At 69.8% G+C, this 57,671-nt stretch carries 45 protein-coding genes and 2 pseudogenes (1 of these 47 running past the window's edge); 17 read left to right on the forward strand and 30 right to left on the reverse strand.

Annotation, left to right across the window (positions count from 1 at the left end):
• Positions 1-392: 392 nt before the first annotated feature.
• From ACZ4FV_RS35650 to ACZ4FV_RS35665, 4 genes are all read right to left on the reverse strand, one after another.
• The gene (locus ACZ4FV_RS35650; RefSeq protein ID WP_402239527.1) at positions 393-1,334 is read right to left on the reverse strand and encodes an arsenic resistance protein; all 942 of its coding nucleotides are present in this window, start codon (positions 1,332-1,334) and stop codon (positions 393-395) included.
• Positions 1,335-1,534: 200 nt separating this feature from the next.
• Complete coding sequence (locus ACZ4FV_RS35655; RefSeq protein WP_395860110.1) at positions 1,535-2,245, reverse strand: cation efflux transmembrane domain-containing protein; 711 nt, start codon at positions 2,243-2,245, stop codon at positions 1,535-1,537.
• Positions 2,242-2,580 (reverse strand): ArsR/SmtB family transcription factor, encoded by a 339-nt coding sequence (locus ACZ4FV_RS35660; RefSeq protein WP_395860108.1) that lies wholly within the window; start codon positions 2,578-2,580, stop codon positions 2,242-2,244. Before ACZ4FV_RS35660 ends, ACZ4FV_RS35655 begins: the two co-directional genes overlap by 4 nt.
• A gap of 66 nt (positions 2,581-2,646) precedes the next feature.
• Positions 2,647-3,312, reverse strand: coding sequence for a DNA-binding response regulator (locus ACZ4FV_RS35665; protein WP_395860106.1), 666 nt, complete (start codon positions 3,310-3,312; stop codon positions 2,647-2,649).
• Positions 3,313-3,379: 67 nt separating this feature from the next.
• Here ACZ4FV_RS35665 and ACZ4FV_RS35670 point away from each other — a divergent pair, with 67 nt between their 5' ends.
• The gene (locus tag ACZ4FV_RS35670; RefSeq protein ID WP_395860104.1) at positions 3,380-4,228 is read left to right on the forward strand and encodes an oxidoreductase; all 849 of its coding nucleotides are present in this window, start codon (positions 3,380-3,382) and stop codon (positions 4,226-4,228) included.
• A 299-nt stretch (positions 4,229-4,527) separates the two neighbouring features.
• On the forward strand, positions 4,528-4,866 hold the full coding sequence (locus ACZ4FV_RS35675) for a VOC family protein (RefSeq protein ID WP_395860102.1): 339 nt from the start codon (positions 4,528-4,530) through the stop codon (positions 4,864-4,866).
• Positions 4,867-5,060: 194 nt separating this feature from the next.
• On the opposite strand, the gene ACZ4FV_RS35680 is transcribed toward ACZ4FV_RS35675, so the two are convergent.
• Together ACZ4FV_RS35680 and ACZ4FV_RS35685 are read right to left on the reverse strand one after the other, a co-directional pair.
• A complete protein-coding gene (locus ACZ4FV_RS35680; protein WP_402239533.1) occupies positions 5,061-5,897 on the reverse strand; it encodes an NmrA family NAD(P)-binding protein in 837 nt (278 codons plus the stop codon).
• Between the two features lie 27 nt (positions 5,898-5,924).
• On the reverse strand, positions 5,925-7,520 hold the full coding sequence (locus tag ACZ4FV_RS35685; protein WP_465324552.1) for an MFS transporter: 1,596 nt from the start codon (positions 7,518-7,520) through the stop codon (positions 5,925-5,927).
• Positions 7,521-8,212: 692 nt separating this feature from the next.
• On the opposite strand from ACZ4FV_RS35685, the pseudogene ACZ4FV_RS35690 reads away from it, so the two are divergent.
• Positions 8,213-8,546 (forward strand): annotated as a pseudogene (locus tag ACZ4FV_RS35690) (ABC transporter permease); the annotation flags it as partial.
• A gap of 198 nt (positions 8,547-8,744) precedes the next feature.
• Here the strand turns inward: ACZ4FV_RS35690 and ACZ4FV_RS35695 are convergent.
• From ACZ4FV_RS35695 to ACZ4FV_RS35705, 3 genes are all read right to left on the reverse strand, one after another.
• Complete coding sequence (locus tag ACZ4FV_RS35695; protein WP_395860096.1) at positions 8,745-9,524, reverse strand: ferritin-like domain-containing protein; 780 nt, start codon at positions 9,522-9,524, stop codon at positions 8,745-8,747.
• Between the two features lie 802 nt (positions 9,525-10,326).
• Positions 10,327-11,652, reverse strand: a complete 1,326-nt coding sequence (locus ACZ4FV_RS35700) for a hypothetical protein (protein ID WP_402239542.1) — start codon at positions 11,650-11,652, stop codon at positions 10,327-10,329.
• 516 nt (positions 11,653-12,168) lie between these two features.
• On the reverse strand, positions 12,169-12,987 hold the full coding sequence (locus ACZ4FV_RS35705; protein WP_395860094.1) for an alpha/beta fold hydrolase: 819 nt from the start codon (positions 12,985-12,987) through the stop codon (positions 12,169-12,171).
• Positions 12,988-13,403: 416 nt separating this feature from the next.
• Between ACZ4FV_RS35705 and ACZ4FV_RS35710 the strand changes: the two genes are divergently transcribed.
• The 5 genes from ACZ4FV_RS35710 to ACZ4FV_RS35730 all read left to right on the forward strand — a co-directional run bounded on the left by ACZ4FV_RS35710 (position 13,404) and on the right by ACZ4FV_RS35730 (position 18,081).
• Complete coding sequence (locus ACZ4FV_RS35710; protein WP_395860093.1) at positions 13,404-13,694, forward strand: hypothetical protein; 291 nt, start codon at positions 13,404-13,406, stop codon at positions 13,692-13,694.
• 270 nt (positions 13,695-13,964) lie between these two features.
• Positions 13,965-14,816 (forward strand): SDR family NAD(P)-dependent oxidoreductase, encoded by an 852-nt coding sequence (locus tag ACZ4FV_RS35715; RefSeq protein WP_402239547.1) that lies wholly within the window; start codon positions 13,965-13,967, stop codon positions 14,814-14,816.
• Positions 14,817-15,042: 226 nt separating this feature from the next.
• Positions 15,043-15,438: a hypothetical protein gene (locus ACZ4FV_RS35720; RefSeq protein ID WP_402239550.1), complete on the forward strand. Its 396-nt coding sequence runs from the start codon at positions 15,043-15,045 to the stop codon at positions 15,436-15,438.
• 633 nt (positions 15,439-16,071) lie between these two features.
• Complete coding sequence (locus tag ACZ4FV_RS35725; protein WP_465324556.1) at positions 16,072-16,788, forward strand: DUF3152 domain-containing protein; 717 nt, start codon at positions 16,072-16,074, stop codon at positions 16,786-16,788.
• A 330-nt stretch (positions 16,789-17,118) separates the two neighbouring features.
• Positions 17,119-18,081, forward strand: a complete 963-nt coding sequence (locus ACZ4FV_RS35730; protein WP_465324558.1) for a hypothetical protein — start codon at positions 17,119-17,121, stop codon at positions 18,079-18,081.
• 287 nt (positions 18,082-18,368) lie between these two features.
• Here ACZ4FV_RS35730 and ACZ4FV_RS35735 read toward each other — a convergent pair whose 3' ends face one another.
• A complete protein-coding gene (locus tag ACZ4FV_RS35735; RefSeq protein WP_395860945.1) occupies positions 18,369-18,662 on the reverse strand; it encodes a winged helix-turn-helix transcriptional regulator in 294 nt (97 codons plus the stop codon).
• Positions 18,663-18,857: 195 nt separating this feature from the next.
• Here ACZ4FV_RS35735 and ACZ4FV_RS35740 point away from each other — a divergent pair, with 195 nt between their 5' ends.
• Together ACZ4FV_RS35740 and ACZ4FV_RS35745 are read left to right on the forward strand one after the other, a co-directional pair.
• A complete protein-coding gene (locus ACZ4FV_RS35740) occupies positions 18,858-19,877 on the forward strand; it encodes a zinc-binding alcohol dehydrogenase family protein (RefSeq protein ID WP_465324560.1) in 1,020 nt (339 codons plus the stop codon).
• A gap of 774 nt (positions 19,878-20,651) precedes the next feature.
• Complete coding sequence (locus tag ACZ4FV_RS35745) at positions 20,652-22,973, forward strand: M9 family metallopeptidase (protein ID WP_402239561.1); 2,322 nt, start codon at positions 20,652-20,654, stop codon at positions 22,971-22,973.
• 325 nt (positions 22,974-23,298) lie between these two features.
• On the opposite strand, the gene ACZ4FV_RS35750 is transcribed toward ACZ4FV_RS35745, so the two are convergent.
• On the reverse strand, positions 23,299-24,357 hold the full coding sequence (locus ACZ4FV_RS35750) for a hypothetical protein (protein WP_402239563.1): 1,059 nt from the start codon (positions 24,355-24,357) through the stop codon (positions 23,299-23,301).
• A gap of 130 nt (positions 24,358-24,487) precedes the next feature.
• Positions 24,488-24,754 (reverse strand): hypothetical protein, encoded by a 267-nt coding sequence (locus tag ACZ4FV_RS35755; RefSeq protein ID WP_395860078.1) that lies wholly within the window; start codon positions 24,752-24,754, stop codon positions 24,488-24,490.
• Between the two features lie 675 nt (positions 24,755-25,429).
• Here ACZ4FV_RS35755 and ACZ4FV_RS35760 point away from each other — a divergent pair.
• Complete coding sequence (locus ACZ4FV_RS35760) at positions 25,430-25,636, forward strand: DUF6229 family protein (protein ID WP_395860077.1); 207 nt, start codon at positions 25,430-25,432, stop codon at positions 25,634-25,636.
• Between the two features lie 505 nt (positions 25,637-26,141).
• Here ACZ4FV_RS35760 and ACZ4FV_RS35765 read toward each other — a convergent pair.
• Together ACZ4FV_RS35765 and ACZ4FV_RS35770 are read right to left on the reverse strand one after the other, a co-directional pair.
• The gene (locus ACZ4FV_RS35765) at positions 26,142-27,332 is read right to left on the reverse strand and encodes a DUF3237 domain-containing protein (RefSeq protein ID WP_402239566.1); all 1,191 of its coding nucleotides are present in this window, start codon (positions 27,330-27,332) and stop codon (positions 26,142-26,144) included.
• A gap of 224 nt (positions 27,333-27,556) precedes the next feature.
• Entirely contained in the window at positions 27,557-29,170 is a 1,614-nt protein-coding gene (locus ACZ4FV_RS35770; RefSeq protein WP_465324563.1) for a PucR family transcriptional regulator, read from the reverse strand.
• A 265-nt stretch (positions 29,171-29,435) separates the two neighbouring features.
• On the opposite strand from ACZ4FV_RS35770, the gene ACZ4FV_RS35775 reads away from it, so the two are divergent.
• Complete coding sequence (locus ACZ4FV_RS35775; RefSeq protein WP_402239570.1) at positions 29,436-30,551, forward strand: serine hydrolase domain-containing protein; 1,116 nt, start codon at positions 29,436-29,438, stop codon at positions 30,549-30,551.
• A gap of 105 nt (positions 30,552-30,656) precedes the next feature.
• Here the strand turns inward: ACZ4FV_RS35775 and ACZ4FV_RS35780 are convergent, their stop codons facing one another.
• The 5 genes from ACZ4FV_RS35780 to ACZ4FV_RS35800 form a co-directional block, all read right to left on the reverse strand.
• Positions 30,657-31,862 carry an ABC transporter ATP-binding protein gene (locus tag ACZ4FV_RS35780; protein ID WP_402239572.1) on the reverse strand — a complete coding sequence of 402 codons (1,206 nt, stop codon included), beginning with the start codon at positions 31,860-31,862 and terminating at the stop codon, positions 30,657-30,659.
• Complete coding sequence (locus ACZ4FV_RS35785; protein ID WP_395860065.1) at positions 31,859-32,965, reverse strand: ABC transporter ATP-binding protein; 1,107 nt, start codon at positions 32,963-32,965, stop codon at positions 31,859-31,861. The genes ACZ4FV_RS35780 and ACZ4FV_RS35785 overlap by 4 nt, the downstream gene beginning before the upstream one ends.
• Positions 32,962-33,960: an ABC transporter permease gene (locus ACZ4FV_RS35790; RefSeq protein ID WP_402239576.1), complete on the reverse strand. Its 999-nt coding sequence runs from the start codon at positions 33,958-33,960 to the stop codon at positions 32,962-32,964. Before ACZ4FV_RS35790 ends, ACZ4FV_RS35785 begins: the two co-directional genes overlap by 4 nt.
• Before the next feature lie 109 nt (positions 33,961-34,069).
• Complete coding sequence (locus ACZ4FV_RS35795; RefSeq protein ID WP_402239578.1) at positions 34,070-35,845, reverse strand: ABC transporter substrate-binding protein; 1,776 nt, start codon at positions 35,843-35,845, stop codon at positions 34,070-34,072.
• 70 nt (positions 35,846-35,915) lie between these two features.
• Complete coding sequence (locus ACZ4FV_RS35800) at positions 35,916-36,920, reverse strand: ABC transporter permease (protein WP_395860059.1); 1,005 nt, start codon at positions 36,918-36,920, stop codon at positions 35,916-35,918.
• Positions 36,921-37,720: 800 nt separating this feature from the next.
• Here ACZ4FV_RS35800 and ACZ4FV_RS35805 point away from each other — a divergent pair.
• From ACZ4FV_RS35805 to menC, 3 genes are all read left to right on the forward strand, one after another.
• A complete protein-coding gene (locus ACZ4FV_RS35805; protein ID WP_402239581.1) occupies positions 37,721-38,743 on the forward strand; it encodes a dipeptidase in 1,023 nt (340 codons plus the stop codon).
• A 289-nt stretch (positions 38,744-39,032) separates the two neighbouring features.
• Positions 39,033-39,818 (forward strand): GNAT family N-acetyltransferase, encoded by a 786-nt coding sequence (locus ACZ4FV_RS35810; RefSeq protein WP_465324569.1) that lies wholly within the window; start codon positions 39,033-39,035, stop codon positions 39,816-39,818.
• Between the two features lie 24 nt (positions 39,819-39,842).
• Entirely contained in the window at positions 39,843-40,952 is a 1,110-nt protein-coding gene (gene menC / locus ACZ4FV_RS35815; RefSeq protein WP_465324571.1) for an o-succinylbenzoate synthase, read from the forward strand.
• Between the two features lie 156 nt (positions 40,953-41,108).
• Here the strand turns inward: menC and ACZ4FV_RS35820 are convergent, their stop codons facing one another.
• The 7 genes and pseudogenes from ACZ4FV_RS35820 to ACZ4FV_RS35850 form a co-directional block, all read right to left on the reverse strand.
• Complete coding sequence (locus ACZ4FV_RS35820) at positions 41,109-42,596, reverse strand: amino acid permease (RefSeq protein ID WP_395860051.1); 1,488 nt, start codon at positions 42,594-42,596, stop codon at positions 41,109-41,111.
• 429 nt (positions 42,597-43,025) lie between these two features.
• Entirely contained in the window at positions 43,026-44,885 is a 1,860-nt protein-coding gene (locus tag ACZ4FV_RS35825; RefSeq protein ID WP_395860049.1) for a glycoside hydrolase family 15 protein, read from the reverse strand.
• Between the two features lie 140 nt (positions 44,886-45,025).
• Positions 45,026-45,496, reverse strand: a complete 471-nt coding sequence (locus ACZ4FV_RS35830; protein ID WP_395860047.1) for a hypothetical protein — start codon at positions 45,494-45,496, stop codon at positions 45,026-45,028.
• Positions 45,497-45,917: 421 nt separating this feature from the next.
• Positions 45,918-47,537, reverse strand: coding sequence for a RodZ domain-containing protein (locus ACZ4FV_RS35835; RefSeq protein ID WP_465324575.1), 1,620 nt, complete (start codon positions 47,535-47,537; stop codon positions 45,918-45,920).
• Positions 47,538-47,586: 49 nt separating this feature from the next.
• Entirely contained in the window at positions 47,587-48,228 is a 642-nt protein-coding gene (locus ACZ4FV_RS35840; protein WP_395860043.1) for a TetR family transcriptional regulator, read from the reverse strand.
• A 120-nt stretch (positions 48,229-48,348) separates the two neighbouring features.
• Complete coding sequence (locus ACZ4FV_RS35845; protein ID WP_465324577.1) at positions 48,349-48,585, reverse strand: SDR family oxidoreductase; 237 nt, start codon at positions 48,583-48,585, stop codon at positions 48,349-48,351.
• Positions 48,582-49,504 (reverse strand): annotated as a pseudogene (locus ACZ4FV_RS35850) (zinc-binding dehydrogenase). Before ACZ4FV_RS35850 ends, ACZ4FV_RS35845 begins: the two are co-directional and overlap by 4 nt.
• Positions 49,505-49,593: 89 nt before the next feature.
• Between ACZ4FV_RS35850 and ACZ4FV_RS35855 the strand changes: the two are divergent.
• Positions 49,594-50,559 (forward strand): LysR family transcriptional regulator, encoded by a 966-nt coding sequence (locus ACZ4FV_RS35855; RefSeq protein ID WP_465324579.1) that lies wholly within the window; start codon positions 49,594-49,596, stop codon positions 50,557-50,559.
• Positions 50,560-51,477: 918 nt separating this feature from the next.
• Here ACZ4FV_RS35855 and ACZ4FV_RS35860 read toward each other — a convergent pair.
• The 4 genes from ACZ4FV_RS35860 to ACZ4FV_RS35875 all read right to left on the reverse strand — a co-directional run bounded on the left by ACZ4FV_RS35860 (position 51,478) and on the right by ACZ4FV_RS35875 (position 56,390).
• Positions 51,478-52,863, reverse strand: a complete 1,386-nt coding sequence (locus ACZ4FV_RS35860) for a GH1 family beta-glucosidase (protein ID WP_465324581.1) — start codon at positions 52,861-52,863, stop codon at positions 51,478-51,480.
• A gap of 256 nt (positions 52,864-53,119) precedes the next feature.
• Positions 53,120-53,959 (reverse strand): carbohydrate ABC transporter permease, encoded by an 840-nt coding sequence (locus ACZ4FV_RS35865; protein WP_395860032.1) that lies wholly within the window; start codon positions 53,957-53,959, stop codon positions 53,120-53,122.
• Positions 53,952-54,944 (reverse strand): carbohydrate ABC transporter permease, encoded by a 993-nt coding sequence (locus ACZ4FV_RS35870; RefSeq protein ID WP_465324585.1) that lies wholly within the window; start codon positions 54,942-54,944, stop codon positions 53,952-53,954. The genes ACZ4FV_RS35865 and ACZ4FV_RS35870 overlap by 8 nt, the downstream gene beginning before the upstream one ends.
• Before the next feature lie 120 nt (positions 54,945-55,064).
• Entirely contained in the window at positions 55,065-56,390 is a 1,326-nt protein-coding gene (locus ACZ4FV_RS35875; protein ID WP_395860027.1) for an ABC transporter substrate-binding protein, read from the reverse strand.
• 379 nt (positions 56,391-56,769) lie between these two features.
• On the opposite strand from ACZ4FV_RS35875, the gene ACZ4FV_RS35880 reads away from it, so the two are divergent.
• Positions 56,770-57,671: the 5' portion of an ROK family transcriptional regulator gene (locus tag ACZ4FV_RS35880; RefSeq protein WP_395860025.1), read on the forward strand. 337 nt of this gene lie beyond the right edge of the window; the window shows 902 of its 1,239 coding nt (coding positions 1-902); it begins with the start codon at positions 56,770-56,772; its stop codon lies off the right edge, out of view.

Below are 57,671 nucleotides of genomic sequence, written 5' to 3' on the forward strand. Positions count from 1 at the left end.
TCACCCCAGGGACTGCGAGGGTCCCCGGTTCCGGCTTCTCGTCGCGACGACGGTGGTCACCCACCGTCACCGAAACGCGTCCCCGAATTCGGCGGTGGCGATCGTGTCGAACGGGATGGTCGACGTGGAACCGATCGCCTTTCGTTGAACTTTAGTCACAGGAGTGTCACGGTCATCACCAGCGAATTCTGCATTGCCAAGTCTTTACCAAGTCGGCTGTTTCCTTTTCCCTTTATCAAGGGAAAAAGTCGTGAATTCCCTAAAGTCGATCTTGGGTCGTTTTGGTAATATCCGGCCGCCCGAGCCCGCCGGCGGCCCAACTCCACGAATGTCACCGAACGTATGCGATGCGTGAGCCGTCGGCTGAGATCCCGGTCGGTGGTGCGGGGCCGTCAGGGGGTTGGCAGGAGTTTGGGGATCGCGCGGACGTAGACGACCATGCCGACGACCTCGACCAGGGTCTGGGTGACGACGACGAGGCCGGCGAGGGTGAGGCGATCGGGCAGGGACAGGGCCAGGGGGAGGACGACGAGGGAGTTGCGGGTCGCGCCGGTGAAGACGACGGCCCGTCCTGCGGGCGTGTCGAGGCGGAACAGCCGCGCGATCACGAGTCCGGCGAACGCCATCACGACCAGGAACAGTACGTAGAAGGGCATCACCTCGAGGACCGGGCCGAGTTCGTCGTCGAACCTGGGGATCTGGGAGGCGACCACGACGATCAGGGTGGCGGCCATCAGCGGCACCATCGCGGTGTTCGCGGCGTCGGTGAAGCGTTGCCCGGCGCGCTGTCGCGCGGCCCATGCCTGGGTGGCCCAGGCGAGGGCCAGGGGGATGACGATCAGGACGACGAACGCCTCGACGAACGGTCCCGCCTCGACGGTGTCGGCGAGTTCGGGGCCCATGAACAGGAGTAGGAACAGTGGGAGCAGGAGCATCTGGGCGAGCAGGAGCAGGGGGGTGGCGGCGAGGAGGCGTCCCTTGTCGGCGCCGGCGAGGCCGCTGAAGACGATCACGTAGTCCACGCACGGGCACAGGAGGACCAGGAGTACGCCGATCCGGACAGCCTGGTCGTCGGGCAGGAACGCGAACATCGCCGCGACCACCAGGGGTACGACGGCGAAGTTCACGGTCAGTGCGGCGGCCAGGAATCGGCCCGCGCGCAGGGCGCGCACCAGTTCGGCGGCGGGGACTTGGAGGAATGTCACGAACAGCAGTGCGGCCAGGACCGGATTGATCGCGTGTTCCAGTCCCGGACCCATCGACGGCAACACCCACCCGGCGAGGCCGCCGGCGGCCATCGCCCCCAGGTGGATCGCGACTTGGTGGTCCTCCATGACCGCGACCGGCTCCCGTGGCTCCTGCCGTGACACCCGAACACTCCCGTTCCCGATCCGAACCACCGCGCGAACCGGCCGGTTCGAACACCCCATCCTGCCGGTTGCCGACCCGCCGTGCGCGCCGGGCGGGCGGGGGTCACCCGCTGTGCGCGGGGTCGACAGCGGGGCGGCCGGGGGGCGCGTGGTTCGCTGGGGGTTCAGGTGCAGCAGGCGCAGCCGGGCCGGCAGCCGCAGGTGTCCTTCTGCTGTCGCCGGGTGGGGAGTTCGACGGGCGGGGTCGCGCAGCAGCCCTTGCCCTGCCAGGCGTCGCGGCCTTCCTTCGCGGCGATGGCGGCGATCACCAGGGCTGCGACGGGGTCGGCCCAGGACCAGCCGAGGGTGGTGTTGAGGATCAGGCCGATCAGGAGCACGGCGGACAGGTACGTGCACAGCAGGGTCTGCTTCGAGTCGGCGACCGCGCCGGCCGAGCCGAGTTCGCGGCCCGCGCGGCGTTGCGCGGCGGACAGGAACGGCATGATCGCGAGCGAGAGGGCGGCGATGACGATGCCCGGCAGGGAGTGCTCCGCCTCGCCGCTGACGGCCAGGGCGCGGACGGCGTCGGCGCCGACGCAGGCGGCGAGCGCGAAGAAGGACACGGCGATGATCCGCAGGGTGCGCTGCTCGCGCGCTTCGCGCACCGTGTGCTCGCGGGCGGAGAACTGCCATGCGACCGCTGCCGCCGAGGAGACCTCGATGACGGAGTCGAGGCCGAAGCCGACCAGCGCGGTGGAGGAGGCGAGCGTCCCGGCGGTGATCGCGACGACGGCCTCGATCACGTTGTAGGTGATGCCGGCGGCGACCAGGAGCCGTATTCGCCGGGCGAGCGCATCGCGGCGGGCGGGGGAGGGCCCCAGGGATATCACGGTCACGGACAGCAGCCCTTCGCCTCGGCGTCCGGACACGCCGCGGCCGGGTCCACCGCCAGGACGACGCCCAACAGGTCGCCGAGCGCGTGCGCGAGCCGTGGGTCGGCCAACTCGTACCGCAATCGGCGTCCCTCGGGGATCGCGACGACCAGGCCGCAACCGCGCAGACACGTCAGGTGGTTGGACAGGTTCGTGCGCGATACGCCCAGGGCGTCCGCGAGTTCGCTCGGATAGGCCGGGCCCTCGCGCAACGCCAGCAACAAACGCGAGCGTGTGGGGTCCGACAGCGCGTGACCGAAACGAGCCAACACCTCACCCTGCGCCGAAACAGTCATCATACGCTGAACAATACAGTCGATGCTGAATAGTCTGGAACGGGGGTGGCGGATCGTTCGGCCAGGGAATCAGTGCGACAGCCCTAGCTCGCCGGCTCGCAGTCCGGCCTGGAAGCGGGAGCCGGCCTCGAGTTCGGCCATCAGTTCGGCCACGCGCCGCCGGTAGGTGCGTAGTGAGACGCCGAGGCGTTTCGCCGCCGATGCGTCGGTGAGGCCCGAGCCGAGGGCTTCGAGGATCCGGCGGCCGTCGGCGTCGAGGTGCGGGACGTCGCCGCGCAGGTAGGTTTCCGGATCGACGGCGGTGTCCCAGATCGCCCGGAACAGCGAGTGCACTCCGTCGACCAGGATCTGCGACGTCGTCACCGTGTACTCGCGACCCGTGGGGGTCTCCGGGCCGGCGAGAATCATCACCCGCCGGTCGATGAGGATGGTTTCGTGCGGCAGCGGCGAACGGCTGATCCGAACGAGAGCGCCCTTGCTCCGTACCAGCCGCAGGTGCGCGCGGGCCTCCTCGTCGGCGAGTGCCACCGGGCTGAGCAGCTTCCGAGGAGTGAACTCGGCGGGATCCGCGGCGCGCATGCGATTTCGGACCGCGGCTCTGGCTCCCGGGTGGGACCAGGTCTTGAGGTCCCGGGCGGCGCACAGGAATTCGGTCCGCGCGGACTCGAAGAGATGACCTGCGCGCGCGGTCAACTCCGCGTCTCCGCGTACCGAGAACACTTCTTCGTTCCGCATCCGACCAGTGTGGCAGCTTGCTGCCATGAGCTCGCCGGGCGTCGTGGCGGTGGACACCATGAGTGTCATGACGATCAAGACTTTCTCCCTCGGCGGGGAACTGACGATCAACCGGCTGGGCTTCGGGGCGATGCGCCTGGCCATGGGCACCTTCGCCGGTCCGACGCGAGACCCCGAGACCGGAATCGCGGTGCTTCGCAGGGCAGTGGAGCTGGGCGTGAACCACATCGACACGGCCGGCTTCTACGGCAGGGACTCGGTGTGGGCCAACGAGCTGATCCGTAGGGCTTTGGCCCCGTACCGTGAAGACCTGGTGATCGCGACGAAGGTGGGGCCGTTGCGCGGACCGAACGGTGTGCCGAGCGGGCAGGCGACGGCCGATCAGCTCCGCGGCCTGGTCGAGGCGGATCTGCGCTCTCTGGGTCTCGACCGGCTCGACCTGGTCTATCTGCGGGTCGGCGGGATAAGCGGACCGGGTGGCGAGTCGATCGCCGAACGGTTCGCGGTTCTGGCCGAGCTCCGCGCGGAGGGGCTGATCCGGAACCTGGGTGTCAGTAACGTCGACGCCGCCCAGTTGGCGGAGGCCCGGGGGATCGCGCCCGTCGCGGCGGTGCAGAACCGGCACGGTGACGACTCGGTCCGGCCGGCGGAAAGCGAGGAAGCGGGCATCGCGTATGTACCGTACTTTCCACTCGGCGGTGGCGTCGGCAGCGGCCCAATCGACGCCGAACGGCTCGGCAAGGTCGCGGCACGCGTGGGCGCGACCACCGCGCAGGTCGCGATCGCCGCGCTGCTGGCGGAGTCGCCGTCGGTGCTGTTGATTCCCGGCACGGGCTCTGTGGACCATCTGGAGGAGAACCTCGCGGCGAACGACCTCACTCTCGGCGTCGAGGACTTGTCCGACCTGCGAGGCTGAACGGTCGGCTCGTTCCGGCGAACCGGCTCGACCGCCGCGCCCGTCTCCGCCGCCCGCCCGCCCGACGTCCCGGGCCGCCGGCGGGCGGCGCGGGGCGAAGAAGGCACACCCGAGCAGCTTGGTCACGGCGTCGATGGCCGGTTGTGTCGGGTTCGGTTTCGATGGCGCGTTCTTCGAACCGTCGTACTTGCTCCGGCCGCGGCCGCGCACCGACGGCCGCCTCGGCCTCTCGCTTCGCGACCCGAGCCGGGCCGTGGGGTGCGCCGAAGGAGTGGCCCTGGCCGGCTAGGGTGGACGCCATGTACACCGTCGACTTCGTCGAGTTCCCTTCCGACTCGGCAGCCGCCACCGGCACGTTCTTCCGGGATGCGTTCGGGTGGACGTCCACCCCCTACGGTCCCGCCTACACCGACGTCGGCGGAGCCGGGATCGGCGTCGGTATCCAGGCGGACCCCGACCAGCGGACGGCCGCGGCGCTCGTCGTGGTGCGCACCGACGACCTGGACGCGGCCCGGACCGCGGTCGTGGCCGCGGGCGGGGTGGTCACCGTCGAGGCGTTCGACTTTCCCGGCGGACGCCGCTTCCACTTCCGCGAACCGGGCGGGAGCGAACTCGCCGTCTGGCAGCCCGCCGACTGACGCGCGGCCGACGCCCCTGGACAGTCCGTCCCTTCTCTCAGCGGGACCACCGACGGCCGAAGTCCAGGGCGGCGATCTCCTCGCCGGCGATCCCGTCCGCTCCGCCGACCGCGGCCGGCGGGCGCACCCCGCCGGCCGCACTCGCCGCTTCTCCGTCGTGTCGTTCGGAGGCCGCGCACCAGGCCGTTGCCGAGTCAGTTGCCGGCGGTGGTCCGGGGCGGCGCCTTGAAGCGGTCGGCGTGTTCGGCCACCCACTCGGCGAACGTGCGCGCCGGGCGACCGGTCACCCGCTCGACGGTGTCGACCACCGTCTTGGACTCCTCGCTCGAAGAGGCGTACCAGCCGACGACGTATTCGGCGTCCGCACGGGACACGCCGTCGGCGATCAGCCTGTCGACCGCCTGTTGGTGGGTGATCCGGACAAAGGTCACGTCGCGGCCGATCGCCCGGGACAGGATGGCGAGCCGTTCACGCGAGGTCGGTGCTTCGGGCCCGGTCAGGTTGTACGCGCGCCCCGCATGCCCCTCGTCGAGCAGCGCGGCCGCGGCCACCGCGCCGATGTCGGCCTCGTGCACGAGCGCGCTGGGAAAGTCGTAGGGCTCCCGCACGACGCCCTCGGCCCGGATCGACTCGACCCAGGTCAAAGTGTTGGACATGAACTCCTGCGGTTCCAGGCGTGTCCACTCCACACCCGAATCCGCCACGGCCTGCTCCACCGGCCCCACCCCGCCGCCCCACACCACGGTGATGCGTCGCACGCCCGCGTCGACCGCCCGCCGCACCAACTCGGGCCCGACCTCGGCGAGTCCCGCCGTCACGGTGATGTGCAACCGGCTGACGCCGTCGAAGGCGCCATGCAACTCCCGCGGAGCCGTGTGGGTGCCGGTCACCAACTCCGTGCCCGGCGGAAACCGCCCCTCCGCGGCGGCCGGGTTCCGCGTCAGTGCCCGGACGTGCTCGCCGCGTCGGACCAGCTCTGCCACAACGTGCCGACCGGTGTTCCCGGTGGCGCCCGTTACCAATGTCGTCATGAGGGATCTCCCGATTCCGAAGGGTTGTCAGGTGGTCGACAGCGAGTTCTCGGCGGTCTCGGACTTCGCGTCCCGCTCCGGCGTCCCGTCGTCCGAGGGTGTGGCGCCGCGGCTCTTACGCAGCATGGCGAGGGCGAGGGCCGCGCTGGTCGCGGTGATGACGGCGCACGCGACGCCGATGACGTTCAGCCCGTTGGTGTAGGCCTGCGCGGCGGCGGCCAGCAGGTTCTCCGAAGGCTCGGTGGGCAGGTCCCGGGCGGCGGTGACGGCGTTCTCCATGCTTGCCTTCGCGGCATCGGCGGCGCCGGGGGTGGTGTCGGCGGGCAGGTCGAGCGAGTCGCGGTACACGGCTGCGCCGAGGCTGCCGAGTGTGGCGACGCCGAGCGCGTTTCCCAAGTCGCCGCAGATGGAGGAGAGGGCCGCCGCGGAGCCGCCCCGCTCCGGCGGCACGGACCCGACGACCAGGGTGGTGCCGACCGCGCCGAAGGTCCCGACGCCGATGAAGATGATCACGAACGCGGCCATCAGCAGCGGCAGTCCGCCGACGGGATCGACGAAGACGAGCATCAGGTAGCCGATCGTGCCGATGAGCAGGCCCACCCCGATGACGGTGCCGAGCGCATGCCGTTTCGCGAGCACCGGCGCCAGTTGCGCGGCGATGATCGATGCAATCGCCGACGGCACCATCCACAGCCCCGCCTCCATCGGCGAGAGTCCCTCCACCATTTGGAGGAAGCCGGAGATGAAGAGGTAGCCGCCGCCGGTGGCCAGCATCGAGACCATCAGAATCAACAGCGCGGCGGTGAACGCGCCGACCCTGAAGAGCTTCAGGTCCAGCAGCGGCTCGGCCAACTTGCCCTGCCGCGACACGAACAGGACACCGATGGCGATACCGACGCCGATCGCGGCGACCGGGGCCGACGCGAAGCCGTAACGGGCAAGCTCCTTCAGCCCGTAGATGATCGACAGGATCGATGCCAGCGACAGCACCACACTGAAGAGGTCGATCCGGCCGGCCTCGGCATTCTTGTACTCGGGCAGGACCAAGGGCGCGACGATCAGCAGCACCGCCATGACGGGGACACCGAGCAGGAACACCGAGCCCCACCAGAAGAACTCCAGCATCACGCCGCCGATCGCCGGGCCCAGGGCCGTGCCCCCCATGAAGCAACCGGCCCATACCGCGATGGCGCGGCCACGCTCGTACGGGTCGTGGAACATGTTGCCGATGAGGGCGAGCGTCGACGGCATCAGCGTCGCGGCGGCGACGCCGAGCAGCGCGCGGGTGACGATCAGGGCTTCCGCGCTGGTGGAGTAGGCGGCCGCGACGGAGGTGATGCCCACTGCCGTGGCGCCGATCATCAGCAGCCTGCGGCGGCCGATGCGATCTCCCAGCGCGCCCATGGTGATGAGAAAGCCGGCTATCAGAAAGCCGTAGATGTCCATGATCCACAACGTTTGCGTGCCGGTGGGCCGCAAATCCTCGGCGAGATGCGGCAGCGCCAGGTACAGCACACTCTGATCGAGGGATATCAACAGCGTGGGCAGGGCCAGTACCGCGAGCCCCAGCCATTCCCGGGGCCCGGCCTTTCGGGAAGGGGTCTCGGGAGCGATCGATGACATCGATGACCTTCCTAGCTCTGTGGTGCTCGGCTTTTGCTGCTCGGTGCGCGTCGTGCTCGATTCGTAGTGATCACCACCCTGCGCTGTGGCGCTCTCGACGATCTCTCGGTCCGCTCTCGGTCGGCTCTCGACCTCGCGGGTGCCGTCAGGCGGAGGGCAGGGTTCGGGCGGCGCCGAGCCCGACCCGGCCGGCGTCAGGTGTTGTTCCGCGCCGGGCTCGTCCCGGCCTGCGTGACCTCGGGCGATCGGGCCGTCCGACGGCTGCCCTGCGGTGGACGGCGTCCAAGCCGAGCCGACAGGGGCGGGGTGTGCCCGTCGCATGCGCGGGCGGGACCGGGTGATGCTTGGGGGTGGAGTGGCTTCACCGACGTGCGCCATCCGGCGATGTCGCGGACTCTCTCGGCGACCGCCACGCCACGAGCCGTGGCACCCGCCGCTGCGCCGGACCCGGCGTCGGCCGCCGCCGTGCCGTCGCTGCCCGTCGCGTTCGGCGTCCCGGCCCGACCCGCGGCGGGGTCGGATCGCCACGAACCGGCCCGGCTCGCGAGACTCCCACCGGAGGGCGGATGTCCGAGTTTCGACGGATGCGGGGGCGCCGTCGCCGGGTTCCTGGGCGGCCGGGAGGGTTACGGTGACCGTCAATCCGCCGCCTCCCCGGAGTTCGGCGTGGATTTCGCCGCCGTGGGCGCGGGGTCATCACGGTGCTCGAACGTCGTGCCGAGGTCGGTATCCGCCGCGCGCTGGGGGCCACACGCGGCCAGATCCGTGCCCGGTTCCTGGTCGAGTCGCTGATGCTGTCCGCACTCGGCGGGTTGGCCGGTGGCATCCTGGGGACGGCGGTCACCAGCGGGTACGCGAGCACTCGCGACTGGGACGCGGGTGTCCCGGCCCGGGCGACGGCGGGCGGCTTCGGCGCCACCCTGGTCATCGGCGCCGTCGCCGGTCTCTACCCGGCGATCCGCGTTTCGAGCCGTCCCGACGGAGGCCCTGGCCGCGGCTGCCCGCCGGCGCAATTCGGCATCATGATGCGGGGATCGGCGGATGGTTCCGCAGGGGGTCCGCGAACGAGGCTTGTGCCGTCGCCCGAGCGCTACCGACAAGGAGCCGGCCGCCATGCCGACCGCTTCCGACGACGGACCAGGTGGTCCGTCCCCAGGGCACGTTCGCCGGCCGTCACGGGTGCGGGCGTTCTCGTGCGGGGCGGTCGGCGCGTGGGTGGCGGAGCTATACGGTTCGGGGTTCGGTGGGTCTCGGTCCCATGGCGTTGACGCGCTTCGGGGGGCGCAGGTCGACCATGCGGCGTGTGCCCCACAGCCGGTCGTAGGCGTACGCCGCGTGGATGCCGACCTTCAGGGCCAGTCGTCGACCGCGCGACCAACGGAGCAGCTGACCCATGTGGGCCATCACTGCGAGGCTCACATCGCGGTTCACCTTGATTTCGGCGCGGGCGGTCTTCCGCAGGGCGTGTCCGATGTCCGTCACACAGCCGCGCGCGGACAGGCGCAGCAGCTCCTCGTGGCAATACGCGAGGTGGTTCTCCTCGTCGTCGCAGATCATCCGAATGCCTTTGCCGATGTCGGGATCGTCGCCGAGGTATCGGCGCAACATCCGCATGTCCTCGGCGGCGCGCTGCTCGGTGACGCGGCTGTGCACCAGGTATTCGACGATGTCGACCTCGGTCATCGGCTCGCCGCGGCGCAGCCGGTCGTGGGCGAGGCCGAAGCCTTGACGTTCGAGCAGCATGCAGTAGTCCGTCTCGGGCGGGACGTCGACCGGATCGAGTCCGCGACGGCGCAGCATGGCATTGAAGATGCGTCCGTGCTTGTCCTCGTCGGCGCCGTGCCGCGCGATCTTGGGTGCGAGTTCCGGGTCGGAGACCAAGGCGGCGATCCGCCCGTTCTCCCACCCGCCCTGGCTCTCGCCTTTCGCCGCGATGCTGCAGAACAGGCGGAATGCCTCGTCGTCTCGGTGGATCTCCCGAAGGATGCCGCGGGGGCTGAGCATGACCGGGCCCTCCATCTCCGCAGGCACTGCGTGTGCCGCTGAACTCGGTCATTGGACCAGGTACGGGAACAATCGTCGGATGAGCATGCATACCACCTCGTGGTAAAGCGAAACCGGGCGATCGATCTACAACCGTTTGCCGCGATCACCGCCGACGACGGTTCCGCCATCGTTCCCTTCGCGCCGGTCCGGCCCGGTAGCGTCACCGAGGGCAACCAGATCAAGGATGAGCGGCGGTGCCGGGTGGATCCCGGCGTGGCTCGTAGTGGCCGATGCCCTTTCGAGCACGGCGGCCCGTGCACCGCCCGCTCGGCGCAATGGCACTCCCCGAACGCGCGGCCTTTCGAACGCGCGGCCTTCACCGCCAAGGCGACGTGCTCTGCTCCGTCGGGAATCAACGGCGGTCGGGGTCAATCGGCCGCGATCTTACGAGATCAGCCCCGCCCCCGGGGTCGCACTGCGGAGACCGAGGCCCACCGCTGCCAGGACCGCGCACCTCGCACCTCGTCCGGCGTCAACCGTCCGTCCCGCAACGCGACGGCGACCCAGTCGACCGGTCCGAGGCCATCGCCTCACTCGCCGTTCGCCGTGCCGACCGGAAGGGCGACACGGCCGCAGCGAGCGTGTCGTCCGGCAGCACACCCAGGGCCCTCCGCAGTAACTCGGTCGAAGCATGCGCCCGTTCGCGCATCGCTTTGCACGCGGCTCGACGTCCCGGCAGCGGTGGCACGCGAGGGCGTACCCGCCGTCATGTGGCGGGATGCGGCCTCGCTCCGGGCTGTCGCGCCGGCGGCGCGAGGGCTCAACCGGTCTGCTCCAGCCGCGACTGTGTTTCCTTCCGCAGGGCGTGAGACGGCGGCAGGGGACCGGCGGCGACCGCACCGCGACCGGGCGTGGGAGCGCTACGGGCGGCGGGACCCAGGGTTTCGGACAAGAGTCGCAACATCGCCGGCGCCTTCGCGTCTGCTGTGCGGGCCTCTTGGGATCGAGCGGCGTCGGTCTCCGACGCGAGCAGACTCGTCCGCGCTGTTCGAGCGGCGGTTCCGGGTTGCCCACGGCCGGACATGTCGGCGGTCGTCTCCGCGCCGGTACCCCTCGAGGAGGGAGCGCGCGATGCCTTGGATGCGGAGGATGGGGCGGAGCGCCGCCCCCTACCCGAGTTCGGATCGACCCGGCCGGCGAAGTCCTGGGCGGTGGCCACCAGTCCATCGGCGGCGTTCATGAACGCGTCGAGGTCGAGGGGCGAGGCTTCGACGTACAGCTTGGCGACATCGCTCGCGTCATGACCGAACAGGGAGACGTCGACGCCGGATTCACCGAGAGCTTCCTGTTTGCTGTGGGTTGCGTACGGGCTCACCTGCGCCCGGACACGCTCGTCGTTCACATCGGCCCAGCGCGGGTCACTTTCCAGCGGATGGGGCTCGGACATGCGCGCCAACTCACGGTGCGCGTGCCAGGTCAGCAAGGCCGCGTCTCGTTTCCACAGGTCGGCGGGGAGCTGACCCAATTCCCGTGCGGCGGACGCGTATTCGGCGGACGAAGGTTCGGCCCGGTCCAATTGCCGCCAGAGCTCGGCGGCCTTCTCGGCATCGGCCGCACCCACTCGCGCAACGGTGACCCGGTCGTGCAGGAACTCTCGGGCCGATGCTGCCGTGGCGCGGTCGGTTGTCAGGGCGTCGGGCAGGAACCTGTGCGCCGCGTCCTCGCGCATGGCAGGCGTGTGGGTGTTCTCGTGCAGTCCGATGTGCAAGGGCGAGACCAGCGGGTGTTTCACGTCGAGTCCCAGGCGGCGGGCGTACTTGTCCACCCACGCCTGCCCCTGGAGGAACAACGGATGACGCATCTCGAACTCGACCTCAAGGGTCGTTTTCAGGTATGCGTTGCGGGCGGGCACACTCAGAGCGGGAAGATTCTTCGGGACCATGCTGTAGGTGTCCGGGGCCAACTTCCCAGGGCTCAGCCCCCAGAGGTGGCCGCCGGTGATCGCGAGCACCTTGGACGCGTACAGGGGGTCGCTTCCCGCGGTGGCCGCATTCGGTGTCAGGTCGACGGCGACATTGCGACCGGTGTACATCTCGAACATTTCGGCAACGGTGTGATTGAGCTCCCTGGCATCGCGGGCGTCCACGACGCTTTGGTAGAAGCCGTCGTCCGGGGTTATGCCTCGAGGCGCCCGACGCGCGGGAGCCGGCCCGGCGGCCGAGTTCGCCACGAGGGCGTTGTGGGTCTGCTCAGCCTGCCACAGTGCCTGGGCCACCCCGGGAATCTGGCGCCACAAGGGGATGGGTGAAGCGTCGGGCCCGTCGTACAACGAGATCACCTCTCATCTGACCCGCATTGCGGCGGTCCGAAGTCGGGTCGGTGTACGGCGGTTTCGAAGGACGTACCGCTTCGCCCGGCGGCCGATGCCGCCGTGACCCCCACACCGGAAGCGCGAGCATAGTCGGCCCGGGTCGGCGGGGTGGTCGATACTCCGTCCTCGAACCGGCTTCGTTGTGGCGGCGCCGGCGGCGGTGGACCTGCCGAGGGTGCGGGTCGCGGGTCTCGCCGACCTCGCGGTGCCGGGTGGGCTCGCGAGGTCGGCGTGTTCGCGTGGTCGGTGTGTCCTTGAGGTGGTGGAGGGCCGGGCGCGGATGGGAGTCGGTTACAGGGCCTCCCGCAGTCGGACGGTGAATTGTGCGGGGTCGTCGACGAAGCCGGTGTGGTCGCCGGGGAAGAGGACGGGTTCGCTGCCGAGCGCGGTGGCCAGGGCGCGGGAGGTGCGGTCGCAGAGTTGGCCCGCGGAGGTGTCGCCGATGCCGACGATGATGCGTGTGGTCGCCGATCGGAGGGTGGTGGGGTCCGGTCGCCAGTGGGTGGTGGGGCGCAGTTCGTGCGCGAACCAGCGGAGTTCGTCCGCCTCCTCGTGCGGGGCTCGTTCGCCGCCGAACATCGCCTCGATCGCACCCTCGGGCAGTGCGATGTCGGCCTGGGCCATGAATTTGCTCCAGGCACCGGTGACGTCGCCGGCGAGGCGGGTGGCGATGATGTCGTCGGTCCCGGCGTGGAGGCGCTCGCGGTCGTCGAGGAGTTCGACGAGCGGAGGCTCGTGGGCGACGACGGTGTGCACCTGGTCGGGTCGGGTCTGGGCGAGGGCCAGTGCGGTGACGGCGCCGCCGCTGGAGCCCAGGACGGCGGCCGGCCCGAGGTCAAGGTGCGCGATGAGCCGGGACAGGTCGTCGGCGCGCAGGTGCGGGGTGGAGTCCTGGTCGGGGTCGTCGACCGGGCTGCGGTTGATGCCTCTGGGATCCGTGGTGAGCACGGTGTGGTCGGCGGCGAGCAGGTCGGCCATCGGCGCGAAGGCGGCCGCGTCCATCGGGGCGCCGACGAGCGCGATCAGCGGCCCGGTGCCGCGCACCTCGTAGTACAGGCGTGCGCCGGGAACCTCCAGGGTGCCGGTCGTGATGCAGACGTCTGCGGTCATGGTGTCCTCCTCGGACCGGGCGGTGTCGCCCGCTCGAACGGGATTGCGGGGCGATTTCTTCGCCCCTTGCCATGACGACGAACGAGACACGGCTCGATCGACACGGTCGTCGAAACTTCCTCGGCCACGGGGGTGACCGCCGCGCGGGACGGCGGCCGGACCGCGCACCGACGACGCGGTGCGCGGCGTAGCGGCCGGCCGCGAGCCCGCGGCCGTCCGCGCACCCAGGACAGGTGCCGCGGACGGCGCCGCCGATCGTGCGTCTCGGTCGCCGGTACGGAGCCGTCCGCGTACGCCGACCGAAGCCCGCTGCCGCCAGGCGCGCGGCGGGTCGGCGTCCGGAAGTCGGGAAAGATCTTCCCGGTGTCACTCGCGCGCAGTACGGTGCAGGGCCGATGATCTCGGAGGTGAACCCCATGTGGGTCATCCGTGAATGGCGTGACGGCGACGGACACCGCGTCAAGGTGGTCTTGGACCCGATCCGGGCCGCGCGGTCGGACGCCGAACTCCGGGAACGCTACCGCCACATCCTCGACCACGTCACCGAGCCGGAACCGGCCGTGATCGAGCGCGTCGAGCCGGCCGGCGTCGGCGCGTTCGCCTCGGCACGCCGCGAAGCCCCCCGCACCCGCCGCTACCTCGTCGGGCTCGACGACCTTGTGCCCGGCCTGCTGCCACCCGACCTCGACCTGCGGCCGTCGGCCTGACGAGCCCGAACATCGACCGTCACCTCGCCTGGTCGGTGTCGTACCGCTCCACGCTGCTCTCATCGTTTACCACGGCTTAACGACCCTTGCCCGGCTTCGCGTTGTTCGCCCGAGCAGCCTCGCGGCACGCTTACAGGCATCCGAACCGCCCGTCCCGATGGCACGGGGAAGCGGAAGTGGCGCAGGTCACGGAGCTGCGCCTGTCACAGGGGTCGAGTGGTCGGTGTCTCGTGCTCCAACAGCGACACCAACAATGAACGGGAAGACATCATGAGCAAGGTCTGGTTCGTCACCGGTTCGTCCCGCGGCTTGGGCCGCAGCTTCGTCGAAGCCGCGCTGTCCCGCGGTGACAAGGTGGCCGCGACGGCCCGGGACACGGGAAGTCTCGACGACCTGGTCGCCGCCCATGGTGACGCCGTGCTTCCGCTCGCAATGGACGTGACCGACAGGGCGGTCGTCCTGGAGAGCGTAAAGCGGGCCAAGGAGCACTTCGGCCGTCTCGACGTCATCGTGAACAACGCGGGCTACGCCCGGATCGGCGCGATCGAGGAGCTGACCGAGCAGCAACTGCGCGACCAGTTCGAGACCAACATGTTCGGCGCGGTGTGGGTGATCCAGGCCGCATTGCCCTACCTGCGCGAGCAGGGTGCGGGGCACATCATTCAACTGTCCTCGGTGGCCGGGCTCATCGCCATGCCGCTCGGCGGTGCGTACCAGGCATCCAAGTGGGCGCTCGAAGCCCTGAACGAAACGCTCGCCCAGGAGGTCGCCGAATTCGGCGTCAAGGTGACCGTGATCGAGCCCGCCGGCTTCGCCACTCGGTCCGGCAAGAACCCGGACCCGCTCGCCAACGGCCACGTGTCCGAGGCAGACCCGATCTACGACGGTCTGCGCCGGCGCCTCGCCGAGGTCATGGGCAAGCAGCCCGGCGGCGACCCGGCTGCGGCGGCCCGGGCCCTCCTCAAGATCGTCGACTCCGACAACCCGCCCCTGCGTGTGCTCTTCGGCCGGGGCTTCCACCCGATGCTTCAGCAGGTCTACGCCGACCGGCTCAAGACCTGGTCCGACTGGGAGGACCTCTCGGCCGAGGCACACGGCAGGCTCGACCACGAAGATCGGTGACGTCCCAACCGAGTCTCTTCGAAGGGGCGGGCCCGTGCGGCCCGCCCCTCGGGGAATCGCGCCCGGCGACGCCGTGGTCGACGACATCCACCCCGTCGACGAGTCCACACGAGGTCGTTTCCTTCCGGAGGGGTCGGCGAGCGACGGGCCGAGGAGCGCGGATCGACACCCAACGCCCGAGACTCCGGTGGTCGTTGGGAGTCGGCATGGATCCGGCGGCGAACGGGTGAACCTCGACGCGGGCGTGGTCGCCTCCCGCGCAGGGCGGGTATCGCGTGCCAGGCGAGTGGATGGTATTCGCGTCGGACCGTTCCGGGAGCCCAGTGTGCGCCGTGCCGCAACGATGTTCGCAGCGTTTGCCGCCACGGGTGCGATCACCCTCACCGTGCCCGCCTGTGCCTCCGCCGCCAAGGGAACGATCGTGTTCCTCGATACCGGTCGGGTCGTCAACAACCCCGGTGGCTGCTACAACGCCAAGGCCATGCCCCTCGCGGTCGCGAACAGGACGAGCGAATACGTTCTGATCTACAGCGGGCCCGACTGCACGGGAAACCCGGTCAGGGTCGTCCCGCCGGGCGGCCGGGCAACGGAGGAGTTCGGCTCCAGCCTGTACGTCGACTGACCGCGCGGACCCGGCCGGGGCCGCGCGGTGTCCCGCCGCAGGCGTCCTTGTCGGCCCCGGGACGCAAACGTCTTCGTCGGTCCCGGGACACCGCAGCGGTGGCCATCGCCGAATTGGCGGGCCTGCCGTCGCGCATCTCCGCCCACGAAGCCAACTCGCCCCCGGTCGACCTGGTGCGCGAAAGCTGCCGCGACGCCGGATTCGAGCCCCTGCTCGGACCACCCTTCACCACCGACCAGGACACCCTCGCCGCGATCGGAACCGGCCGACCCGGTTGGACGGTGTTCTACGCCGCCAAGTACGCACGCTGCCCACCATCCGCACCGTGTTCCGTCCGTTCAGCGCGCCCGCTCCGGCGCTGCCGACAGCGCTCGCGGTACGCCCGAACGCGTCCGTACGCCGCCTCGCCGCACTCCTCCACGCCCGTCGGATCCCGGCCGATCCGGCACCCCACGCCCTCGGGCGCTCGCGACCTGCGCAGTGTGGGAAGCGTGAGGGTGCCCGGCAAGTCCCCCGCCCGAAAGCGGCATTCGCGCGTGCGAGAGGATACCGATCGTCCCGGACGCGAGCCCCGGCTCGCCTCGGCGATCGACGGATACCAGAGCCGGGCGAAGACGGGGAGTGGAAGCAACCGTGAACTGGGCACGCAGAACTCTCCCGCCGGCCGTCCTGGTTGCGGGCCTGCTCTTGACGACGGTCGCCTGTCAACCAAAGGACAAGGAATCCGAGAAGTACGTCACCGCCGCCGCGGACACACGGCCGTACGACCAGTGGCTTGCCGCGCGTTCGGAGATACCGGCCGACCTCGCGCTCTCCGGGCAATTCCTCACCGTGCCGGGCCAGGACGCGGCCAAGGGCGGAAATCGGGTGCTGCGTTATCGCGTGCAGATCGAGAAGGGCCTGCAGATCGACGCGCGATACCTCGCCCGTGCCGTGCACGAGACGCTCAACGACGCGCGAAGTTGGGGAGGTGACGGAACGATCGGCCTGGAGCGGGTGAGTTCGGGTGCGTCTTCCTTCACCGTGACCGTGGCCAGTACGGGAACGGTCAACTCGTGGTGCGCCAAGGACGGTTTGGATACCGGTGAACAACGGGTTTCCTGCAACGTCGCCTCCACCCGCCGGGTGATGCTCAACGCGTGGAGATGGGGAACGGGATCCTCCACCTACGGCGATGATCTGGCGAACTACCGACGCATGCTGATCAACCACGAGGTCGGCCATCGACTCGGTCACATGCACGAGACGTGTGAACGGTCGGGCGCTCCCGCGCCGGTCATGATGCAGCAGACACTGACCCTCGTCACCGGCAGCGCCACGTGCGCGCCCAACCCGTGGCCACGTCCGTAGTCGGCGCGGTCGGCACCGAACGTTTCGAGCGGCAGGGCGCCTCCCGACGAGTCGACCAGGACACCTTCGGTGTTCGTGCGCGGGGTGGTCGGCCGGGAGCAGGCCTCGAAGTTGTCGGCCCCACACCCAAGATTTCGCTACCTGGAGTACTAGGCAACGGCAGAACCCGAGCGCAGGATGGTTCGACGGGGTTGGTCAGCCCCTCCGGGGAGCCGCGACAGCGGTGAACCGGCTTTCGGGGCCTGTCGTTCGACAGTGTCGTCGGGCTGTGGGCAGGCTCCGAGCATTCGGCCGGGCAACGGCGCCCGAGCCTCATTCTCGGAGGAAGCAGTGACCGTCACTCATCTCGGTGACAGACTCAACGGCGAGTCCGTCACCATCGCGGCGTCGAGCCCCCGAATCAGGGCGTGGTTGCAGGACATCGCGACCGTGGATCGCATTCATCACCATCTGGGAGCACAACTCCGCAACGGGACCACGGATCCGGGCGCGAGACCGCTCCGTGCCATGCGTCTGCACAGCGACGACGCGCAGGCCTCGATCCTCGCGGCCGTTCGCTCGGCCGCGGCGGAGCCGAACAGCGTCTCGCTCGCCAAGGAGGTGAACGACCACGCCTTGCGGTGGGCGGATGCGTTGGCTCGCCTGACCGCACACGCGGGATGGTTCGGCCACCTCTGTGACGCACTGATCGCGACCCACCACGTCGTGCGAACCGGCGCCACCAAACCCTGCGGTCGCTGCGGGATCCATGGCGAACGCGTGGTGCTCACCAGCCCCTACCCCGGTGTTCTGGACCGGGTCACCGTGTCCTGCCGAACGTGTGGCAGTTCGACCCAGCACCCGTACGGCGAACCCGGTCCCGAGATCGACATCCGCGTCCGCTCGGGATCCGGCTCCGCCGTCCTCGAGATCGAGTCCGTCGCCGAGGCACGAGCCCTCGACTGTTCGACGATCCACTTCCAGTTCGCGCCCGGCGTCGTCGATGGCGGCCCCTCGAAGCCGCTGCCCATCGACCGGGTCCGGCTGGAACCGAGCGGGCGCTTCGCCACGACGCTGGACCTGCCCGACGTCCCGGGCGCGGGAGCCGAACTCCAGGCGTTGTGCGTGAGCGGATTCCAGGTCTCGACCCGGCGCTTCGCCGTCTCGGACGCGGCCACGACCGCTCCTCCTCGCGTCGTGAAGCCCCGCCGGGGAGGCTCCCGCAAGGCCGACCCGAAGCCGGCCGCGGTGGCCGCGGTGGTCGCTGAACCGTCGATCGACGCCGTGCGCACCGTGAAGGCTTGGAAGGCATAAAGGTCCTCATCAAGGCGCTTCCCGTGCGCGGTGGGTGACGAGGCAGACGGCGATGCCACGGCCGTCCACACATGGACGGCCGTGGTGCGCTGTGCGGGCCCGCTCAAACCGAGGTACCGCGCGCGTACTCGACCGGGCGGGCGTACCCGGCTCGGACGGCATCGCGTATCGCGGGGCTCGGACGACGTCGCGTATCGTCGCGGGCGCCGGCGCGGCGGCCGCCCGGGCGTGGATCCGCCCGAGCAGCAGGTCGTTGTCGCTGTTCAGGCGGATGGCTGCCCCGGCGCTCAGGCGGGCGCGGGGAAGCGGGCTATGTTCTGCTCCACCCAGGTCCGCAGGTGCGCGAGCGGTGCGCAGGCGTCGGTACCCAACGGGGTCAGGCTGTACTCGACGCGCAGCGGCACCTCGGCGTAGATCTCGCGGTGCACCAGCCCGTGGTCCTCCAGACGGCGCAGGGTCTGGGTGAGCACCTTCGGGCTGATTCCCTGCAGGCGGGTACGCAATGCGCCGAAGCGCTGCGGGCCCTGTTCCAGTGCGCCCAGGGCGAGCGCGCTCCACTTGTTGGCGAGCAGGTCGAGCATGTCGCGGCATGGACACGCTGCCGCGTAGACGTCGACGGGATCGCCGCATTCGCCGGTCTTTGTGGTCATGGCCTGCATGGTATCCGATGGGTACTTGTTGTCCTTGTGGGTAACCACTTCCCTTCGCCTACCGTGTTTTCGGCCCGGTGGGAATCCGGTCCGGGCCGCAGCCACACTTCGACGCGAGGACCCCTGATGAACGCGATCCCTTCGACGATGCCCGCCGTCGCCTACCGCAAGAGCCTCCCGACCGACGACCCGGAGAGCCTGCTCGACCTCGAACTCCCCGTACCCGCCCCCGGACCGCGCGACCTGCTCGTCCGGGTCGAGGCCGTGGCGCTCAACCCCGTGGACTACAAGATCCGGCAGAACGCCGACCCCGGCGGCGAACCACGGGTGCTCGGCTGGGACGCGGCCGGCACGGTCGTCGCGGTCGGCGAGCAGGTGCACCTGTTCTCCGTCGGCGACGAGGTGTTCTACGCCGGCGCACTGAACCGGCCCGGCGCCAACGCCCGCTTCCACGCCGTGGACGAACGCCTGGTCGCCCGCAAGCCGGCCGCGCTGTCCTTCACCGACGCGGCGGCGCTGCCCCTCACCTCGCTCACCGCCTGGGAGGGCCTGTTCGACCACCTGGAACTCGCGGACGCCACCGGCACCCTGCTGGTCACCGCCGCGGCGGGCGGCGTCGGATCGATGGTCGCGCAGCTCGCCCGGGCTCGCACGGGGCTGACCGTCATCGGCACCGCGTCCCGCCCGGAGACCGCCGACTTCGCGCGGCGGATGGGCGCCCACCACATCGTCGACCACCACCAGCCACTTGCCTCGCAGCTCGCCGAAGCGGCACCCGACGGCGTGGACTACGTGTTCGGCACCACCGGCACCGAACGCAACCTGTCCGTCTACGCCGACGTGCTCAAGCCCTTCGGCGCGATCGTCGCCGTCGACGACTTCGACTCCTTGCCGATCGGCATGCTGAAGGCCAAGAGCATCGCCTTCCACTGGGAGTTCATGTTCACCCGGTCGATGTTCGCCACCCCCGACCAGCAGGAGCAGCACCGTATCCTCACCGAGGTCGCGCGGCTCGTCGACGCGGGCGCCGTCGTCTCCACCGCCACCCGCGACCTCGGTCCGGTGAACGCCGCGAACCTCCGCGAGGCACACCGGCTCCAGGAATCCGGCGGCACGATCGGCAAGCTCACCCTCACCGGCTTCTGACGGAACCGGACTTCGGCCCGCGCCATTCGTCCGCCGGACGGCGCCGGGACCGGTCCGCGGCGATTCGGACCGCCCGGTTCTTCGCTGTGCCGCGGCTCCGCACGGATTCACCGGTGCCTGAATGCGGGTCGCGGGCCATCCACCCGACCGGGAATTCGGCGGCCGGCAACGCAATCGTGAATTCGTGGGTCTCGGGCTCCCGGGGACCGACAACGGCTGACGCTCGACCGCCGACCGCCGACCGCCGACCGAATCTCGCGTGTGGCTGCGCGTCGGCGTCGAATGGGCGCGGCGGTCTCGGGTGGTCCCGGCGATTGGGCGCGGCGGTCTCGGGTGGTCCCGGCGATTGGGCGCGGCGGTCTCGGGTGGTCCCGGCGATGAGAACACTCACCGGGGCCGCCGCCGGGTCGCTCGTCGGCGGGCGAGGTCCGATCGCCCAGGGTCGAGGGCGCAGGGCTGTTCGGCGCGCGGGGGCGGTCCGCCGCACGGGCGTCGCCGCATCTTGTCGGTAACGGACCGCACTTGGGAACACCCCCCGTACGTAGGCCCGTTCGTGCACTCGACCTGAGAGTTGCCGGCGCCCGGCGCCCGGTGCCCAGTCGCCCGACGCACTTCGTCCCACTCGACCTCGCGATATGCGGATGTTTCGGTTGTGGTGGGGCGGCATTCCGCCTCAGGCTCTTCCGGCGCGATGCGACATGTGCCATGTTACATGTCGCATACCGCCAGGCTGCGTTCCCGTACGCGGCCACAACGCTCCGGAGGCCTCCACAGATGCGTCTCTCCCGGATATCGAAGGCCAACGCGCGCAGAATCCCTGCGCTCGGCGTCGCCTTCTGCATAGCGCTCGGCCTGTTCGCGCCGCAGAGCCAGGCCGCCCCCGCCGGCGCCACGACCCCGGCCGGGGTAAGCGCCGCCAAAGCCGCGGCCCCGGCGCCGCGGTCGATCCCGGTCCCCAGGTCACCCCACGCCAGGACCGACAGTTTCGGCTTCAAGATCTCCTCGCAGGAAGGCGCCGAGGAGCTTGCCACGCCGGCCGCCCCGACCGCCGAACCCGCCAACACAGACGGGCAGTTCTCGGCCGCCGCAAACGATTGCGGCGACCTGTCCGGAGTGATCAACTCCTCGGGCGCGGCGCTGATCCAACACCTCAAGGAGCTCCCCGGGGTCACCTGCACCTACCCGCTGTTCAACCTCACCGGGGAGACCGCAGGGACGGCCTTCCGCGAAGCCAAGATGGTCACCGTCGCCGACGCGCTGCGCGACACCTCCGCGACGTACCCGGGCAACAACACCACCTCCATCGGACAGTTGGTGATGTTCCTGCGCGCCGGCTACTACGTGCAGGACAACAACGCGGACGCCGTCGGCGACTACGGCCCGGCGCTGGACACCGCGGCCCGCGGCGCGCTGGACGCCTTCTTCGCCTCCCCGCGCAGCAAGGACGTCACCGACGCCAACGGCGAGACCCTCAACGAGGTCGTCACGCTGATCGACAGCACCCACACGGCCGGCCGGTACGCCGGCGTCGTCAAGTGGCTGCTCGCCGGCTACGGCGGCACGTGGCCGAGCCGGATGACCCTTGCCGTGGAGCACGTCGAGTGGGTCGTCGAGAACGGCTTCAAGGCCAAGAACGACGGCCGCGGCTGGCGGGCCGCCCTCAAGGCCGACCCCGCGATCCTCGACACCTGGTCCGACTTCATCATCCGCAACAACACCCAGCTGAACCGCTTGGACGTCGTCAGCAACGTCGGCCGCTTCCTCGGCTACGCCCTCGACGTCCCCGAACTCAAGGACCGGGTCCGGCCACTGCTGAAGGACCTGATCAACCGCTACCCGAACGTCGGTCCGACCGCGCCGCTCACCATGAACCTGGCCTGGTACACGCGCGAGTTCGACCGGAACAACTGTGCGGCGTACGCCATCTGTGACCTCGCCGACCGGGTGCTCCCCGTGGTCCTGCCGATCCGGCACTCCTGTAACCCGAACCTGAAGTTCCGTGCCCAGGACATGTCCCCCGGGCAACTGGCCACCACCTGCAACAGCCTGATCAACCAGGACGCCTATTTCCACCGGGTGATCGGCGACAAGGGCGCGATCCCGGGTGACGTGAACACCAACCTCGAGGTCGTCGCGTTCGACGACTACACCCAATACGCGCTGTACGCCTGGGCCATCTACAACGTCGACGTCGACAACGGCGGCACATACGAGGAGGGCAACCCGACCCAGGCCGGCAACCAGGCCCGCTTCATCGCCCACGAGGCGGACTGGCTGCGTCCGTCCTTCGAGATCTGGAACCTCAACCACGAGTACACCCACTACCTCGACGGCCGCTACAACATGTACGGCGACTTCGAGGCCGGCATGACCACGCCGACCATCTGGTGGGTCGAGGGCATCGCCGAGAACGTCTCGTTCGGCTACCGCAACGAGCGCAACGCCGACGCCATCGCCGTGGCCGGCAACAAGACCTACACGCTCGGCGAGTTGTTCGACACCGTCTACGACCAGGTCGAGGACCCCGACGTCAACTCGGCCCGGGTCTACCGGTGGGGCTTCCTGGCCGTCCGCTACATGCTCCAAGCGCACCCCGCGGACGTCGAGACCGTGCTGGGCAAGTACCGCGCGGGCGACTGGACCGGTGCCCGCACCTTCCTGAAGCAGACCATCGGCTCCCGCTATGACGCAGGCTTCGCCACCTGGCTGACGACCACCTGCGCGACCGACGACTGCGGCCCCCTGCCGGAGGTCTCGTCCACCCCGCTCTGCACCAACGCCGACCCCCGTCAGTTCGACAAGAACTGCCGCCGGGAGAATCTCGCGGCCACCACCGGCAACTACAGCTACCACTTCCTGTACCTGCCCGCAGGTGCGAAGGAGTTGACCATCACCAGCAGCGGCGGCACCGGTAACGCCGACCTGTACTACGGCGGCAGCACCTGGGCCACCACCGGCAACTACCAGGCGAAGTCCACCAACGCCGGCAACGGCGAGACCCTGACGATCGCCGCCCCGCCGTCCGGCTGGGTCTACTTCACCCTCGCCGCCGCGCAGACCTTCGGCGGCGTGAACGTCACCACGCAGTACAAGTGAGCCGGTCCGGCGGGCATCACCGTGCCCCGGTGAACCGGGATCTGTCGGACAGAGATCCGTCGGACCGGGATCCGGCCGGCAAGGCGAGCCCGACCGGTGCGGAACAGCCGGGAATCGGGGCGGCCCAGGCATGACGACGGTCCTTGCCATCCGCAACCGGATGGCAAGGACCGTCGCTCGTGGAAGGGACGGCGGGAACGGCCCCGGACCGCGTGCGTGCGGTCGAGGCCGTTCCCGTTCCTAACGCGGGCCCTCGCTTCGGTGGGGATCGGTGGGCACGTCGGCCGGCCTCGGCGCGCGGGCCCGGGGCCGCGACGATTCGGGTTCAGCCGAGCAGACGGGCGGTACTGTCGGGGCGGTTCTCGAGCATCGTGGCCTCCCACGGTTCGAAGTCGATCCGTCGGCGCGGGCCCCGGGTGTCGGGCGAGCCGGCGGGCCGGGTGAGGACGGCCGCCGCGCACAGCGCGGTGAGTGTGCCGGCGCCCAGGGCGATCGGGCCCCACGCGTCGATCCTGCTCCCGGCGTCGGCGACCAGTCGCGGTACGAGCGCGGTGGCGATCGTCACGCATCCCGCCACCAAGGCGGCCAGGCGTGTGCCGCGACCGGCGCGCACGGCCGTGACCCCGGCCAGGAACAGGCACACCAGACCCGACAGCGCGAACCACCCGGCCGCGTATGGGGGTGTGCGGAACGCGGCGGGGATGGCGCTGCCGAGTGCCAGTCCGGATACCGCCAGGCCCACCGCGGTGGCCCAGCGCAGAGCCGTCCCCGCGACCTTCTCGGTGGCTGTCGACGGTGTCCCGGCCGGTGACGCGGTGGCGGTGAACGCCGGCGGCAGGGGTGGGAACCCGCCGGCATTCCCCGGGCCGACGGGCCCGTTCGGGCGGTGCGGGTCGCCTACTTCGACCGGGCGCCTGCCCTGCTTGGCGTGGGTGGGGTTGCTCAACAGGTCCGCCAGGAGCACGAGGTCGCTCACCGGCCGTGTCATCGCGGCTTCCCGCAGGGCCTCGTCGGCGGCCATTCCGGAACAGTCGCCCAGGATGGCGATCATCCGTGCGACCTCGGGGACGGAGCGATGGGTGGTCGCGAGGCGCAGCAACGTCTCCGCCGCGTTGTCCGGCAAGTCGTCCGTCGTGTCGTGGTCGGGCTCCTCGACCGGGTTGCCCGGTGCCGGGTGCGCGAAGGGATCGGAACGCGGCGTCATGGGCGCGGGGGCGGACCACGAAGGCGCCGCGCCGCTCGGGCGGGTCGGCGGCGAGGCGGGCCGCGGGGGAGCGCCGGGCGGGGGCGTCCAGGTGTCGAAATAGGCGCTCGGCGCGGGGGGTTCGTGATGCCTGGGCAGCGGTGCGGGCGTCGATGGTTCGGGGTCTGGTGCGAAGGTCACGGGGTTCTCCCTGCGCGTGGAAACACGGCCGGACCGCGCCTGTACCGGACACGCTCCCGGTCGCCGGACGAGGGCGTGTACCCGCTTGCGCAATCGCTCAGTCCCGGCCACCGGCGCCCGCCGCGCCGGCCTATCGCGGGTGGGGTGGGTCGGGTTGGGCGGTGGGGTGCTTGCTTTGTGCGGAGTGGGCGGGGTCGCGCAGGAGTTCCGCCAGTTGTACGAGGTCGCTGACGGGTCGTGTCATGGCCGCCTCGCGCAGGACGTCGTCGGCGGCGGATCCGGGGCAGTCTCGCAGGATCGCGATCATGCGAGCGAGGTCGGGGATCGGCCGGTGTGTCGCCGTCAGTCGCAGCAACGTCTGCGACGCGTCGTCCGGGGGCTCATGCGTGCCGTCCACGGACGGTTCTTCGAACGGATTGCCGGACGTTCCCGTCGTCGCGGGCGCCGGCGTGGTCGCTGTCGGGCGCGCGGGGGCGGGACGTGTCAGGGGTGAGGGGGAGGTGGATCGGGAGGGGGTCGGATCCCTGCGGGCCGTGCGTGAGGCGTGTCGTGGAGGGAGGACGGGCGGCCCGGGCGGGGGTCCCCAGGTCTCGAATTGCGCGGTGGGTGTGGTGGGTTCGTGATGCGTCGGCGTCGGTGGCGGTGTGGGTGGTCGAGGTTCGGATGCGAATGTCACGGCACTCTCCCTACATGTGGAAACCGGGCCGGAACGCGTCGGTGCCGGACGCGCCTCGGTGACAGGACAAGGGCGTGTACCCGTATCGACAACCGCTCAGTCGCAGTGGGTTGGCCCGCCGGCTCGCGCAACGTCGATAACCTCCGCCCAGGACGCGTGGGGGCGCGATCCGGTCCGGTGCCGGCGGTCGCCGAGGTATCGGCCGGGCTGAGGGGGACGGTGTGGCGCACGCTGACGCAACGCACGTTCTCCGGGGGTGTTTTCCGCTGTGCCGCGGCGATACGGTGTGGGTTCCGCACCTTGCGCTCCGGACCGGGGCGGCCGAGAGCCGTCCGAGCACCACCGGGTCTTTGCATCGAGAGGTCCGGGCATCCAGGGAAGACGAGAGGTGTCGCCATGCGTACGACATCGCACAGCATCCCCGTCGACGAGATCGTCGCCGCCTGGCGCGCGGGCGCCGGATCACCCCGAGGTATGGAGAACCCGGCCGGTTCCCTCTATGTCGGAGGGTCGGCGACCGAGCGAGGACTGACCGAGATCGACGTCGCCGCCCAGACCTGCGGCACCGTGTGCTCGGTCTCCCGCACCCGCATGTGTTGTTGAGGAATCCGCGTCGATTCGCGGCGTGACGGGTACGGCTCGGGACGAGCGGGCCGGCACGTGAGGATTCGCGATGCGTGGGGCCGGGTCGGACGGTCTGCGAGGTGTTCGGCATCGCGGTGTCCTGCCGGGTTCCGCCGACCGTACGCGGCTCGGACGCGCCCGTCACCGTGCGCGCCGCCGCGACCGGAGTGCCTCGGGGGCCGCGAGTGCCGCCGGCTCGGGGCATGGGGAGGGGCACGGCGACATTGTGGAGACGCCGGCGAGCAGGTGTGTCTTCGGGGCGGCGAACGCCCGCTCGCGGTCGTATGCGAGCACGACGAAACGGATCGGGTCCCGAGCCGACCCGGGTAGCCGGCCCACATCGGGCAGGCCACCCGTCCCACGCGTCCTCCGGGCCGCGTGAGGCCCGTGCGGCCGTGCCGGACCGCGCGCGTCGAACGCCAGGCCCCGCAGCACGCGAGGCCGGTGAGCCGTAGCGGGTCGCGGACGCCACCTCGGGCAGGGTCTAGCCCACCGCGTACATCCTGATCACCACCACGTCGTCCCCGTCCGGGCGGGCCAGGCCGACGAACACGGTCTCGGTGAGGCGGCGGTGGGCCGGGGCGTCGGTGCGGAAGATCGGCGAGGTGCGGTAGTAGTGGCCCTTCTCGGTGACCCGGAGGTCGCCGTCGTACTGGTCGGGGCTCTCCGGTGCGGGGTGGTAGTAGCCGCGGTTGACGATGTCGACGACCGCGCCGTCGTCCGCGCGGATCAGGTAGCGCGCCTCCAGTTCGCAGACTTCGCCGCGCGTGTTGCTCCAGTCGCCGCCGCCGGCCAGCACGGTGCCGGTGAACCAGGGGCCGGCGACCGTGCCGCCGACGATCGGGGTGAACTCGGTTCTCTCGCCGTCGCCATTGCCGATGTGCAGCGTCTCGGCGACGTGGGCGCGGATCTCGAAGGCGAACTCGAGGGCGGGGGTGAAGGTCATGAGGGTTCCTCGCCCTGGGGCAGGCAGGCCAACGAGGCCACCGCGGGTCTGGCGCACTGTCGAGGTTGCCGGAGCGCGGCGGAAGGAGAGGCGCTGTGCCGGGCGGTGGTGAGCAAGTTCCCCGACGGCAGCGGGAAATGGTGCGCCAGGGCCGTATTTGGCGTGGCCGGCACCGCCGACGTCGCAGTCTCGTGCAGGACTGCGAGCGAGAATTGGACATTCCGCGGACGGCGGACGAGAAAAGTCATCGTCGCTCGTCGCGTGGGCGCAGCGAAACGGCCCGCTGGGAGTGGGTCTTCCGGCGAGCCGTTTCGGCCGAATCTGTACGTCGGGTCGGATCAGGCCTTGGCCTGACCAAGCCATGGAGTCACAGTCCCAGGCGACGTTGTCCTCGGTCAGGCAGGCTCGGAACCAGACCGTGGCACCTTCGGGGAAATCCTTGTTGAAGGCCTTGACGCTGCCTTTGCCGCCGTTGTTGACCAGCAGCGGATAGGCGTAGGAGTCGTTGATCCGGTACTGGACGGCCACGCCGTGGCTGTCCGTGGCCAGGTCCTGGGCGTAGAACCAGTCGCCGTCGTGATCGAACCACACCTTGCCGGTGGCGGTGCTGCCCGTATACACGTAATCGGTGTTGTTCGTCCCCGCGTTCGCCGATCCGGCGCCCGCGATCATGCCCGGGCTCATGGTGATCGCACCCAGGCCGACGACGAGCTTGCGCTTGTGCTTCATGGGACCTCTTTCCGGCCGTACCTTGATCACGACGGCTCGAAAAGGATGTTCTCCGTGGCCGAAAAACGCCACTATCCAGAAAGTGCGGGTGCCCTCGCGCCTTTCGGATGAGAGGGAATCGAAACGAACGCGATACCCGACCCCGGCACCGCCACCACCGCGTGTCCGGCGACCGGGTCGCCCCCGCGACCCGGTCGTGAAGCAGGCCCGGTGATGGCGACCGTTCACCAGCCGAGTTGGTCGCCGAGGCGCAACCGCAGCCACAACACCAGGCGTTCGTCCGGGTCGGCGAGATCGAAACCGAAGATTTCGCCGGCGCGGGAAAGGCGGTAGCGGATCGTGTTCGGGTGCACGGACAGCCGATGGGAGGCGGCGGCGACATCGCCGTTGGCGTCCAGGTAGGCGAGGATCGTGGGCGCATAGGTGGTGCCGTGCTCGACGTCGTGGGCGCGGACCGCCGGCCCCAGTCCGCGGGGGAGCACCTCGTGCGTGGCCAGCATCTGGGCCAGTGCGGACAGCGTCGCGCCCGCCCACACCTCGTCGATCGTGGCCACCTGGCACGGCTCCGGATCACCCGGCCGCTCGGAGAGCGCACGCAGGACGAGATCCGCGTCGGCGCGTGAGCTCACGATCGAGCGCAGCCCCTCGACGATCGAGCCGAGACCGGCCCGAACGGGCACGCGGAGCGCGCTGTGGGCCCGCCGCGCGATATAGGCGACGAGTTCCCGGTGCGCGTCCGGCGAAGGCCCGCCCGGCAGCAGCGCATAGACCGTCGCGTCGATCAACGCGCAGCCGTGCCTGCCGTAGCGCGCCTCGCAGTGCAGGCTCACCAAGTCGGCGAGCCGGGTGGCCGCGTGTGCCGTGAGTACATCCTCGGCATCGACCGAGGCGACGGCGAATGCGGCCACCGCGACGGGCAGGTTCGGGTCCAGGCCGAGCTGTGGCGCCACCGCGGTGACGCTGCTCGGGTCGGCGAGCAGCCGTCGCAACAGGTCGGCGTACCTGCGCCGGACGGCGGATTCCGTGGTCCGGGCCGCGAGCAGGTGCAGCGCGACGTTGTCCGCCACATCGGAAAGGGCCTGTTCGGCAACGGAGTCCAACTGTTCCCCGGCATTGACGACCCAGATCGAACCCAACACCTCGTTTCCCACGCGGACCGCGACACCGAGACGAGGAAGACCCCCGGCGACGGCGGCGAACCGACAGGTGCGCTCGACCTTGGTGAGCACCCGGTACTGCTCGTCGTACTCCGGGCCCTCCGGCACCTGGAGGCCGAGGATGCCCTGGCGACGGCCCTCGTCGACGGCCTGGCCGGGCAACGTCGAGTAGGCGAGGATGCGCCGGTGCGGATCCTCGATCACGGTGGCTCCGCCCACCATCCCCGCGATCGCGTTGGCCAGCGCGAACAGATCGCCGACGGCCGGGGCACCCGCGGCCTGCCCGAAGCGCACCGTCGGGGTGAGAGCCGAGGAGATCATGGCATCCAAATGGTGCCATGCCACGGCCTCGTCCGCGGCAAGCAGCACGATGCCGGACTGCCGGGCGGCTTCCACGAGTTGGGTGACCGGCTCGCCGAAACTCTTCACCACCAGACAGGCGTACCCGGCCTCGGCCGCCGAGGCGACCAACTCCATCGCCTGCGCTTCGACCATCCCCACTCCGACGGCGAGCAGGATCGCGTCCCGGACCGGGGGAAGTGGAAGCGGGGCTCGCCGTTCGAAGATGAGGACGCCCGAGACCGGTACCAGGCTTTCCGGCGGTACGGTCAACGGCCGCAGCAGCGACGAGCCCAACACTTCCAGGACTTGTCCGAGATCGGGAACCCCGGTACCGAGCATCCTCACCTCTTTAGCCAGTCGCACAAAACATTCCGGGAATCTCTGGACGGGTACCGCATGTACCCGGCCGGTCCAGACGCCACGCTGTCCGCATGCACAATCCAGCAAACGTGCGGCGGCCACCCCCGGCGACCGTACCCCCCACCGCCCCGTGCAGCGCAACCCACCGCGACCGCCCCCGCCGTCCCTCGTACGGCGGCCGTCTGTCCCGGCACCGGGCGCCATCGATTCCGCCCCACGGATCAGTACTGCAGAAGGAGAAAGTATGCGATACAGGACGAGTGCCGTCGTGGCCTTGGCGTGCGCGGCCTCTCTGGTGACGGTGCCTACGCAGGCAAGCGCGAAGGCGCAGTGTGACAGCAAGCCCATCCAGACGGCTCTGAAGTCACTGGAGGGTATCGGCGCCTCGGGCATCAGCGTGACGGTGAAGAGTCCGAACTGCGGCGTCCGGAACGGCGGTGTCGGACTCGCCGACCTCAGAACGGGCCGCAAGGCCGTCGGCAACGAGCACAGCCGGATCGGCAGCAACACCAAGACCTGGACGGCCACGGTCGTGCTTCAGCTCGTCGGCGAGGGCAGGATCGGTCTCGACGACACCGTGGACGACTATCTGCCCGGCCTGATCCGCACCAAGCTCTACGACGGGCGCACCATCACGATCCGGCAGCTTCTGCAGCACACCAGTGGCCTGCCCGATTACCTGGACGCGCCGTTCTGGGAGGACGAGGACGAGCACCGCTGGGATCACATCGAGCCCTTGCAGACGGTCCGGCAGGCGCTCGGTCTGCCCAGGCCCGACCGGACGGCGGACGGCTTCGCCTACTCCAACACCAACTACAACCTGGTCGGCCTGATCGTCACCAAGGTCACCGGCCGCGGCATCGGCACCGAGATCAAGGAACGCATCATCAAGCGTCTCGGTCTGTGCGAGACCTCATGGCCCGGCGATCGCACCACGATCCCCAAGCCGGACCTGCGTGGCTACGGGGAGCGCGGATCCACTCTGGTGGACCTGACGGAATGGAACACCTCGGAGGCCGACGCGTCGGGCGCGCTGATCTCCGACGGTGCGGACACCACCGCCTTCTGGACCGCCCTGTTGAGCGGGAAACTGCTGGCTCCGGCCCAACTGGCCGAAATGAAGAAGACCGTTCCCGACGACTTCCCGGGCGAGCGCTACGGCCTGGGAATCGAGCGCCACGAGCCCGCTCCGGGTCTGGTCGTCTGGGGACACAGCGGCAGCGTGGCCAGCGGCCACAAGTTCAGGAACGCCGTCACCGACGACGGCCGACGGGCGGTGACCCTGCTGATCGGCTCGGAGAAGTTCGACTCGGACAAGGTGGACTCCATCATGGGCAAGCTCATGCGCGACCTCCGCTGACTCCACTGACGGTGACCATCGAATCCGGGCGGCTCGAATTCGGACGAGCCGCCCGGACCGACGACCGGCCGGTTCCCGTGCCATCGCACGGGAACCGGCCGGTCCTCACCTTCCGGCCGTACCCGCGGCACCGTGCCCGCCGGGTGCGGCCGGCTTCGTGGTCCGCTGCGCGGCCGACAGCAGGACGGTGTCCTGCGGGGCCTGGTCGGCGAAGTTCTCCGGGTGGTGGCAGGCCACCCGCTGACCGGGCCGCAGCTCCTGGAGAGGCGGCTCGCCGGTCGTACAGATCCGCGTCGCCTTCCAGCACCGGGTGTGAAAGCGGCAGCCACCGGGTGGGGCGATCGGCGAGGGCATGTCGCCCTCGAGCAGGAGGCGCTCGCTCGCGGCGTGTCTGCGCCGCGGGTCCGGGATCGGGACGGCCGACATGAGCGCCTTGGTGTACGGGTGCATCGGCGCCTTGTAGAGCAGGTCCCGGTCCGCGAGTTCGACGATCTTGCCGAGGTACATCACCGCGATCCGGTCCGAGACGTGCCGGACGACGGACAGATCGTGCGCGATGATCACGTAGGTCAGGCCCAGTTCCCGTTGCAGGTCGTCCATGAGGTTGACGACCTGGGCCTGGATCGAGACGTCCAACGCGGACACCGGCTCGTCCGCCACCACCAGCTTCGGCCGGAGGGCGAGTGCGCGGGCGATACCGATGCGCTGCCGCTGCCCGCCGGAGAACTCGTTCGGGTAGCGGTTGTAGTGCTCGGGGCTGAGGCCGACCACCGACAGCAGTCGCTGTACCTCCTTCTTGATGCCGCCCTCGGGTTCGACGCCCTGGAGCCGGAAGGGGGCGCCGATGATCGTCCCGGTGGTGTGCCGCGGATTCAGCGACGAGTACGGGTCCTGGAAGATCATCTGCACGTCGCGGCGCATCGGGCGCATGCCACCCACACCGAGGTGGGTGATGTCCCTGCCCTCGAACTCGATCGTCCCCGCGGTCGGTTCCAGCAGCCGGGTGATCAGCCGGCCCATCGTCGACTTGCCGCAGCCCGACTCGCCCACGACGCCGAGGGTCTCGCCCGAGCGCACCTCGAAGTCGATGCCGTCGACCGCGCGCACCGCGCCGACCCGGCGCTGGAAGAGGCCCTTGCGGATCGGGAAGTGCTTCCGCAGCCCGGTCACCCTCAGCAGGATCTCGCCGGGCGCGGCGTCCTGGACGAGGGTGGCCGCGCCGCCGGTCACGGCCGGGCCGAGATCACCGGCCTGCCCGCCGTCGCCATGTGCAGGGATGCTCACTGCGCTCTCCTCCGCGTTCTCGCTCACAACCTCGGCGCAATCTCTTCGATCCAGATCCGCTCCCGCTGCTCCGGTGTCATGTGGCAGGCGGCCCAGTGCCTGTTGCCGACCTCGGTCAACTCGGGGCGGACCGTGCGGGTGACGTCCCCCTTCGGCACGTCCGCGTACGGGCAACGCGGGTTGAATGCGCAGCCGGACGGGAGGTTGATCAGGGACGGCGGGGAGCCCTTGACCGGGATCAGCCGCGCCTGCTGCTCGCGGTCCAGGCGCGGCATCGAGCCGAGCAGGCCCCAGGTGTAGGGGTGCCGGGGCTCGTGGAACACCTGCTCCGCCGGGCCTCGCTCGACGCAGCGGCCGCCGTACATCACCAGGATGTCGTCGGCGAGTTCGGCGACGACGCCCAGATCGTGGGTGATGACGATGACCGCGGAGCCGAACTCCTTCTGCAGGTCCCGGATGAGGTCGAGGATCTGCGCCTGGACGGTGACGTCGAGGGCGGTGGTGGGCTCGTCCGCGATGAGCAGTTCGGGGTTGTTCACCAGGGACATCGCGATCATCGCGCGCTGGCGCATGCCGCCGGAGAACTCGTGCGGATAGTTGTCCACCCGCTTGTCCGGCTGCGGGATGCCCACCCGGTCGAGCATTTCGACCGCCCGCCTGCGGGCGGTCTTCTTGTCGACGTCGTGGTGGATCCGGTACGCCTCGACGATCTGTTGGCCGATCGTGTAGTACGGGTGCAGCGCGGACAGCGGATCCTGGAAGATCATCGCCATCTCGCGGCCCCGCAGCCTGCGCACGTGGTCGGGTCCGGCCGACAACAACTCGGTGCCGTCCAGCCAGATCTCGCCGGAGATCCGCGCCTTGCGCCTGCCGTACCGGCCGGTGGTGTGCAGGCCCATGATGCCGAGCGAGGTCACCGACTTGCCGGAGCCCGACTCGCCGACGATACCGAGGGTTCTGCCCCGCTCCAGGCGGAAGCTCAGCCCGTCGACGGACTTGACCAGGCCGTCGTCGGTGGGGAAGTGCACCTTCAGGTCACGCACTTCCAGGAACGCACTCGGGGCGGGCGAGGCGGCGGCGGGCCCGCCCGCGACCCTGCTCCGGTGGAGCCGCTCGCCGATTTCGGTCATGTGAGCCTCACTCTGGGGTCGATCACGGCGTACAGGACGTCCACCACGAGGTTGGCCAGGAGCACCGAGAGGGAGGTGATCAGGACGACGCCCAGAATGACGGGCAGGTCCTGGTTCCTGATGGCGTTCAGCACGGCCTGGCCCAGGCCGGGCAGATTGAACGTCGACTCGGTGAGGATCGCGCCGCCGATGAGGGCGCCGAGGTCCATGCCCAGCATGGTGAGGATCGGCGTCATCGTGGAGCGCATGGCGTGCTTTCCGATGACGGTCCGCTCCCGCAGGCCCTTGGCGCGCGCGGTACGGATGTAGTCCTCGCCCAGCACCTCCATCATCGTGGCGCGGGTGATGCGCGCGTACATCGCCGCATACAGGAAGGCGAGGGTGATCCACGGCAGGATCATGCCGCCGAACCAGTCGCCCGGGCTCTCCGCGAGCGGTACGTACTGCGCGTCGAACCACTTCAGCCCGAACGCGAAGGTCGCCAGGGAGAGCATGCCGGTGAAGTAGATGGGGAGGGACACGCCCGCGAGGGCGACGACCATCGCGCCGCGGTCCCACAGGGTGCCGCGCTTGAGCGCGGAGAGCACCCCGGCCGCGACACCGAAGGCCAGCCACAGCACGGCGGCGCCCAGCGCGAGCCCCAGGGTCACCGGGAAGCGGTCGGTCAACACCGGCCAGACGGCCTGTTCGCTCTTGAACGAGTAGCCGAAGCACGGCGCTGAGCAGTGCACGACATCGCCGCCGGTCGCGTAGGTGCGGCCCGTGAGGATGCCCTTGAAGAACTCCCATGCCTGGAGGTGGATGGGGTCGCTCAGACCGAGCTTCTCCCGCACGGCCTCGACGGCTGCGGGGTCGGCCTGCTTGCCCACGAAGCTCGCGGCGATGTCGACGCCCACCCATTTGGGGACGAGGAAGAAGATGCCGAAGACCACCATGATGATGACCACCAGCATCACTGCGGCGGCGAACAGCCGCCTGATGAGGTAAGTGAGCACAGCTAACGGCCTGCCGCGGATCGCGGGCCGCCGGGGCTTCCGGCGGCCCGCGGTCACGCCGCGCCGGCCTTCACCTGCCTTTCGTGCCGTTCGGCGGGTGTACCGGAGTTCACTTCGAGGGCTTCAGGCCGAGGCTGACGAAGTCGTAGCCGTTGTACGCGTCGGTCATGTAGACGTTGGTGAGCCGGCCGGAGCGCCAGTTCAGATACTTCTCGTGGGTGAAGGGCAGGTAGTACGCGCCCTCCATGACCTTGTGGTTGATCTCTTTGGCGATCCGGACCTTGGCGGCCTCGTCGGGCTCATTGGCATAGGCGTCGAAGAGGTCGTCGATCGCCTTGTCCTCGATCAGGGCGTAGTTGACGTTGCCGCTCTGCAGGATGTACTTGCTGTCCCACAGCGGCCGACCGAAGCCCTGGACGGACGGGAAGTCCGCGGCCCAGCCGTCGATGATGATCCCGTAGCCGTTCTTCTCCACGTTGGTGGGGCTGCCGACGATGCCGGAGGTCTGCGAGCCGTCGTACTGGTCGATCTGCGCGTCGATGCCGATCCTCTTCAACGACGCCTGCAGGGACTGGGCGGTGGCCACCTCGACCGGTCTGTTGTTGCGGACGGCGATGGTGGTGCCGAAGCCGTTCGGCTTGCCGCAGGCGGCCAGTTCCTCCTTGGCCTTGGCGATGTTTCCGCTCTTGTCGGCGCCGGCTGTCCCGAACGGGTCGTACGTCTGGCCCTCGGTACCCGGAACCGACGCCGGCAGCATGTTGGTTCCGATGTCCCCGCCCGCGACGGGGCCACCGCGCGCGGTCTGCAGGGACAGGTGGTCGGCGCCGTGGATGACCGCCTTGCGGCAGTGTTCGTTGTCGAAGGGCTTCACGTTCTTCGGGAAGGCCGCGTAGCGGACGTAGCCGGAGATCGGATTGTCCAGGTTGCCCTTGTGCTGCTTCAGCGCGGTCTGGCGGCCCTGCGGCGACAGGCCGGACTGGTTGAGGTCCAAGTCGTAGTCGCCGGCGATCAGTCGCTGGTCCAGGTCATTCGCGTTGGAGAAGAACTTGACGCTGATGGTGTCCGGATAGGCCTTGCGGACCGGGTCCGAGGCTTGCTTCCACTGCGTGTTGCGGACCAGTTCCAGGCCCTTGCCCGGATCGTACGAGTCGAACCGGTAGGGACCGCTGGAGAACGGACTCAGGCCGTACTTGGACCTGGTGTCCTTGTCCCGGCGTACCGGGGAGGCCGACGGCATCGCGAGCATCTGGGGGAAGTCGCTGTTGGCCTGCGGCAGACGGAAGACGATCGTCTTGTCGTCGGGTGTCTCGATCGCCTTCAGGCCCAGCTTGTCGGCGGACTCGTCCTGGTAGGGGCCGTGGTACTCGCCGTCGGGATCGAGGATGTCCTTGAGGTAGACCGGGCCGCCCGACAGCACGTCCTGCGCCCACTGGCGCTCGATGCCGTACTTGACGTCCTGGGAGGTGATCGGTTTGCCGTCCTCCCAGGTGATCCCGTCGCGCAGGCCGAACGTGTAGGTCCTGCCGTCGGCGGAGACCTTGCCCATGTCGGTGGCGAGGTCGGGTTGCAGCGCCGCGCCCGCCTTGCCCGGCTCGGTCTTGTAAGTGACCAACTGGCGGCTGTAGTACCGCATGAAGTTCCAGGCGAAGCCGTAGTAGCTGCGCGTGGTGTCCCACGAGTCGCCGTCCTGGGCGGCGGCGAACTTCAGGGTGCCGCCCTTGGTGGAACCGGCGTTCAGGACCTTGTTGTTGGCGGCGTCGTAGCCGGCCGCGCTCGTTTTGTCGCCGCTGCCGCCGCCGCACGCCGCGGTGGTCAGCAGTCCTGCGACCACGGCCGCAGCGGCCAGTGCCTGCTTGCGCCGCCCTGAGGTGCGTTGGGTAGTCACGATCTCGGATCCTCCGGATTTGATGAGAAACCCCGTGTGAAGTGCCGCGGGTCGCCTCGGATTGGGCGGTTCAGCGGGAGCCCTTGGGGTCGAGCGCGTCGCGCACGCCGTCGCCGAAGAGGTTGAAGGCAAGGACGGTGATGAAGATGGCCACGCCCGGAACGATCATGTACATCGGATCCGAGTCGTAGTAGTCGATCGCGTTCGAGAGCATCTGTCCCCACGAGGCGGTGGGCGGCTTGACGCCCACGCCCAGGAAGCTGAGCGCGGCCTCGGTCAGGATGTTCGTGGGAATCATCATCGTCGTGTACACGACGATCGGGGCGACGAGGTTGGGCAGCAGTTCCTTGTACAGGATGTAGAAGCGCCCGGCGCCCAACGAGCGGGCGGCTTCGACGTATTCACGTTCGCGCAGCGAAAGCGTCTGGCCGCGCACCACGCGCCCGATGTAGGGCCAGCCGAAGAAGCCGATGACCAGGATCATCACGAAGACGCGGACGCTGGAACCGGTCATGCCCAGCATGTCACTCGGCATGACCGAGACCAGCGCGATGATGAACAGCAATTGCGGAAAGGCGAGCAGACCGTCCATGACGCGGCTGATGGCGGCGTCCACCCAACCGCCGAAGAAGCCCGCCAGAATGCCGAGGATCGTCCCCAGCACGACCGCCACCAGGGCCGACAGGAAGCCGACGAGCAGCGAGATCCGGGCACCATGGAGGATCCGGGCGAAGATGTCCCGGCCGTTGACCGGCTCGACACCCAACAGGTGCTCGCCGCTGATGCCGCCCAGCGCCCCCTTGGGGGTGCCGAACAGCGCGTCGATCTCCTCCTCGTGGTAGGCGTTCGGATCCTGCCCGACGAGGTCCGAGATCACGGGCGCGAACAGCGCGATCACGACGAGCGCGAGGATGACGGCGCCGCCCGTCAGAGCCAACCGGTCGCGCTTGAGCCGTTCCCAGGCGATCCGCCCCAGCGAACGGCCTTGTACAGGCTTGGTGTCGCCGACCGTCGTCGCTTCCCCGGCCGCGCTCGGGGCCGCTTCCGCGATCGGCTCGTGCAATGGTGCCGTCATCTGACAGGGACCCCTCTCAACCGGCGCCGGCCGGAACGTATGTGTCGCTGTGGCGGCGTCATCACTTCGTCGGCGACAAGGGCGGACGCCCCTGCTGTGGAAGTCCTCAACGCATCGGCGCCGCGCCGACAGGCCGAGGAGTTGGAGTTCTGATCCAGCCGGACCGCGAGATCGGGCCCGGATGGACGTGTGGTGGGCGCCGGACCACCACACCGCTCACAAGAGCTCGGCCACGAGACCGGAGTGCCGGCCCACCGCCGCTGCGTTGGGTACGGCCGCCGGGGGTGCCCGCCGCATCCTTGCTGGATTGTGCATGCGGACAGCGTGGCCCCTGGAGTGGCCGGGTTCATGCGGTATCCGACCAGAGATTTCTCTGATGCTTTGTACGACTGGCTAAAGTCGCGGACTCCGCTCGGCCGGAATTCTGGACCTCACCGCCATCGACGGCTCCTTCGTCGGCAGGTCGGTATCCACTTCCTGCGGAACACCATGGCGTTGGAGATCTGTCGACCACGGTGGGACCGCTTCACGCGGGCGCCGAGTGCGGGCACGGCGCCGGCTCCCTCGGCGAACTCTGCGGCGGCCGGCGTCGGCGCATCGCCATCACCCGCGCACCGAAACTCCTGATCACGCTGATCCCGTCGCACATCCCCACGTCGTGTGGGAGGCGTGCGATGCCGCCGCCGTCATGCGCCACGGGCACCTCATGGGAAGCGCACGTCGGCACGAGTACACCCGAATCCCTCCGCACGCGGCTCCACTTCCGGCCACGTGCTCCCTCCCACGCGAAAGGACCCGCCGTGTCCTTGGACCTGCACCACCGCGCGGTCGTCGCCGATGCCCACAACGACCTCCTCATGGCCGTTGCCGCCCGCCCCCCGCAGCACTGGGGCGGGTTCTTCCGGGACCGATGGCTGCCGCAGTTGCGCGAGGGCGGGATCGACATCCAGGTCCTGCCGGTGTTCATCGACGAACAGTTCCAACCGGAGGGGGCATTGCGGCAAACGCTGCGCATGATCGAGTGCGGTCGTGTCCTCGCCGAGGCCAACGCCGAACACGTTGCCCTGTGCGTGAGCGGCGCGGACATCGACAGGGCTCTCGCCGACCACAAGATCGCGCTCGTTCTCGCCCTGGAGAGCGCACCGGGCGTCGACGCCTCCGTCGAACTGTTCTCCACCCTCTTCCGGCTCGGTGTGCGTATCGCTTCGATCGCCCACTGGGGGCGCACCCCGCTCGCCGACGGCAGCCGGGAGGAGGCCACCGGCAGTCGGCTGACTTCCTCCGGCGTCCGGGCGCTGCGGGAAATGGAACGTCTGGGCATGCTGTTCGACATCTCCCATCTGGGATCCAGTGGCGTGGGCCATGTCCTGGAGTTGGCCACCCGCCCGGTGATCGCCACCCATTCCTGCGCCCGCGCCCTGCGGGATCACCACCGCAACCTCACCGACGACCAGATCCGTGGAGTGGCCGGCACCGGGGGAGTGGTGTGTGTGAACTTCGTCCCGGGCTTCCTCACCGACGACGCGGCGAAGGTGAGCGTCGACCGGGTCGTCGACCACATCGACCACGTCGTCTCCGTGGCCGGCATCGATCACGTCGGCCTCGGAGCGGACTTCCTCCGCGAGGTGATCGCGGACCTCACCCCGCCCTGCTGCGAGGACGCCGACGACGAGGACCCCCTCTTCGACTTCCCCGACCTGGAGGGCCCGGCCGACATGCCCCTGGTCACCGCGGCGATGGTGCGCCGAGGCATGCCCGAGGAGCACATCCTGAAGGTCCTGGGCGGGAACGTGCGGCGGCTGATGAGCGAGCACATGGGCTGACGCCCGATCGGTTCCCACCGCGCCCGGCGTGCCCGGTCACCCCCCGGGGAGCAGCGCTGCCCGCGTCGGGTCCGGAATACCACTCGGCCGCACGGCTCGGCCCCGGTCCGCCGCGGCGGACGGCGTCCGGGCAACCCCCGACGGCAACCATCCCGCCGGGGTGGGGTGTTCCACGCTCGCCGGCCTCGGCGCGGCCGGCGATGCCACGCACACCGACCACGAACCCTGTCATCACCGCCACCATGCCGGTCCGCGCCCGGCCCCTGGCCCACCCAGTCGGAGCACCGCGATGAACGGATCCACAATCCGAGAACTGCACATGATGGAGGACCTCGATGCCGTCAGCCTCCTCTATGCCGACATCTGGGGGTCCCGACCCGGCGCCTCACCCATCTCCGCCGAGGTCATGCGGGCGCTCTCCCACGCCGGCAACTACGTGGCCGGAGCATACGAGGACGGCCGTCTGGTGGGGGCGTCGGTCGCCTTCTTCGGCGAACCCATAGGCACCAGCCTGCACTCGCACATCACCGGCGCCGTGGTCGGGCGCGGCGTGGGCCTTGCCCTCAAGATGCACCAGCGGCAGTGGGCGCTTGCCCATCGACTCAGGCGCATCACCTGGACCTACGACCCGCTCATCCGCCGCAACGCCTACTTCAACCTGACCAAACTGGGCGCCCGGCCGGAAGAGTACCTGACGTCCTTCTACGGCACGATGCACGACACCATCAACGGCGGCGACGAGTCCGACCGGGTCCTGGTCGCCTGGGATCTCACCGCGCCCTCCCCGCCCCGGGTGATCGAACCGCCCGCCGGCGCCGCCCACCGCGTCCGCAACCGCGAAGGCCGCCCGGAGACCGCCGCGACCGACGCCGAGACCGTACTCATCGACCTCCCCGACGACATCGAAGCCCTGCGCCGCACGGATCCCGGCGCTGCCCGTGCCTGGCGACTGGCCGTACGAGAAACCCTGGGCGGCCTGCTCGCCGAAGGCGCCCGTGTCGTCGGCTTCCACGAACGCCGCCGCTACGTGGTCCAACGACCCACGACCCACAAACGCGGCACAACCCACATGTGACCACCCGCAGAGGAGCCACCAGTCATGAAGACGAAGATTTCCGGCGTCGAGCTGCGCCGGATCGCGATGCCGCTCGTTGCCCCCTTCCGTACCTCCTTCGGCGTGGAGACCAGCCGTGATGTGCTGCTGGTCCGGGTCGTCACCACCGACCACGAGGGTTGGGCCGAGTGCGGGGCCATGTCCGAGCCGCGCTATTCCTCCGAGTACGTCGACAGCGCCCGGCACGTCCTGCGCAGGTTCCTCATCCCCGCCTTGCCGAAGGACGGCTTGGACGTGCACGAGGTGGGACGAGTCCTGGAGCCCTTCACCGGCCACCGGATGGCGAAGTCCGCGCTGGAGACAGCGGTGCTGGACGCCCAACTCCGCGATGCCGAACAGTCCTTCGGCTCCTACCTGGGTGCCGCTCGGGACCGGGTCCCGTGCGGTGTCTCGGTCGGGATCATGGACTCCGTGCCCGAACTCCTGGACGCCGTGGAGAGGTACATCGCCGAGGGCTACGTCCGGATCAAGCTGAAGATCGAGCCCCGCTGGGACCTGGGCCCCGTGCGTGCCGTGCGCGAACGCTTCGGTGACGATCTGCTCCTGCAGGTCGACGCCAACGCCGCCTACACGCTGTCGGATGCCCAACATCTCGGCGGGCTCGACGACTTCGGACTGCAACTGATCGAACAGCCCCTGGCCAACGACGACATGGTCCAGCACGCCGCACTGGCCAAGCGGCTGCGCACCCCGATCTGCCTGGACGAATCCATCAAGTCCGCCGCCCACGCGGCGGCGGCCATCTCCCTCGGCGCCTGCTCCGTGATCAACATCAAGCCGGGCCGGGTCGGCGGATATCTCGAAGCCCGTCGCATCCACGACCTCGCCCGCGCCCATGGCATCCCCGTCTGGTGCGGCGGGATGCTGGAGACCGGCATCGGCCGCGCCGCCAACGTGGCTCTGGCCGCGCTGCCCGGCTTCACCCTCCCGGGTGACACTTCCGGCTCCAGCCGGTACTTCGCCACCGACATCACGAAGCCGTTCGTCCTGTCCGACGGACACCTCGAGGTCCCCACCGGCCCCGGCCTCGGTGTCGAGCCCCGCTCCGACGTCCTCGACGAGGTAACCACGTCCAGCGAATGGATATGGATGTGACAACCGGGACGACCGCCCGGGAAATCCGGGTTCCGGGGTTGGGCGCCGAGCGCGCCGAGGGCCCTGCCCGGGTATTCGGACAGGGCCCGTGCCGCTGTGCCTCGCGGAGCCGCGGGGCCGGCGTCCCGCGCGTCTCGTCGCGGTCGGGGGTCGGCGTCAGGGGTTGTTCGTCGCTCCGCCGACCGGCACCGGGACGCCGGGGGCGACGGGGGTGGCGGCGGTGTCGTCCGGGGCTCGACGGGTGCGCCTCTGGTGGACGAACGCCATGATCAGGACGACGGCGGCGGCCAGGAGCGAGAGCAGCATCTGCTTGCGACCGACGTCGTCGTACAGCATGTAGCCGATCACGAAGAGCAGGAACGCCGTGGTGCCGTAGGTCAGGTACGGGAAGAGCCACATCTTCACGGTCAGCTTTTCGGGCGCCTCGCGCTCCAGGATGCGGCGCATGCGCAACTGGGTGAGGCAGATCGACAGCCAGATGAACAGGGCGATGGCGCCGGAGGAGTTCAGCAGGAAGTCGAAGACTGTCTCCGGCGAGGTGTAGTTGAAGAACACCGCGACGAAGCCGAAGACCACCGAGGCCAGAACGGCGTTGCGGGGGACGCCGCTGCGGCTGACCGCGCCGAAGGCCTGCGGCCCGTCGCCCCGCTTGGCCAGCGAGAAGGCCATCCGCGACGCGCTGTACAGGCCGGAGTTGAAGCACGAGAGCACCGCGGTGAGCACGATGACGTTCATGATCTGGCCGGCGGCCGGGATGTCGAGGTGGTCGAGCACCGCCACGTACGAGCTGTCTCCGACGGCGCTGGAGTCCCAGGGCATCAGCGTGACCACGATCAGGATGGAGCCCAGGTAGAACAGCGCGATCCGCCAGATCACGCTGTTGGTGGCGCGGGTGACCGCTCGGCGGGGGTCCTTGGACTCGCCCGCGGCGAGGGTGACGATCTCGCTGCCCATGAAGGAGAAGGCGACGAGCAGCATGCCGGAGAGGATCTGGCCCCAGCCGTTCGGCAGGAAGCCGCCGTGCCCGGTGAGGTTGGTCAGGCCGACCGGGTCGGTGTCGGGGAGCACGCCGAAGACCGCGAGGCCGCCGATCACCAGGAACGCCGCGATCGCGACGACCTTGATGCCCGCGAACCAGAACTCGAACTCGCCGTACGAGCCCACCGAGATCAGGTTGGTCGCGGTCAGCAGCACCATCACCGCGAGGGTGAAGGCCCACTGCGGTACGGCGGTCACCCAGCCGTGCAGGATCGCGCCGCCGGCGGTGGCCTCCACCGCGAGCACGACGACCCAGAAGAACCAGTACAGCCAGCCGACCGTGAAGCCCGCCCAGCGGCCGAAGGCGCGGTCGGCGTACGAGGAGAAGGATCCGCTCGTGGGGTTGGCCGCCGACATCTCGCCGAGCATGCGCATGACGAAGACGATCATCAGACCGGTGAGGGCGTAGGAGATCAGGATGCCCGGGCCGACCTTGTTGACGCCCGAGCCGGAGCCCACGAACAGGCCGGCGCCGATGACCCCGCCGATCGCGATCATCGACAGGTGGCGGTTCTTCAGACCGCCGCTGAGGCCCTGCTCGCCGGAAGGCGCCGCCTCGATCGGGTCGGGCGGCGCGGTCTTCCGGCCGGGGACGTGGGACGACATGCAATAGCTCCTCGTGGTGCGGGCGTGCGACGTTCACCAATGCGAAACGGGGTGCGGACCCGGTGTACCGGGACCGTGGGGAACGTGTGAGGCCTGTCACGGACCCGGAGGAAGGTATGTCTGGTTTGAATAGATGAGCAATGCATTGATCTATGAATATGACTTATGCCATATAGGGGGATCGATGGGTGATTGTGTCGTCGCAGGACGTCGGACCCCGACGGGCGTGGGAACGATCGGCGTCGCGGCCCGGGCTCCACCACCGAGCCCCGTCCTGCCGTCCGAGGGGCGGCGCCGGGCCGGACGGGCGAGCGGCGCGAACGGGTGAGCGGCGCGAAGGGTGAGAGCGGGCGACGGCACGCGGCGTCGCGCCTGTGCGCTCCGCGCGAGTGGCGCGCCCCCGGTTCGGCGGTTCGGCGGTTCGGCCGTTCAGCGGCCCAGCGGCCCGCGCGGCTCCACCGACCCGCCGGCCAGGCGCTCGCGGTCGAGCGCGTCGTCGAGGGTGCAGGCGGCGGTGATGAGCGAGAGGTGGGTGAACGCCTGGGGGAAGTTGCCCAGTTGTTCGCCGCTGGGGCCGACCTCCTCGGCGAACAGGCCCACCGGGTTGGCATAGGTGAACATCTTCTCGAACGTGTAGCGGGCGTTGCGCAGGCGGCCCGCGCGGGCCAGTGCGTCGACGTATAGGAAGGTGCAGAGGCTGAACGTGCCCTCGGAGCCGCGCAGGCCGTCCGGGGACGCGGTCGGGTCGTAGCGGTAGACCAGGCTGTCGGAGACCAGCGTGCCCTCCATCGCGTCGAGGGTGGACAGCCACGCGGGGTCGCGCGGCGCGAGGAAGCCGACGCGCGGCATCAGCAGCAGGGAGGCGTCCAGCACGTCGCCGCTGCCGTAGTGCTGGACGAACGCGCCGGCGGTGTCGCTCCAGCCGCGCTCCATGACCTGTTCGAAGATGGCGTCGCGGGCCTTGGTCCACACTTCGGTGTTCGCGGGCCGGCGGAACGCGTCGGCCAGGCGCAGGCCGCGGTCGAAGGCGACCCAGCACATGACCCGGCTGTAGGTGAAGTCCTTGCGGCCGCCGCGGGTCTCCCAGATGCCCTCGTCCGGCCGGTCCCACCAGTCGGCCAGCCAGTCCAGCGCGCGGGAGAGGGTCTTCCAGCCGACGTAGCCCGCCTGTGGGGCGATCTCGCGGCCTTCGGAGACGCCGTACAGCGCCTCGCCATAGATGTCGAGTTGGAGTTGATCGGCGGCGGCGTTGCCGAGCCGGACCGGCGCGGAGCCGCGGTAGCCCTCCAGGTGGCCGAGGATCTCCTCGGTGGTCAGGCGTTCGCCGTCGATGCGGTACATGATCTGCAGTGGTTCGGCGTCCCTGCCGACCGAGTCGCCCAGGCGCGCGCCGAGCCAGTGCACGAAGTCGGTGGCCTCCTCGACGAAGCCGAGGTCCAGCAGCGCCCGGATGGACAGCGAGCCGTCGCGGATCCAGGTGTAGCGGTAGTCCCAGTTCCGCTCGCCGCCCACCTGCTCGGGCAGACCCATGGTGGCCGCCGCGACCGGGGCGCCGGTGGGCCGGTAGGTGAGCAGTTTGAGGGTGATCGCGGAGCGGTTGACCATGCCGGGCCAGCGGCCGCGGTAGTTCGACCCGCGCACCCATCGCTGCCAGAAGTCGGTGGTGTCCCACAGTTGTTCGATGACGGCGTCGGCGTCGGGCGGGGGTGGTGCCGCGCCGTCGGGGCCGCAGAAGGTGAACACGGCGACCGCGCTCTCGCCGTCGTTCAGGGTGACGCTGCCGTACAGGTCGTCGCCGTCGCGTTCCAGCGGGAAGGTGCTCTGGAGGTATGCGGTGGCGCCGGGGGCTCGGAAGGCGGCGGCGTCGGGCCGTACGTCGAGCCGGTGCGCGGCCCTCCCGTAGTCGAAGCGGGGCCGGCACTCCAGGTCGAAGCGGACCGTCCCGCGCACGGTGCGCACGATGCGGACCAGTGTGTGCCGGTCGCTCGGCGCGCGGCCGGTGAGCGGCGGCATCAGATCGACGACCTCGCCGACGCCGTCGGGCGACATGAAACGGGTGACCAGGACCGCGCTGTCCGGGTAATAGAGCTGTTTGCGAGCGATGTGCCCGCCGTCGACCCCGAGGCGGAAGTAGCCGCCCCGCTCGTGGTCGAGCAGGGCGGCGAAGACGCTCGGCGAGTCGAAGCGGGGAGCGGCGAACCAGTTGACGACGCCTTCCGAGGAGACCAGGGCGGCGGTCTGGAGGTCGCCGATGAGTCCGTGTTCCGCGATGGGAGGGTAGCGCTCCATGCGTTCGGTATCCTTTATGCGGCTTATCGGTCATCTGAAACCACTATCGGGCAGACCCCGCGACGTCGCCTGCCGGGACCGAGTCGCAATCCCGGTGGTGTCGCGGTGGCGGGCGGCTCGCGGGATGCGGCCGAGTGGCGTCACGGCACGCCGCGGGGAAGGCACGCCACAGCGGACTCGTGCAGGCCGGCCGCGGGGTCCGCGGGTGGATCGACGGTGGCGACGACTCCCTTTCGTCCGGGTGATCGGCGCGATGGTCGGTTGTGTCCGATGACCGGGTGCGGGCGGTACGGCGTCTCGAGCGGGGCCGTCTGTTCCTCGTCGAGGGTGATGTCCAGTGCGGCGATCGCGTCGTCGATGTGGTGCGGCTTGGTCGCTCCGAGCACGGGCGCGCTCACGGCGGGGGACATTCGCGGCCAGGGCCCGGAGTCGAAGGCGGTTCGGGCGGCTTGGACGGCGCCGAGCACATCCACGACGCCGCCATCCGCGATCGTCGCGAGCACCGATCCGTCCCCGGGCGAGACGTCGTCGAACCGACCGTTGCCACCGGGTGCCCAGGATCGATTCACGAACAGCCCGGCTTCCGCGATGGTGCCGATGTCCAACGTCATGGCCACTCCCGCCTCCCGCCTCCCGTCACCCGGGAGGCGACACGTGTCGAGATGGCGGGCAAGGGTTCGGAGGCCAACGAGGATCGGTCAACTTGATCAGGTCAAGGGATCCGTCGGGGATGTTCCGTGCACGACGTCAACGCCGGGTGGGCGACACGGTGGGCTTCCGAAACGCGTTCGTCCGTGCGGAATACTCGCCGGCCGTGCTCTGAGCCGTCGACAATCCGTTCATCGGCGGTCAGGCAGGCAGGGACATCCGTACCAGCGACCCCATCGGAGCCGCACACGGTCGGCAGGTCGGGGCGAAGGCCCGCGCCCTGCGCAGGAGCGAGCCGCGAGCCGCGTGCGACTGGGCCGTGCGCGCGGGCGGTCGAGCGGACGATGGGCCGGTCGGCGAGACGCGGGGACGCGGCGCCCGGCGTTACGAGGGTCGTGGGTTGCCGGGCTTGAAGGTGAAGCGCATGACCTCGCCCAGCGCGCCTGGGCTGCCCAGGTCGACGCCGTTGACGTCGAGCCGCACCGCGCCGGCGTTACCGATCAACAGGTCGATCCTCGAGGGATCGGTGAACTGCCGCGTGGCGCCCTCATCCACGCGTCCCTCGAAGATCAACGTTCCGTCGGATGCCTTCGCGGTGATCCAGGGGCTCTTGCTCGACGCCTTCACCCTGACGACGACACCGGCGGGATACCCCGAGGTGGAGCCGCTCGGTGTCGCCGAGTTCGGCTCCGGCGCGGCGGACGGAGGTTGCGTACCAGGGGGTTTCGGGGTGCTTGCGGTGTTCGGTGTGGGAACGGACGAACTCGACGTCGCCCCCGTGTTGCCGGTGGACCGACTACCGTCGCTCGCACCGCCATTGGAGTCGCCGATCAGCAGGAGGGGCACGGTGATCGCCGCCGCGACCGCCGCGACGGCGGACAACACGACGGCGGGCATCCGCTTTCCGGCGAAGCGGCCGCGCGGAGCCGTCGACGGGGCGGCAGGCGGTGTGGCCGGCTGTTGCGGCACGACGGGGTCGAACGGCGTCGGTGGTTCCGGGGGTTGTCGTGGTTGCTGCGGTTGAGTCGGTGCGTATCGGAGGGCAGGGGTCACTTCCGTGGCGGCCTGCGCGTTCGCGGGCGCGGAGGACGCGGCCGGTTGCCGGTGCGCCGCTGCTCGGTCGGCCACCAGGGCTTGCAGCGTGGGCGGTAGCCAGTCCGGCCCGAAGTGCGGCGGTGCGATGGCGACCAACTGCTCCAACAGGGCCCGTGCGGAAGGGCGTTCCTCCGGCTCCTTGGCCAGGCAACCCGCCGCCGGGCCGCGCAGGGGCTCCGGCAGGTCGCCCAGGTACGGCTCGTCCTGCACGACCTGCCGCAGGAGTTCGGCGAGCGACGCCGACGCGTACGGAGGCCTGCCCGTCCCCGCGAACACCAGGACGCAGCCGAGCGCGAACAGATCGGACGCGGTGCCCGCCCGCATGCCGTGTGCCTGCTCGGGGGACAGGTAGCCCGGTGTCCCGATGATCGCCCCGGTCGCGGTGAGCCGCGCCGCGAGGCGGTCGGCGGGGGAGGCGGGGTCGTCGGCGCCCACCGCGATTCCGAAGTCGATGATTCTGGGCCCGTCGGCGGCCAGGAGGATGTTGGCGGGCTTGATGTCGCGGTGCGCCGTGCCACCGGAGTGGATCGCGTTCAGGGCCTCCGCGAGTCCACACGCCATCACATGCAGGGTGGACGCGGGCAGCGGACCGAACGCGCGTATCGCTTCGTCGAGGGTCGGGGCCGGGATGAACTCGGTTGCCAGCCAGGGTGGTTCACCGTCCGGGTCGGCGTCGACAACGGCCGCCGTGAACAGTGAGGCGACACCGCGCAGTGCCTGGACCTCCTGCCGGAAGCGCGCTCGGTAGTGCGGTTCGGAATCGAGGCCGGAGCGGATCACCTTGACCGCGACGAGGCGCCCGCCGCGCGAGCGCCCGACGTACACGCTCCCCATGCCACCCGAACCCAGTCGGCCGAGGATCTCGAAGTCACCGATGCGCCGCGGATCAGTCGGCCCCAACTCGTCCACCGCACCCCGTCCTTCGTCCGTCGCCGCCGACCACACGGTGCCATACGTCTCAAGCGCGCCGCGCCGGAACCGCCGCCACCCGGGGGCCGTGCCCGGCAATGGTCGTGCGCAGGATCTCGATCCACCAATCGAGCATGCGATCTCGCGCTGTGGTGTCGAGTCCGACGCTCCTGCGGAAGTCATCGCCGAATAGGGGATCCATCGCAACGGCTTGGTGCAATCCGGCCATCGTCAGTTGGATCGCCTCGCGGGGCGGGGGAGTTCGCCCTTCGGCGGCACACTGTTGCCGCGCCTGAGCGTGCAGTCGGTCCACCACCTCGTCGAGCAGGCCGCTGCCGGTGTCGCGCCAACCGGACTGATGCAGGGCCAGCGCCAGTTCGGCATAGCCGTCGGCATAGAGCGCGGACAACGCCCGCACCAACTCGGCGGGGTCGACCGGGCCGTCGGTCCACATACTCAGCACCGCGTGCAGTTCGGCCTTGAGCTTCGTCCCGCCGAATCGCAGCAGCGACTCCAACAGCCGGTCACGCGTGCCGAAGTGGTGGTTGACCGCCGCGTCGGTGATCCCGATCTCGGCGGCGACGGCGCGCACCTGTACGGCGGCCGGACCACCGGCGGCGAGCAACTTGCTCGCCGCCTCGAGGATCATGCGCCTGGCGTCTTCGGGGTTGCGTCGTACGCGGGTGGGCACGCACTCACCCTACCTTGATCAGTCAAGGTGGCTCCCTTCGCCCTGAGCGGGCAAGACAAGGAAGCGAGTGGATGCGCGCGGAAGTCCGTGATTCCGGCTTCGGGTGTGCGGGGCCGGGCGTCAGGCGGATACCGCACCGAGCAGGCCGCCGTCGATGACGAGGTCCTGGCCGTTGACGTAGGACGCGTCGGACGAGGCGAGGAATGCCACGGCCGCCGCGATCTCCTCCGGGCGTCCGACGCCTGCCGCGATCCGGCCGGTCAGCGCCTTCGCCTCCGCCGACCCGATGCGCGCGACGCCGACGCCCGTGCGGCCGGCGCGTGTGCAGTCGGGGGTGGCGAACTCGGCGAAGCTCATCGGGTTGCTCCCGTTGTCAGCACGGCCTTGCCCCGTATCCGGCGCTCCCGCAAGTCCACCAGCGTGTCGGCGGTTTGCGACCAGGCGGCGATCCGGCCGATCTCCGGGTGCAGCCGCTCCTGCTCCACGAGGCGTACCAGGGCTGCGAGGTCGGAGCCGTAGGGGGGCACCGGCGTAGTGGAAGTGCCGGATCGTGACGCGCTCGGGCCCGCTCAGCAGTTGGAAGAAGTCGAGGGTCACCGGGGTGCGGCTGGCCTGGCCGAACCAGACGAGCAGCCCGCCGGGACGCACCTTGGCGAGGGCGGCCGGCAGATCGGGCCCGCCCGCGGACTCCAGCACGACGTCGAACGGCCCTCGAGCCGCCGCGACGTCGTGCACCACCTGCGCGCCCAGCTCGGCGAGCCGCCGGCCGCGAGCCGGCGTGGCCGTGACCGCTGTCAGCTCGGCCCCGGCAGCGACGGCCAGTTCGGTGACGTAGTGGCCGACCCCGCCCGCGGCACCGGTCAGCAGCACTCGCCTGCCTGCCAGGGAACCGGCCGTACGCAGCAGACGCAAGGCGGTGATCCCGGCCAGGGGCAGGGCCGCCGCCCGTATGCTGTCGACCCCGTCCGGGAGCACCGCGAGCGAGTGAGTGGGCACGGCGGCGTACTCGGCCCAGCCGCCCTGCGCCGGATGTCCGACCACGCGGGTGCCGATGCCGGGACCCGAGCCGTCGGCCGCCGCCTGCACGACGAGCCCCGCGATGTCCTTGCCGGGCAGCATGCCAGGCCGGGGGTGTTCGAGGAGGAACGTCTCGCCTCGGTTCGGAGCGAACGCCTCGACCTTGACCAGCGCCTCACCGTGTTCCGGGATGGGCCGGGGAGCCTCGGTGAAGGCGACGGGACGCGCCGCCTCCCCGGTGGGAATCTAGTCTTCGCATGGCGAGCATGCAACCTCCACGGCAACCCCGTGATCCAACAACGCCCACGCACAGCCGACAACTTTCGGTTGTCACCTATGGTGGGAGCCATGGATCTCGACGTGGCACAGGTACGCGCCTTCGTGCGAGCCGTCGATGAACTGCACTTCGGGCGGGCGGCAGGGACGCTCGCCATTTCCCAGCAGGCGCTGTCCAAGAGGATCGCGCGGCTGGAATCCCTGCTCGGCGTCGAGTTGTTCCAGCGCGACGGCAACGGGGTTCGCCTCACCGAGGCCGGACAGCGTTTCCTCCCGCCGGCCCGGCAGACCCTGGCCGTCGCCGACGCCGCGGTCGCGGCGGCGGTCGGCAGGCACCGTCCACTGCGTGTCGACGTCTGGGGGCACCTCTACGCACCGATGCGGACGCTGGCCCATGTCGCCGGTCAAGCCGGGGACCTGACGCTGGGGCACGGTCGCGACCTGCCGTCGGTGACGGCGGCACTGCTGCACGGCGACATCGACGCGGCCTTCGGCCGGGTCCACCCCCCGCTGCCGTCCGGCCTGACCCACCGCCTCGTGCGCCTGGAGCCGGTGGATGCCGTTCTGAGTACGGACCATCCGCTCGCGGCCGAACCGGCACTGCGGCCCGACCGGTTGAGCGACAGCGTGCTGTGGGCACCCGGTCGGCTGGACCGGCTCGACTTCCTGCACCGGTTCGCCGACCGATTCGAGATCCGAGACACGGCCACGAGCGTCAACCTGGGCCTCGCGCACTTCCTCGCCGAGGTGGCGCAAGACCCGCGAGGCTTCTCGCTCCTGCCCGCGGACGCGCCGCTGCCGGAGATCCCGGGGCTGCGCTCCGTCCCGCTGGTGGACCCCACGCCGCTGTACGCCTGGTCGCTGCTGTGGCGCGCCGGCAACGGACACCCGGGACTGGGCGACCTCACCGCCGTCTGCGCCACCGAAGCGGCGCAACGCCGGTGGCTGGAGTACGACCCGGCTCGCGACTGGCTGCCCGAACCGCCCGCGAACCGGGCCGTCGGCAAGGAGCAGGCGATCCCCACGGCAACGGCCTAGCGGTACGCGTCGCGATACCCGCGCAGCCGGGAGGCGCGTGCGGCGGGCAGCCCGACCAGGTGTGTGGGCGAGGTACGCCCAGACCCCGCTGTCCAGCGGCACCCCCGAGTGGCGGCCGGGTGTGTCCTCACCATCCGCCCGCCGGGATCGTCCGCGGTGATGGTTGTGGTTGGCTTGGTGGCATGGAGGCAATTCTGGTCAGTGCGTGTCTGCGTGCGGTGCCGTGTCGGTTCGACGAGCGGCACTCACCCGAACGGCATGCGGACCCGGGCCGATTGCGAACCGACCCCCGCGACCGACTCACGCCGGTACGTCGGGCGGCACGACCTCCCGGGTCGAACCGTCACAGTTCCCGACGTGGACCGCGCGGTGCCGGTCCGCGAGACTGACCCCGCATGGGTTGCGCGGTGCCGAGAGACCAAGACGCGGACGGACGCCTCGGAGCGAGATCAGCTCGAACCGCACCTGTTCGCCCTGGGGCAGGTACAGCGTGGGGATGTTCCCGCTCGACCCGACGTCGTAGACCGCTCCGGCCCGATTCGCCGGGTCCTCCAGGTAATTGAAAGCCCACTGCCATGGGGGCCGACCACCTTGACCACGTTGACCGGCGCGGATGCGCCCGTCGGCGCGCGCCTCGTCGCCTGGGCCTCGTCGTTGTTCGTGGCGCTCCCTTCGGCGGAGACCCCGGCGGACGTCGGGCCTTCGGTGCGACGGAGATCCGGTATGCCGCCGTCCCCCGACGAACACGCCGTCAACAGCAGTGGCATGGCCGAAAGACCTGTGGCCAACCGGCCCGCATGCGAAGCTCGCCCGAAACGGGGCACGGAGTGCCCCCTCTGCCGATTCCGCAATCCCTCATGCGCTCCTGGTCGCCCATCCTGACAGCCCCGAGGGCGCCGGCGACGGCCGGTGACGGGCTTACCGGGCGGTCGGGAGTCGGGATGCGGACGTGGTTCGGCCGGTGCGTTCGGCGTGTGCTCGGATCAGGGCGGCGTAGCGGTGACCCGAGGACTTGATGGTGCGTTCCTGGGTGGCGTAGTCGACGTGGACGAGGCCGAAGCGCTTGTCGTAGCCGTAGGCCCATTCGAAGTTGTCCAGCAGGGACCACGCGAAGTAGCCCCGGACCGGCGCGCCGCGCTCGATCGCGCGGGCACAGGCGGCGATGTGGCCTTCCAGGTAGGCGGCGCGCAGTTCGTCGTGCACCTCGCCGGCGGCGTTGCGCTCGTCGGGCCAGGCCGCGCCGGATTCGGTGACGTGCAGGGTGTCGACGGGGTATTCGGCCGCGGCGCGGACCAGCAGTTGCTCCAGGCCGTCGGGATACACCTCCCAGTCCATGCCCGTGGTGGGTGCGCCTGGTACCGGGACCTGGCGGAAGTGCGGTGCGGGGCCGGTCGGATCGTCGGTGACGATCTGGCGGAAGTAGTAGTTGATGCCCAGGAAGTCGATCGGCTGGGCGATCAACTCGGCGTCCCCGGCCTGTTCGGGCAGTTCCACGCCGTACACCTCGCGCATGTCGCTCGGGAAGCCGCGGCCGTACACCGGGTCGAGCCACCAGCGGTTGATGTGTCCGTCGGCGCGGGCGGCCGCCGCGATGTCCTCGGCGCGGTCGGTGGCCGGCTCGCACGGGCTGAGGTTGACGACGTAGCCGACGGAGGGGGTGCGCGGCGCCGCGGCCCGAACGGCCCGGGTGGCCAGGCCGTGGCCGAGCAGGAGGTGGTACGACGCGCGCACGGCGGCGGTCAGGTCGGTCAGGCCCGGTGCCATCCGGCCCTCCAGGTGGCCGATCCAGGCCGAACACAGCGGTTCGTTGAGGGTGATCCAGTCGGTGATCCGGTCGCCGAGCCGACCGGCGACGACGCCCGCGTACTCGGCGAAGCGTTCGGCGGTGTCGCGTACGGTCCAGCCGCCGGCGTCCTGAAGTGTCTGTGGCAGGTCCCAGTGGTAGAGCGTGGCGAACGGCCGAATGCCCGCGTCGAGCAACCTGTCGACGAGCCGGTCGTAGAACGCGAGCCCCTTGGCATTGACCGCACCGCTGCCGGTGGGCACGATCCGCGGCCAGGCGATCGAGAAGCGATAGGCGTTCAGGCCCAAGTCGCCCATCAACGCCACGTCTTCGGGCCAGCGGTGATAGTGGTCGCAGGCCAGGTCGCCGGTGTCGCCGTTGTCGATGGTTCCGGGGGTGTGGGCGAACGTGTCCCAGATGGACGGCAGTCGGCCGTCCGCTGCGACGGCTCCCTCGATCTGGTAGGCGGACGTGGCCGCTCCCCAGACGAAGTCCTCGGGGAAGGCGGTCGTATCAGGCATGAGGTTCCTTCGGATGTTCCGGGCATGCCTCGCATCGCGCCCGCGCGTCGTGTCGACACGCGTGCGTCGGGCGCGAATCCGCGAGAGGTGCGATGGGGCTGAATCGGGCTGGTGAGCGGATGTACGGGTGTGCGGATGCAGGGGGTGCAGGTGATGGATGTGCGGGTGTACACGTGCGCGGTGCGCGTGAGCGGGGAGTTGTCCGGCGGCTGTGGGACCGACCGTTCGCCCGGCTGCTCGACGCCCACCCGGACGGTTACTTGACGGCACCGGCGGTCAGGCCGGCGACCAGGTAGCGCTGGAGGAAGAGGAAGCCGGCGACCACTGGCACGCTCACCACGAGCGAGGCGGCCATCACCTGGTTCCAGAAGACGTTGTTCTGCGTCGCGTACCCCTGAAGGCCGACCGCGAGCGTGCGGGTGGACTCGTCGGTCATCACCGAGGCGAACAACACCTCGCCCCACGCGGTCATGAACGCGTACACGGCCACCGCCACGATTCCCGGCGACGCGGCCGGGATGACGACCCGGATCAGCGCGCCGATCGGCCCGTTGCCGTCGACCATCGCGGCCTCGTCCAGGTCGCGCGGAATGGAGTCGAAGTAGCCGACCAGCATCCAGATCGCGAACGGCAGCGAGAAGGTCAGGTAGGTGACGATCAGCCCGAGCCTGCTGCCGTAGAGCTCGATGCCGGTGGCGTTGCCGATGTTGACGAACAGCAGGAACAGCGGGAGCAGGAACAGGATTCCGGGGAACATCTGAGTCGACAACACCGAGATCGAGAACACCTGCCGGCCGCGGAAGGTGTGCCGGCTGATCGTGTACGCGGCGAAGACCGCGATCGTCACCGAGCAGACGGTCGCGACGCCGGAGACGACCAGGCTGTTCACGAAGTACCGGCCCAGCGGCACCGTGTCCCAGATGTCGGCGAACGGGCGCAGGGTGACCCGCGAGGGGATCCAGCGGAACTCGCGCTGCACGTCCTCCAGCGGCTTGAGCGCGGAGGTGACCATGACGTACACCGGGACGAGTGCGAACACGGTGAGCAGGCTCAGTCCGACCCGGCGCACCCAACGAAACCACCGCGGCTCAAGCATCGGCCCTGCCTCTCAGCCGGCCGACCGCCAGATAGGCGAGGCTGACCAGCATCAGGAACAGCAACAACAGCACGGACATCGCCGAACCGGTGCCGAAGTTCCAGGTGACGAACGAGTTCTGGTAGATGTGGATCGAGATCAGGTCGGCCTCCTCCGGCGCCGACTTGCCGAACAGCACGTACGGCGTGTTGAAGTCGTTGAACGTCCACAGGAACAACACCAGTACGACGACCCGGTTGACCGGCGCGAGCATCGGCAGCGTGACCCGGCGGATCTGTTGCCAGACGCCGGCGCCGTCCAGCGAGGCGGCCTCGTACAGATCCTTGGGGATGTTCTGCAACGCGGCCATCAGGCACAGGAACGCGAACGGCCAGGTGCGCCAGACGGCGGTGATCACCAGCGCCCAGAAGCTGTTGCCGCCGATCAGCCAGAACGGCCGGTCGTCGACCAGACCCAGTTGGTCGACCAGGACGTGGTTCACCAGGCCGGTGTCGCGCTGGAACATGAAGCCGAAGGTGATTGCGCCGGTGTACACGGGCAGCGCGTACGGGACCAGGAACACCGCGCGCAGCACCGCGCGTCCGCGGAACGCGCCCTGCATCAGGATCGCGCCGATCGCGCCGAGCAGCCACGAGATGCCCACGACCAGCGTGGTGAAGGCGACCGTGATCCAGAACGAGTGCAGCAGCGACTTGCCCACCGGGCCGTCGATGTCGATCGCCAGTCGGTAGTTGTCGAATCCGGCGAAGGGTGCGCTGCTCCAGTGTCGGATGTGGAACTGGGTGAGCTTGAGGAAGCTCATCCCGATGCCGACGAACATTGGGACGATGTGGATCAGCAGTTCGAGCAGGATCGCGGGTGCCAGCAACAGATAGGGCAGCGCGCCGCGGCGGACGCGAAACGGCCGGCGCAGACTCCTGCGGGGGCGTGGGGTGGGTGGAGGGTCCTTCGCGACGGTCGGCTGCCGCGTGGTGATGGCGGCCATCGAGTACTTCCTTTCGTGATCCCGCGCCCGACCGCGGTCGTGGTGCACGCGGGTGCCCGGCGGGCGGGGTGGTTCGGGGGCGGGGGAACCGGCCCGCCCCCGAACCGATGTGACGATGGGTCAGCCGGCCGCGAGCATCTTCTGCTGGGCGTCCTTGAGCCGGGAGCGGACCGCTTCCTCGTTGATCGTCCTGCCGGAGGCGGCGTCCGCGACCAATTGCTTGACGGCGTTGCCGACGAAGGTCTCGAACTGGCTCTCCGACGGCAGTTGCGGCAGCGGACTGGCGGTCTCGGCCAGGACCTTCTGGTAGACCTTGACGTTCTCGGTCTGGAACGCCGGGTCGCCGTAGGCGTCCTTGACCGAGGGCAGCGAGCCGTAGGCCTTGTTCAGCACCGTCTGCGTCTCGGCGCTCGTCATGAAGGCGAGTAGTTCGGTCGCGGCAGCCTTGTTCTTGCTGCCCTTGAAGATGGACATGTTGATCCCGCTGACCATGCTGTTCATCTTCTCCCCGCCCGGGGGCGGGCTCGCGGGCATCGGGATCGGCACCACGCCGATGTCCTCGGCCTTCATGCCGTTGGAGATCAGCGAGCCGCTCGCGGACTGCCACATGAGCATCGCGGACTTGCCGCCGGCGAAGTCGGCGAGCGACTGCGTGCCCGCGCCGTACTCGGCGTTGCTCGGGTTGACGATCTTGTCCTTGCTCATCAACTCGACCAGGCGCTGTACGCCCCTGACCATCTCCGGCGAGTCGAACCTGGGCTTGTCGCCCGCGAAGATGTCGGCACCGTACTGCTTGCCGAACGTGAAGGCGTGGTGCACCAGTTCGGTGCCGCTGCCGCCTTCGAGCGCCAGTCCCCAGCGGCCGTTGCCGGTGAGCTTGGCACCCACGTCGGCCATCTCGTCCCACGTGGTCGGCGGCTTGAGGCCGGCGTCCGCGAACAGCTTCTTGTTGTAGTAGAGCGCATAGGCGTTGCTGTACACCGGCAGCCCGACGGGCGGCTTGCCGACCGCTCCGGTGGCGGCGTAACTGGGGCCGAGGAAACGATCCTTGCCGCCGACCTTCGCCAGGATCTTGTCGTCGATCGGCACGAACGCGTCGGTGGCCTGGAGCGAGGCGGACCACGTGTTGCCGATGTTGAGCACGTCCGGCCCCTTGCCGGAGGTGGTCGCGGCGAGGATGCGGTTGAGCAGATCCGCCCACGGGACGACTTCGAGGTCGACCTTGATGCCGGTGCGCTGGGTGAACTTGTCCAACTCGGGCCGCAGGACCTGCTTGTCGTGCTCGATGCTGGTGCCCTGGTTGCTGGCCCAGTAGGTCAGGGTCCGGCCCGCGTTCGAGCCCGAGTCGGAATCTCCGGAGGACGAGTCGTCGGATCCACCGCACGCGGCGAGGGTGGAGGCGGACAGGATCAGCGCCACGGCGGTGGCGACTCTTCGTACACGCACGATGATGAGCTCCTCGGTACGGATGGGTGCGGTGGGGAAGCGGCGGGCGCGGGGGCAATGGAAGGTGCGAGAGCGGAGTGCGGGGGTGCGGTGCCGGGTGTGCGAGGAGGTGCGGGGCGGGGGGCACCGGGCGCGCGCGGGGGCATGGGCTGCGTGGGGTGTGGGCGGGCGTGGCCCGGTGAGCGGTTCGGTGCGGCGCCGAGATGGTGGCTTCGGGGGCACGATCGATCGGATCTGCCGGCCCGTGGTCACCGAAGACTTCTTTCGAGGTGTGATTTAACTCGGCGGTCACAACACCGTCAAGAGTTTGTTCAACACGTAAATTAAGCGGTGTTCATTGATGGAACGGCCTTGACTGACTTGCTCCATGAGTTGAAATATGTACGAAGCATTGACCGGCATGGGAGTGACGATGGCGCCGAACAAGCTCAGTACGGTCCAGGACCTGCGACGCGGCAACCGCGCCCAGGTCCTGCTGCGGCTGTACTCCGACGGACCGCTCAGCCGACAGGAGCTGAGCGGACTCACCGGCCTGAGCGCCGCGACCGTCAGCAACGTTGTCGGCGAACTCGTCGATTCGGGCATCGTCGGTGAGGCCGGGGCCCTCGACAGCTCCGGCGGCCGCCCCCGGGTACTGCTGCGCGTGGAACCGGGTTACGCCTCGGTGATCGGCGTCGACGTCGGCGAAACCCGGGTCCGGGTCGAGCTGTTCGACCTGTCGATGCGGGAGATCGCCCGCGACGACATGGCCCTGTCCGCCCAGGGCGCGGACGTCGAGGAAGTGGTGCGCCACATCCTCACCGGCATCACCAAGGTGATCGGCGAGGCCGGCGTGGACCCCGCGACCATCATGGGCGTGGGCATCGGCGTCCCCGGCCTGGTCGAACACGGACCCGAACTGCTCGTGCACGGACAAACCACCGGCTGGGACGCGGTCCCCCTGCTGCGCCTGCTCCGCGAGGGCACCGACCTGCCCCTGGTCATCGACAATGGCGCCAAGACCATGGGCCAGGCCGAGATGTGGTTCGGCGCCGGGCGCGGCGCGGAGAACGCGGTGATGATCCTGCTCGGCTCGGGCATCGGCGCGAGCATCGTCACCAACGGCAAGCCCTACCGCGGATCCACCACCAGCGCGGGCGAGTTGGGCCACCTCACCGTCAACGTGCGCGGCCGCCGCTGCCGCTGCGGCGCCCTCGGCTGCCTGGAGGCGTACGTCGGCGCCGAAGCCGTCCTGGACAGCTACCGCGAACTGCGGTCCGACGACGTGCTCACCGGCGCCGA

The sequence above is a fragment of the Embleya sp. NPDC025285 genome (assembly GCF_055558835.1).

Bases quoted from the DNA above. Each gene is read 5' to 3' on its own strand.
- ACZ4FV_RS35665 (WP_395860106.1), bottom strand. From the start codon at position 3,312: ATGCGGAACGAAGAAGTGTTCTCGGTACGCGGAGACGCGGAGTTGACC.
- ACZ4FV_RS35715 (WP_402239547.1), top strand. From the start codon at position 13,965: ATGAGCAAGGTCTGGTTCGTCACCGGTTCGTCCCGCGGCTTGGGCCGC.
- ACZ4FV_RS35825 (WP_395860049.1), bottom strand. From the start codon at position 44,885: ATGGAGCGCTACCCTCCCATCGCGGAACACGGACTCATCGGCGACCTC.
- ACZ4FV_RS35680 (WP_402239533.1), bottom strand. From the start codon at position 5,897: ATGACGACATTGGTAACGGGCGCCACCGGGAACACCGGTCGGCACGTT.
- ACZ4FV_RS35865 (WP_395860032.1), bottom strand. From the start codon at position 53,959: ATGCTTGAGCCGCGGTGGTTTCGTTGGGTGCGCCGGGTCGGACTGAGC.
- ACZ4FV_RS35705 (WP_395860094.1), bottom strand. From the start codon at position 12,987: ATGACCGCAGACGTCTGCATCACGACCGGCACCCTGGAGGTTCCCGGC.
- ACZ4FV_RS35650 (WP_402239527.1), bottom strand. From the start codon at position 1,334: ATGGAGGACCACCAAGTCGCGATCCACCTGGGGGCGATGGCCGCCGGC.
- ACZ4FV_RS35760 (WP_395860077.1), top strand. From the start codon at position 25,430: ATGCGTACGACATCGCACAGCATCCCCGTCGACGAGATCGTCGCCGCC.
- ACZ4FV_RS35735 (WP_395860945.1), bottom strand. From the start codon at position 18,662: ATGCTCGACCTGCTCGCCAACAAGTGGAGCGCGCTCGCCCTGGGCGCA.
- ACZ4FV_RS35830 (WP_395860047.1), bottom strand. From the start codon at position 45,496: ATGACGTTGGACATCGGCACCATCGCGGAAGCCGGGCTGTTCGTGAAT.
- ACZ4FV_RS35770 (WP_465324563.1), bottom strand. From the start codon at position 29,170: ATGCTCGGTACCGGGGTTCCCGATCTCGGACAAGTCCTGGAAGTGTTG.
- ACZ4FV_RS35670 (WP_395860104.1), top strand. From the start codon at position 3,380: ATGACGATCAAGACTTTCTCCCTCGGCGGGGAACTGACGATCAACCGG.
- ACZ4FV_RS35800 (WP_395860059.1), bottom strand. From the start codon at position 36,920: ATGACGGCACCATTGCACGAGCCGATCGCGGAAGCGGCCCCGAGCGCG.
- ACZ4FV_RS35775 (WP_402239570.1), top strand. From the start codon at position 29,436: ATGCGATACAGGACGAGTGCCGTCGTGGCCTTGGCGTGCGCGGCCTCT.
- menC (WP_465324571.1), top strand. From the start codon at position 39,843: ATGAAGACGAAGATTTCCGGCGTCGAGCTGCGCCGGATCGCGATGCCG.
- ACZ4FV_RS35860 (WP_465324581.1), bottom strand. From the start codon at position 52,863: ATGCCTGATACGACCGCCTTCCCCGAGGACTTCGTCTGGGGAGCGGCC.
- ACZ4FV_RS35740 (WP_465324560.1), top strand. From the start codon at position 18,858: ATGAACGCGATCCCTTCGACGATGCCCGCCGTCGCCTACCGCAAGAGC.
- ACZ4FV_RS35765 (WP_402239566.1), bottom strand. From the start codon at position 27,332: ATGAAGCACAAGCGCAAGCTCGTCGTCGGCCTGGGTGCGATCACCATG.
- ACZ4FV_RS35685 (WP_465324552.1), bottom strand. From the start codon at position 7,520: ATGTCATCGATCGCTCCCGAGACCCCTTCCCGAAAGGCCGGGCCCCGG.
- ACZ4FV_RS35820 (WP_395860051.1), bottom strand. From the start codon at position 42,596: ATGTCGTCCCACGTCCCCGGCCGGAAGACCGCGCCGCCCGACCCGATC.
- ACZ4FV_RS35785 (WP_395860065.1), bottom strand. From the start codon at position 32,965: ATGACCGAAATCGGCGAGCGGCTCCACCGGAGCAGGGTCGCGGGCGGG.
- ACZ4FV_RS35695 (WP_395860096.1), bottom strand. From the start codon at position 9,524: ATGCTCAGCCCCCGCGGCATCCTTCGGGAGATCCACCGAGACGACGAG.
- ACZ4FV_RS35845 (WP_465324577.1), bottom strand. From the start codon at position 48,585: ATGAGCTTCGCCGAGTTCGCCACCCCCGACTGCACACGCGCCGGCCGC.
- ACZ4FV_RS35710 (WP_395860093.1), top strand. From the start codon at position 13,404: ATGTGGGTCATCCGTGAATGGCGTGACGGCGACGGACACCGCGTCAAG.
- ACZ4FV_RS35660 (WP_395860108.1), bottom strand. From the start codon at position 2,580: ATGATGACTGTTTCGGCGCAGGGTGAGGTGTTGGCTCGTTTCGGTCAC.
- ACZ4FV_RS35745 (WP_402239561.1), top strand. From the start codon at position 20,652: ATGCGTCTCTCCCGGATATCGAAGGCCAACGCGCGCAGAATCCCTGCG.
- ACZ4FV_RS35675 (WP_395860102.1), top strand. From the start codon at position 4,528: ATGTACACCGTCGACTTCGTCGAGTTCCCTTCCGACTCGGCAGCCGCC.
- ACZ4FV_RS35810 (WP_465324569.1), top strand. From the start codon at position 39,033: ATGAACGGATCCACAATCCGAGAACTGCACATGATGGAGGACCTCGAT.
- ACZ4FV_RS35855 (WP_465324579.1), top strand. From the start codon at position 49,594: ATGGATCTCGACGTGGCACAGGTACGCGCCTTCGTGCGAGCCGTCGAT.
- ACZ4FV_RS35870 (WP_465324585.1), bottom strand. From the start codon at position 54,944: ATGGCCGCCATCACCACGCGGCAGCCGACCGTCGCGAAGGACCCTCCA.